Source organism: Shewanella sp. SR44-4, assembly GCF_014163715.1.
Lineage (GTDB): Bacteria > Pseudomonadota > Gammaproteobacteria > Enterobacterales > Shewanellaceae > Shewanella.
Genome location: NZ_JACJDU010000034.1, coordinates 1 through 57,671 on the forward strand (window position 1 = coordinate 1; position 57,671 = coordinate 57,671).

The following is a 57,671-nucleotide window of genomic DNA, read 5'->3' on the forward strand; positions in this document are numbered from 1 at the left end:
CTTCAACAGACTCATGAACTAATTCAAGCTCTTGCTCAAACATAAAAAATCCCCACCAGAATACTGGTAGGGATTATCTTTCATCTGCAAGATCGGTCAAGTGCCCTTAAACGATCGGCATTGACTTTAGGTGGCACTCTTTTTATCATTAATCCGCTCATATTCACAATGCATCTCAGCCCAAATCGCTAAGCCATTTCGAGTACTTTATTAACCAACTTCTCAATGCCAATATGTGCCTCTAAAATTGACGTTGCTAGCATATACGCAGGTGTACTGACGATTTTATTGACTTCATCAACGACAATATCTTCAACTTGCACATTTTTATGCTTACCGCCCATTTCAGTAAATGCATGAGCCGTCTCAGAATCGGTTCCAATTGTGCCTATAGCGCCTGCGCCGTAAATATGAGGGATCATCACCGGTGAAATACACACAAAACCGACAGGTTTATGCGCTAACGCAAACTCACGAATAAAGTTTTCTACAATTGGCTGAATATGGCAATTACTGCCTGTGGTTGCAAAATTGGATAAGTTTTTAGCCGCACCAAAACCGCCAGGGATCACCAAACCATCAAATTGACTTATCTCTAATGTACTGGCATTAAGCACTTCCCCACGAGCGATCCGTGCAGACTCAACTAATACATTACGGGTTTCGTCGGTGTTGACCTCACCGGTTAAATGATTCACCACATGCATTTGGGTAATATCTGGAGCAAAGCATTGATATTGAGCACCCGCTCGCGTTATCGCCAGTAGGGTTAATACAGCCTCGTGAATTTCAGTTCCATCAAATACACCACAGCCACTCAGTAAAACAGCAATCTTTTTCATGACATCTTCCTTCAACTTTTAATTGATAATGTAAAATTTACAACAAAAAACCAACAAAACGATTGATCTGATTAAAAATCGTGCTAACTTAGAACGTCGAATTTGCTAGATGCCTTTTTTTTAGTCATAAAACATCACTGAATTCGATTGTGACTTAACTGACATCAATAAAAAAGTCCACAAATTAGTAATATTTATTAGAAATAATATTTAGCTCACAAAAAATAAAAAAGAACATATAACTCAACTAGTTACTGATTTCATTTCAAGCCGTAAGAAAATCTATCCAGCAACGTTGATTAATTCACTCACAGACTTATCCACAGGCTGAGAGTCTTTTGGCGTGGCTGATTGTTGGCTTTTCTCTATAAAATTGCCCAAAAAACCTCACTGGATACACAACGAGTCAAACGTTACGATTATTGACACTATCTTGGGTAAATAACTGACAATCGCACAAGCATCTTGAGGTGCTATGGGTATAATGTCATCCTATTAGTCTCGCAAAATACTGAACACGAATATTAATTATGCCAACAATTCCCAATAACCCGCTCATCTTAGTTGATGGCTCATCTTATCTTTATCGCGCTTATTATGCGCCGCCTCATTTAACCAATTCAAAAGGTGAAGCAACAGGCGCGGTTTACGGTGTTGTTAACATGCTTCGTAGTTTATTAAGCCGTTACAGTCCTAGTCATATCGCTGTTGTTTTTGATGCTAAAGGCAAAACTTTCCGCAACGATATGTACAGTGAATACAAAGCCCAGCGCCCACCTATGCCCGATGATCTGCGTAATCAAATAGAACCATTACATAGAATCATTCACGCAATGGGTTTACCTTTGATCAGCATTTCTGGTGTGGAAGCCGACGATGTGATCGGTACCATCGCCCTTCAAGCGAGTAAAGAAGGCCGAGCAACATTAATCAGTACCGGCGATAAAGACATGGCACAGCTAGTGAATGAGCATGTCACGTTAATCAATACCATGACAGATACCATTATGGGCCCTGAAGAGGTCAAAACGAAATATGGTGTCAGTCCCGATAGAATAATCGACTTCTTAGCACTCATGGGCGACAAGTCCGATAACATTCCAGGTTTACCTGGCGTCGGTGAGAAAACCGCGCTGGCGATGTTGCTTGGTGTAGGAAGTGTAGAAAATATTTTAGCCGATCCACAAAGCGTCGTTGAAGTTGGCTTTAGAGGCTCGAAAACCATGCCGGCTAAAATCATCGAAAATGCCGACATGCTAAAGTTATCATATGAACTGGCGACCATTAAAACCGATGTCGAGTTAGCACAAGACTGGCATCAAATGACGGTTAAGCCTCAAGACCGTGATGAACTCATTAAATGCTTCGGTGAAATGGAATTCAAGCGTTGGTTAGCGGAAGTACTCGATAATAAGCAACCCCGCGGTACCATCAGCCAAGATAGCGAAGAAGAAATCACCGTATCGCCAACCATTGAAGCTGAGTATGAAACGATTCTGACCATAGAAGCGCTTGATAAATGGATTGAAAAACTTAATAGCGCCGAACTGATAGCGATTGATACCGAAACCACAAGTCTCAACTACATGGAAGCGGAACTTGTCGGTTTATCATTTGCTACCGAAGCAGGTAAAGCAGCCTATTTACCGTTAGCACATGATTACCTTGATGCGCCGCAGCAAATTGATAAAGCCAGCGCGCTTGAAAAGTTGCGTCCGATCCTTGAAGGCGATAAACCGCAAAAAGTAGGTCAAAATCTCAAGTATGATATGAGTATTTTAGCCAACGCAGGCATTACCCTCAAAGGTATACGCTTTGACACCATGCTCGAATCCTATGTGTTTAATTCAATCGCATCGCGTCACGACATGGACGGTTTAGCGTTAAAATACCTTGGCCATAAAAATATCAGTTTTGAAGAAGTCGCAGGCAAAGGCGCAAAGCAGCTGACTTTTAATCAAGTTCATTTGGATATTGCTGGGCCATACGCCGCTGAAGATGCCGATATCACTCTGCGTTTACATCAACATCTATGGCCAAGACTTGAAAAAGAACCAGAACTGGCCAGTGTATTTAATGAGCTAGAATTACCATTAATACAAGTATTGTCTGATGTAGAGCGCCAAGGTGTATTGATTGATTCAATGCTACTTAGTCAACAAAGTGGTGAGTTAGCCAAAAAGCTTGATGATTTGGAAAATAAAGCCTACGAAATTGCCGAAGAAAAATTTAACCTCGCTTCACCAAAGCAACTACAAACGCTATTTTTTGAAAAACTAGGTTATCCAATAAAGAAGAAAACCCCTAAAGGTGCGCCATCAACAGCAGAAGATGTATTAGTGGAGCTGGCACTTGACTACCCTTTACCTAAAGTTATTCTTGAACATCGTAGCCTAGCCAAATTAAAGAGCACTTATACCGACAAACTGCCACTTATGGTTAATGCCGCTACTGGCAGAGTGCATACTAGTTACCACCAAGCTAATGCTGCAACCGGTCGTTTGTCATCAAGTGAGCCAAACTTACAGAATATTCCGATCCGTACTGAAGAAGGCCGTCGTATTCGCCAAGCCTTTATTGCCCCTGCCGGTCGTAAAATTTTAGCTGCCGATTATTCACAAATAGAACTGCGAATCATGGCTCATTTGTCTCAAGATGCAGGCTTGCTAACCGCATTCGCAGAAGGCAAAGACATTCATAAAGCTACCGCAGCGGAAGTCTTTGGAGTGCACTTTGAAGAAGTCACCACTGAGCAACGTCGCCGCGCTAAAGCGGTTAACTTTGGCTTAATTTATGGAATGTCTGCGTTTGGTTTAGCCAAACAGCTCGATATTCCACGCAATGAAGCACAAAAGTATATCGACACGTATTTTGCTCGCTATCCCGGTGTACTCAAATACATGGAAGAAACCCGAGCCATCGCCGCTGAGCTAGGTTATGTATCTACATTATTCGGACGTCGTTTATACTTGCCTGAAATCAACGACCGTAATGCAATGCGTCGTCAGGCAGCTGAACGTGCAGCGATTAACGCTCCGATGCAAGGAACAGCAGCAGACATCATCAAAAAAGCCATGATAGCCATTCACCAGTGGATTAACCAAGACACTCAAGGTGAAATCACCCTGATAATGCAAGTACACGATGAATTAGTATTTGAAGTGGATGAGGCCCAGGCTGAAATCCTCAAAACTAAAGTGTGCGATTTAATGGCGCAAGCAGCGTCATTAGACGTGACATTATTAGCTGAGGCTGGCATTGGCGACAACTGGAATGAAGCCCACTAGTCATTGGCTTAGGTTATGTTTGCAAAATAAACGTCTGTAGCTAAAACAAAAATACCGTATTCATTAGAATGCGGTATTTTTATTTGGACATTGTAACTATGGCTAAACTGAACCGAAATGAACGCTTAGCGCAATAAATATCCTCACCACCTATGCATCCTCTATTACTCAACCTATGCCTCAATGACCAATTTAATGATATATAACCGACTAGTTCATCGTTCTAAGCGGCAAATAAAGACTATTTTGAGTTTGTAGTCACAGTTATTGTATCTTTTTATGAAAAACAGTTTTTCATTTTAAGGCGAATAAGCTATTATATTCGCTGTAGGGTACAGAGGTTAAGATGTTCAATCTTTCAAACCTTTATTTCACTAGCGATAGTGACTAGCCAAATTCGGCGCCCCAGCAACTTAGGTTGCTGGGGCTTTTTTTTGATTTTTTTTATCATTAAAAATATTTAGAGTAAATACTTTAATGTTGATTAAAAAACAGTTATTATAGGGTTATTGAGCGTCATCAAATTGAGTTGATGGCACTTGAGTCTTGTTGAATTTAGCTTCTCCCCAAAAGAGCTAATTTATTTGTACCGATGGCCGTTTGGTTATCGGTTTTTTTTTGCTTAAAAATCGCCATTGTTACAACGTAGAAAACTCAAACGAAAAAAAACCGACATATTTGCCGGTTCTTAATTTTGCTAATCTTTTATATCACTCGACCGCTACTCTGGTGCCAACTCCGACTCCGACGCTTGCTCTGCCTTCTGCTCAGCTAACCATTCTGGATGACACCAATCATTTAAGATGCTCAACACTTTGGGCTTACCGGTGCCTTTTAGCGACGATAGTGTCTCAACTTGCACTTTATCACCAAAATCTTTTAAGGCTGCACGCACATCATTAACGGTTTTCATTTTGACGCTTTGAGTCAATTTATCCGATTTTGTTAGCAATGCTAATACAGGAATGTTACTTAATACTGCCCATTCAATCATCTGCATATCGAGATCTTTCAATGGATGACGGATATCCATCAATACCACCACGCCACTTAAACAAGCACGCTTTTGTAGATATTCGCCAAGCGCCTCTTGCCATTTATGTTTTAATGCTAAAGGAACTTGTGCAAAACCATAGCCAGGTAAATCGACTAAACGACGATCATCATCTAGCTGAAACACGTTGATCAATTGGGTTCGACCTGGCGTTTTACTGGTTCGAGCTAAACTTTTTTGTTCAGTAAGCGCATTTAGCGCACTGGACTTACCGGCATTAGAGCGCCCAGCGAACGCAATCTCCACCCCGATATCCCCAGGAAGATACTGATCTAAATGCGCAATATCCGGCGCACTGATTAAAAACTTAGCCCTACGGAAATCGATACGAGATTCTGTCACTCTTAACTCCAATTAAATTACTTCTAGTAAACGCATTACCATAAATTTTTAACAATTGCTTACTTTTGCACATTTTCGTGTAAAATATTAGCCTGATCACATTATATACCCAAGCAACGCTGATATGTGTGATGTAGTCATAAATGATCTAGCTCTTCACGAGCATCGTAAACTACATCAGAGCGCTTGGAAAAAACATTTTACCACGCTTGCGGGTCTTCCTAGTAAGCTCAGGACAATAAATTAACTAGAAGTTGGAACGCCATGAAAAAGTTAGCTCTTGCGCTGTCTGTAGTCGCCGCTATGTCATCATCAGTTATGGCTGAAGGTAATGCTGAAGCAGGCAAAACTAAAGCAATCGTATGTTCTGCCTGTCACGGTGCTGACGGCAATAGCATGATTGATATGTATCCTAAATTAGCAGGACAACACCCTGCCTATCTTGAAAAACAATTAACAGAATTTCGTCTTGCTGCTAAAACCGGTGGTGCTGAAGGTCGCATGAACCCAATTATGATCGGTTTTGCAATGGGGCTCAGTGATGAAGACATCGCTGATGTTTCAGCATTCTTTGCAAGCCAAGTACAAGTTGTCGCCGATGTTGCCGACGTACCCACAGCAGGTGAAAAACTGTATAAAGGCGGTGACGCTGCTCGTGGTATTACAGCATGTGTTGCCTGTCATGGTCCTGAAGGCAAAGGCGCAGCTGCTGCAGGCTTCCCTGTCGTGGGTGGTCAGCATGCTAACTATATCAAAATTCAGCTAACACAATTTCGTGATGGAGTTCGTCACAACGATTTAAATGGCATGATGCGAGATGTAGCTAAAAAATTATCTGATGCTGATATCGAAGCATTATCTAAATATATTTCAAGTATTAAGCACTAATACCCTTGAATATTTACTAATAAAAAAATGGGCTTTCTAGCCCTTTTTTTATGCCACCAAGTTGACGTTAACGTAAGCTTCATCGATTATTGCTTGACAGTGTTCACACTTTTAGCGTTAAATACACCCCGTACCGAGGTAAACCCAACTGTTTGTAACATAAATCTAATAACATCAAGCAGGTTTCGGACTGATACATTTAAGATATAAGAATAAAGATAATTCATAATAATAATAATTTAAGACCACTCACTAATAATAATAATATGAGTCGAGATTTCATTTTGAAATACTGGTCGCAGAATTTGTAAGGAATAGACCGATTGGTCGACATGCTATTTAGCACTGCCTTACACAACAGAGTGACTGATAACCCAGAGTATTATTTGAAGGATTCAAATAATGGCAAACAAAGCTTATTGCTGAGGATGCACCCGCTGGAAGCTTTATCGCTCGAAGGTATAAAGTAACAAGGATGGTTAACTAATGTCATTGAAGACAATTAGGATAATGATGCGTCATTGAAGACCATCTACGGAAGCTGTAGTCAGGACGGCAACAGAATATAAAAAAGCGTCATTGATGACCAATAACAATTAAAAACGGCATGGAAAGCAGAAGAAATAAAGATCTGACCGGGATAGTCACATAGCAAGTACGGATACTTGGAATCAGAATAAAGTGCGTTAGGCACTATTTTACGAGGCGGCAGTTTATACTGCCGCTTTTTTTTATGCCCAAATAGCCTCAATATCAACTTCATTTCAAATACTTACTTTAAATTAACCACATTCGCTATATAATCGTTTATTAAGTCAATACTTAGGTAATGCTGTATTTGATGAACGTATGTCCGCTTTGTAATCATAGTGCTGATTTTTTTGTTCAAGACAAAAAAAGAGCTTTCTACATCTGCGAACGGTGTGGCTTAGTCTTTGCTAACCCAAAATCACATCTTATGCCAGATGTTGAGCGTCAGCGTTACGGTCGATCGCAAAAGTCATCGAGTCAGAAACCATTATCGCAATTTATTCTGCCACTATTAGCCCAAATATCTCAGCAACAGAGCGGTGCGTTAACTGGTCTTAATTTTGGCCGCTTACTTGACGACCAGAGCAGACAATCCATTGTTGATGCTGGTCATCTTGTTAATCAGTACGACCCATTCTTTGCTGCAGATCAGTCGGTACTGCAACATAGCTATGATTTTGTATGTTGTTACCGGGTATTCGAACACTTTCGTCATCCACACCGTGAATGGAAATTACTCAATCAACTGGTTAAACCCAATGGCTGGTTAGCAATAGGCACGCCTTTATTGACCGATCAAGACCATTTTGCCAAATGGCATTACAAAAACAATCCAACTCATGTAAGCTTTTACCAGCAGCAGACATTCGAATATTTAGCATTAAATAGTGATTTTGAGCTATTATTTGCATCGAAAGATCTGGTTTTGATGCAAAAATCATCAAAATCTGATATAAAGCGCATCCTTATTTAGTGCCTTGTAGAAATTGCTCTGCAAGGACGTGTTTAGAAAACCTAACGAGAACATCATGGCTCGCAGTAAAAAAACTCGCAAAGGCGGCGAAAACGGCGCTAAGTTTGCACCTAGAGTAAAAAAAGTTGATCGCAACGCGGTCGATGGTAAAAAATCTGAAACCGGCCGTAAATCAGGCAGCCGTCACAATGAAACGTTGCTTAAACAAGCATCAGGTAACACTTCGGTTAAGAGTAAAGATGTCCGTCATGGCAGCAAAAAGCCGGTAGCACTTACTTTACCTACGTCTGTTACCGCGCCATTAGTGGTTAAGCCTAAACAGCCTAAACTGACTGACGAACAGAAGTTACTGAAACTTGAAGATGATCCAAGACTAAATCAGTTACTTGACCAACTTGAAGAAGGTCGTGATTTATCTGACACTGATCAAAAGTGGTTGAATATTCAATTAGACAAAATTGAGCAACTGATGTTGAGCTTAGGCCTAACTGAAGGCGATGATACGCCAACACAAAGTCCTAAAAAGCAACTGAGTGACGATGAACTATTAAATCGTTTTGAATCAGGTGCCGATATGCTTAAAGATTATCAGCAGAAAGATTAATCTGCTCGATGAAAGTAATACCAAGCTATTTCTTGGTTTGATATCAAAAAACTGGCGCAAATCGCGCCAGTTTTGTATTCAAAAAAGGATAAATTGTGTCTACAACCGCCATCGTAATTGCTCTACTCATCATTGTAGCCCTTGCTACCTACGCAACACACTTACTGTTAACGCTTAAACGTACAACACAAGCTAATCAACAAGCACTTTCTGAGCGTAAGGCTAAAGCTGAAGAACGTAGACAACAAATACTGACTGATATCCGTTACATTGCCGCAGCAATGCTAGAAGATCGTTGTGAACTGTCTGAAGGCGTTATGCGCATAGGTAAATTATTTGATGCATTATCCTTGTCAGAACAAGTTGTGGCAGACTTCCCTAACCTGTTTACCCATTATGAGCTGATTAGAAACCATCCCATCATGGAAGCGCGTAATGAGCTACCAAAACAACAACGGATGAAGTTTGATTTTGAGCGGATGAAATCAGAAGCAGAGTTAGAACAGGTTATTCTAGACGAAGCAAAACACATAGCCGAGTTTGATAAGCCAACCACTCATTAGCGCAACATATTAGTTAACCTGAACTCGAGATAAGAGTTCAGGAGGTCATAATAAAAAACACAATCTTAGTCACTATCGCTATCAAACTTGTTATTTATTCTGCTAACAAGATGAAATAACGCGTCAATAGCTAGCCAATGGCAAGTTTGCAGCAACTTAACTAATCACATTTATCTCATGCCTTAGCACAATTGAGGTTAAGCATGAAATTAGTACGATTGCAGGCTATGCTGATAACACATCAGCTAAAGTACGCATCAGCAGATGCCAGCAACAAATTAACGTCAATTAACCACACCAGTTTGGCTGACAAATTGAAATAACAAGAAGCTTAATAAAGCTCAATGATTGGGGTCACACTATGTTCAGTTCACTTTGCTTAGGATTACTCAAAATACTGGGTTGGGAATTTGATGGCCAACTCGATAATACTAAGCCATGCGTCATTATTGTTGGCCCGCATACCAGTAATTGGGATTTCATCATTGGCATTATCGCCCGCAGCGCCTTAGGCACCAAAATTCATTTTTTAGGCAAGCATCAGCTGTTTATTCCGCCCTGGGGATGGCTATTTCGCGCCATGGGCGGTAGCCCTGTCGATAGACGTAAATACAATAATTTAGTTGATGGCGTGGTGCTGTTATTCCAACAAGATCCACTTTATAAACTGGCCTTAGCACCTGAAGGCACACGTAGCCCTGTAACTCGTTGGAAAAGTGGTTTTTACCATATTGCAGCCAAAGCGGATGTTGATATAGTGCCAATCGGATTAGATTTTGGCCGCAAAGCGGTTGTGATTGCCAAACCGTTAAGACCGACGGGAGATATTGAACGCGAAATAAATCAGTTAATGGATTTTTACCGTTCTATCAAAGGCTATCATCCAAAAATGGTTCCTGATTATCAGCAGAAATAGTACTGCAATAATTAACGTTCAATTAGCTTATATTGATTAATCAGAAGTGCGACAGTGTTGGATATACAAGAAGTGTCTTACACAGCATTCAGCGGTTTTTATAACACGCTTTCTAAACTCTCAGCGGCTAGCACATAGCTGCCGCCTAAACGTATAACGTGCGTTGGCGTATGGATCCGCACTAAAGATAGCACTAGCCGAGTCGACTCTTGCGAGATGAACACCGGAGACTCACCCCAAAAGGTTACCCCAGCTAAATCAAACCGACTGCGAGTACTGTTAATCTCACCCAAAAAGTGAGTGTCTGTGGCACTAATAGTACTGCGGGCGATCTTCATCTTTTTCTGCTGCATACCTATGCGACTAGACTTGATGGTTACAATCGAGTCACTCATCGTGAGCTGGTTTACATCAACATTGTCAATGAACACCAATTTGCAGTCTTCAATAATGAGCTGATCATAATGCCCAGAAAAATATTGTTGGCTTTCTTGATAGCATTTGCCAATACGCTTACTGCTATTTTCTGAATGTTGCTCACGAGCCAAAACATTAGCATTAGAAGGAAAAATAGAAGTCGATGCTAGACCCGTTAATAACATTTGATTAAAGATGTGTGGATGCGATTTCATCGGTACATGCCCTGCACCAGCAATAACCTGCAGTTGTGCTGTGGGTAATACATGTAGCAGTGCTTGAGCGGTCCGTAGTGGCGCAACTTGATCATCTGCGCCCCAGATTAACTGCGTCGCAGGCATCTGTTGGTAATTAAGCACTGAGAAGTTTTGTTCCATTAATGCTAATGCCGCATTTGTATTGGTTTGTTCGCCAATGGTCATATTACGAATAGACTCATTGTGACTTAACCATTTCGTTGGATCTAACCCGGTTCCGGTTTTCTCAAGCATCTTATCGGCAAAGTTATCAACCCGGGCTAACACTCGGCGAAAGCCTTGTGGTAATTCGCTGTTAGTCATATCTCGCTTAGAAATCTGTTTTAGATACGCAGTCCGGTCCAAAATACCGGCAGCATCCACCAGCACGAGTTGCTCAACTTTGCCAGGATACTGACTCGCATAATATAAGCTAATCGCCGCCCCCATCGAATGTCCCACAAGATGTACCTGAGCATTGGGATGGCGATAATGGCTAATGACCCAATCGATCACCTTGGCATATTCTTTGGGTGAATAGGTAAATACCGCACCTTGCGATAAGCCAAAACCAGGTAAATCGATAGCAACAACATGATACTGCTTTGCTAACGCGGGAATAACCGTTAACCAGTCTTTAGAGGCTAACTCACCTAAACCGTGAATAAGCACAACAGTGTCACGGTGCTCAAGCCCTGCTTGTAACACAAACAGCGGAGTTTGATGGCTTGGTACTATCACTCGTTCAAATTGATAGTTTGTTGGGTAATCAGCTAGCTCTGCGGTTGTTAATGGCTCGGCTGTCAGTGGTTTTACAGCGCCTATTGAGCGAACTTGCCTATTGATATCATTAAACCAATTAGCTTGCACGGGCATCGCCCACCACAGCAACAGCAACAGCAATGATATTAATACCAGGAATTTAACCACTGCAAATATCGCTTATCTGGCGGCTTATCAATGCTGTTCGGTACATTGCTTTATGCTGCGAATGTCAGTACCTGTTGGGCTTTGAAACGCACGTAAACCAAACTCAGGTAACACGGCAAAAATGTGATCAAAAATGTCTGCCTGAATCGCTTCATAATAGGTCCAACGAATGTCATTGGTAAAAATATATAATTCTATCGGCAAGCCCTCTGTGGTTGGAGCAAGCTGCCTTACCATCAATGTCATGTCTTTATGTACTTTGTCATGACGACGTAAATACTCTTGTAAGTATGCTCTAAATGTTCCGATATTGGTTAAATGACGGCCATTCACCTTCATCTCAATATCACTTATGTTGGCATTAGCAACACTGATTTCACTGAATACTTGCGGTAAATACTCTTTCAAATAATTGACTTTGCCTAAGCGAATACGTTCTTCATCGGTCAAAAACTGAATGCTATTGACGTCGATATTGATTGAGCGCTTAATTCGTCGACCGCCCGACTCGGACATGCCGCGCCAGTTCTTAAATGCATCAGACACTAATGCATAAGCTGGGATCATGGTGATGGTATTGTCCCAGTTTCGTACTTTCACTGTGGTTAAGGTTACATCTTCAACGGCGCCGTCTGCAGCGTATTTATCCATTTGGATCCAATCGCCTTTACTCACCATGCGGTTAGCAGCAAGTTGAATCCCAGCAACGAAGCCCAAAATGGTGTCTCGGAACACCAACATAACCAAACCGGTAGCCACACCTAAACCACTAAAGAAATAAATAGGCGACTGGTCGGCTAAAATAGCAAAGACAACAATTAACCCAATAAAAAATAGGAATAACTTAGTCAGCTGCACAAAACTTTTTACCGGTAAACGGCGATTAACATGATTAATATCAGCAATTTCATCAATCGCATTCAACCCGCTATACACAGCTCGAATCATAAAAAACACTAACAACGCGCTAAGGAAACGGTCAATAAAAGCGCTAATCAATTCATGCTCGGTGAGCACAATAGGGATCAATAAATCGAGGATTAAAATAGGGATCAAAATAGCGAGACGTTCAAACACATTAAAGCGCATGAAAATATCGTCCCAAGTCACCGAGGATCGGCGGATCACTGCATTCACACCGTGAACGACAAATCGATGGGTAATGTAATAACTTAAACCTGCCACAACCACACAAGCCAAAATTAATATCGATGTCGCGACACCATCCGATGGTTGGCTATTAATACCCAAACGAGTTAACCAAGCCGCAATTTCAATCCGCACTTCTGTATTCACAAACAAATCCTTAGCCACGTTTGCCCTTTACTCAATCAAAAGACGTAAATTAAACCGCATAAATGCAAGCAAACATTCACAGGCTTATCAGTGTGCTCATTATGCATGGTGTTGATGTATAACGTTACCGAAACATCGACTCTATCGGTCAAGATGATAAATTTAATGCAAGTTACTATTTTCACGATTATGTTAACAGTTGCAATGAATGTGAGTATACCCAAACAAGATTAAACAAAAATTAGCTTTGACGCGGGGGGCAATAAAAGATAATAAAAAAGGACCTTGTGGTCCTTTGTCAAATTACTCTAAACATATCCTGTTCATGACATGTAGTTTCACTCAATTAAAAACTCGGTAACATGCCCTGCGGTAGCAATCGGTTAAAACTGGCGCTATACAACAAGTCGACCGAGTTCTCGATATCAGGTGAAAAGTAACGGTCTTTATCATAAAACGTCACTATTTCACGCAGTTCAGCTTTGGCCAGCGCCACAGCTGCGCTTGGTTGCAACGGCTTTCTAAAATCTAACCCTTGCGCAGCAGCTAACAACTCAATCGCCAACACGCCACGGGTATTTTCACTCATGTAGCGTAAACGTCGTGCAGCAAATGTCGCCATCGACACATGATCTTCTTGGTTTGCCGATGTCGGTAAACTGTCTACCGAGGCCGGATGCGCATAGGTTTTGTTTTCCGATGCGAGTGCAGCTGCAGTGACCTGGGCAATCATAAAGCCAGAATTCACCCCACCGTTATCCACCAAAAATGGTGGTAACTTAGACAAGCTAGAATCAATCAACAACGCCATTCTGCGCTCCGAAATAGAGCCCATTTCAGCAATCGCAATCGCGAGGTTATCAGCCGCCATCGCAACGGGTTCGGCATGGAAGTTACCGCCCGAAATAATATCGCCCGTATCTTGGAACACCAATGGATTATCAGTAACACCGTTTGCCTCAGCGCCAAGCACTTCTGCTGCTTGACGGATTTGGGTTAAGCACGCACCTAAAACCTGTGGCTGACAGCGCAGTGAGTATGGATCTTGTACTTTTTCACAATTAGTGTGACTTAAGCTAATTTCAGACTCACTTGTTAATATATGACGGAAAATAGCTGCCGAATCGATTTGACCTTTTTGCCCGCGCGCAGCATGAATGCGTGCATCAAATGGACTACGGCTGCCCATAGCGGCTTCAACACTCATGGCGCCAATAATTGAACTGGCGGCAAACAAATCTTCTGCATTAAACAAGCCTTCAAGCGCCAGCGCTGTTGAGGCCTGGGTACCATTCAGTAACGCTAAGCCTTCTTTGGCCGCTAATTCAATAGGTGCAAGCCCGGCAATCTCAAGCCCTTCCGCTGCTGAGATAATCAGCCCTTGATAGCTCATTTCACCTTCACCTAACAAAGGTAAACACATGTGAGCTAATGGCGCTAAGTCACCCGATGCCCCGACTGATCCTTTTTCTGGCACACACGGATACACACCAGCATTCACTAGCTGGATGAGAAACTCGATAACCTCTAAACGAATACCTGAAAAACCGCGGCTTAATGAGTTAATTTTTAACACTATCATTAAGCGCACGGTAGCATCTTGCATGTATTTTCCTATGCCAGCGGCGTGGGACAATACAATAGAGCGTTGCAATAATTGCAGATCTTCTGGAACAATTTTAGTGTTGGCTAACAAGCCAAAGCCAGTATTGATACCGTAAACAGTACGGCCTTCACGTAATACTTGTTGGACGATTTCAGCACTTTGATTAATGTCTTTAATCGCTTCTTTCGCAAGGGTAAGCTTGACACTATTACGGCTGATCGCACGAGTCTGCGCCAGTGTTAACGTACCTGGAATAAGTTCAAATGAATAAGTCGACATGGATTAAGCTCCTAACATTGGCAGGTCTAAGCCTTGCTCTTTGGCACATTTTTTTGCAATGTCATAGCCAGCATCTGCATGACGCATTACCCCAGTAGCAGGGTCGTTCCACAATACTCGGCCTAAACGTACCGCAGCCTCATCGGTTCCGTCGGCCACTATCACCACCCCAGAATGTTGACTAAAGCCCATACCAACGCCGCCACCATGGTGTAATGACACCCAAGTTGCACCACTAGCTGTATTGAGTAAGGCATTCATTAATGGCCAATCTGACACCGCATCAGAGCCGTCTAACATGGCTTCTGTTTCGCGATTTGGACTGGCAACTGAGCCTGAATCTAAGTGATCTCGGCCAATAACAATCGGTGCCGCTAACTCACCGTTTTTGACCATTTCATTAAAGGCTAACGCTAAGCGGGCACGATCTTTAAGCCCTACCCAGCAAATACGTGCAGGTAAGCCTTGAAACGCAATACGCTCACGCGCCATGTCGAGCCAATTGTGTAACTGCGGATTATCTGGAATCAGCTCTTTGACTTTGGCATCTGTTTTGTAAATATCTTCCGGATCGCCAGACAAGGCTACCCAACGGAATGGTCCAATGCCTTCACAAAATAACGGCCGCACGTATGCTGGTACAAACCCAGGGAAGTCGAACGCATTCGTGACGCCTTCTTCAAACGCCATTTGGCGAATATTGTTACCATAATCTGTGGTTGCTGCACCGGCTGCCTGTAATGCCAACATTGCTCTAACTTGCACTGCCATTGACTGCTTCGCCGCTTTAACGACTGCCGCTTCGTTAGTTTTACGCATTTGAGCGGCGTATTCTAAAGTCCAGCCTTGAGGTAAATAACCGTTTAATGGGTCGTGCGCGGAGGTTTGATCGGTTACCACATCAGGCACAATGCCGCGGGTCACTAGCTCAGTAAACACATCGGCAGCATTGGCTAATAAGCCGACTGAAACCGGCTTGCCGCTTTGGTTTGCTGCGTAAATCATCGCTAATGCTTGATCTAATGAAGTGGCTTTTTTGTCGACGTAACCAGTACGCATGCGAAAATCGATACGGGTTTCATCTACTTCACAGGTTAATACCGAATAACCCGCCATAGTACCAGCCAGTGGTTGTGCACCACCCATGCCGCCTAAACCGCCAGTTAAAATCCACTTACCCGCTGACGAGCCATTAAAGTGCTGTTTAGCCATGGCGACAAACGTTTCGTAAGTGCCTTGAACAATGCCTTGCGAACCAATATAAATCCACGAACCCGCAGTCATTTGGCCATACATAGCCAAACCTTTCTTATCTAGTTCGTTAAAGTGTTCCCAATTCGCCCAATGTGGCACTAGGTTTGAATTAGCAATAATGACCCGTGGCGCATTGCTATGAGTAGTAAACACCCCAACAGGTTTACCAGACTGCACTAATAAGGTTTGATCGTCTTCAAGGCGTTTAAGCACCTCAATAATTTTGTCGTAACTTTGCCAATCGCGCGCGGCGCGGCCAATGCCGCCGTACACCACTAAGTCTTCTGGGCGTTCGGCAACATCAGGGTGTAAGTTGTTCATTAACATGCGCATCGCGGCTTCGGTTAGCCAACTTTTACACTGTAATTGGGTACCGTGCGGGGCAATAATGCGACGGCTTGGGTCGTGTCGTTTATCCATATGTTCCTCTTCAACCGAGTTTATTCAGTTTGGTTTTTTATTGGTCTTGTTGTCTATTTTTAATGTCTTACGGTTTTCATTTTCGATACCACCTTTTAACGCGCAAAGGTTAAATGGCCGCCTAGTTTAAATTTGCTACCCGGATGAACTAAACGAGCAAAACTGACCACACCTTGGCGCGACCAGGTACGACGTAAAATTTGTAAGCAAGGTTCCGTTGCAGCAATCGACAACCTTTGTTGTAACAGCTCGTTAGCCATAATGGCTTCAACGGTATGCTTGGCCTCTGTCAGTGGCGCTACTGCCGACAAATATTCATGGGGAGTATGTGAGCTAAAATCTTGTTGTAGGTAATCAGGCACCAGCTGTGGGTTTACATAACGCTCTTCAACTTGTAATGGCAAGCCTTGCTCGCAATGCACCAACACCGAATAAAATACAGGGCTGCCCAGTTCCAGCCCCAATGCATTAGCCACTGTTGTGCTGGCCTCGATTTGTCTCAATTCAAGCTGGATAACACTGTAGCCATGGCCACGGTCTTTTATTTCGTCGGCAATATTACGAATAGCCAGTAATGACGATTGCGACTTTAAACCTGCCACAAAAGTGCCCACTCCTTGAGTGCGCTCTAGCACGCCCGAGTCCACCAGTTCAGTTAACGCCCGCCTTGCTGTCATCCGACTACAGGCAAACAATTCAGTTAACTGATTTTCAGACGGGACACGATCGTTCTCTTGCCATTCGCCCGTTTCAATACGGCTCAAAATGAATTGTTTTATTTGGGAAAACTTTGCTTGGGCCATATCAGCAGCTCTCGGTTTTTTAGACAATAATGTCATTGCTGTTTAAAAACACATCATTCATCCTACCTTGTATATACAAGTTAAAACAAGTATTGTTTAGCAATCAATAATTAATGCATTTTTAGGGGTTTTTATGTCGTGGGATCAAGTGTGGATTGATGTAAACGTGGCCACCATGGATACCAATATCCAAGGGGCTTACGGCGTAATACCTCAAGCGGCTATTGCAATAAAAGATGGCAAAATTGCTTGGGTTGGCCCGCGCAGTGAACTACCTGAATTTGATGTACTGGCAACCCCAGTTTACAGAGGCAAAGGCGGCTGGATAACACCAGGGCTTATCGATGCACACACCCACTTAGTCTTTGCCGGTAATCGCGCCAATGAGTTTGAACAACGCTTACAAGGTGCAAGTTACCAAGATATCGCTCGGGCTGGCGGCGGTATTATCTCAACCGTTAACGCCTGTCGTGAAGCTGATGAAGCTGAGTTATTTGAACTGGGTCGACAACGCTTAAACGCCCTAGCCAGAGAAGGCGTCACCACGGTTGAAATTAAATCTGGTTACGGCTTGAACACCGAAACAGAACTTAAATTATTGCGCGTTGCGCGTGAGCTAGGCGAACATCATCACATTGATGTAAGCACCACCTTCTTGGGCGCCCATGCTATTCCGCCAGAATATAAAGACAATGCAGATGCCTATATCGACCTCGTCATTAATGACATGCTCCCCGCGGTAATCGCCGAAAACCTTGCTGATGCCGTCGATGTATTTTGTGAAAATATCGCCTTTAATCTTGAGCAAACTGAGCGAGTATTAACTGCGGCTAAACAGGCAGGTCTGCAGATTAAACTGCATGCTGAGCAATTAACCAATATGGGCGGCAGCGCCTTAGCAGCCAAGCTTGGGGCTAAATCGGTCGATCATATTGAGTTTCTAGATGAAGCAGGTATTAAAGCCATAAGCGAAAGTGGTACCTGTGCAACCTTGTTACCCGGCGCATTTTATTTTTTACGCGAAACCCAATTACCGCCAATCGACTTACTGCGTCAATACAAGGTGCCAATGGTTATTGCCAGCGATTTTAATCCGGGGTCATCGCCTATTTGCTCCACTTTATTGATGCTCAATATGGCTTGCACCTTATTCAAACTCACCCCAGAAGAAGCCTTACAAGGTGTAACCATTAATGCTGCAAAAGCACTTGGTATCGACAATAATGTCGGCAGTATTACCGTAGGTAAACAAGCTGATTTTTGTTTGTGGGATATCACCACTCCAGCACAATTAGCTTATGCTTACGGAGTGAACCTGTGTAAAACCGTTGTCAAAAATGGTCAGGTAGTTGCGCTACCCAATTAAACAGTTAAACCGTTAAACAATTGGGCTCAACTTATATCCGTCAAATAGCCCTCAACTTCAGTTCAAACTCACTACTAATAGCAGTACCACTGGCGATAATGTCTATCTCCAGTGGCGCTGCTATGTACGTCACCTCAAATCCCGAGTTCAGATTTATTAAACTATTGGGCAATAAAACCGTGATTTTAAGGTCAGTTTCATTTAGGCTGACTATATTAATGAACAATCGTTCAACTTGTTATAGTCAGTATCACAGACAACAATAGTGAGATGAATACTCGATAAGTTCTTTTTAACCAACATCACATTGCCAGAGGTTTTATGAAAATCCGTGTTTTAATATCGCTTGCGACAGCTTTTTTTATGCTTAATACCAGTAGCGCTTTTGCTAAAGATCTAGCAGATACTGCGGTGCAAGCACCATTAGTTAAGCCTAAAGTGATTATTTTTGATGTGAATGAAACCTTGTTAGATCTTGAAAATATGCGCGCCTCTGTGGGTAAAGCGCTTAATGGCCGTGAAGATTTACTGCCATTATGGTTCTCAACCATGCTGCATCATTCTTTAGTAGTTTCAGCTACAGGTGATTACCAAACGTTTGGTAGCATTGGCGTTGCGTCACTGCAAATGGTCGCCGAAATCAACGGCATTGCCATTACACCAGAACAAGCTAAAACCGCCATTTTAACGCCACTTCGTTCATTACCCGCTCACCCAGATGTTGCGGAAGGTTTAGCTAAATTGAAGGCCCAAGGCTACAAACTAGTCACCTTAACCAATTCATCATTGGAAGGCGTAACCTTACAGCTTAAAAATGCTAATTTAAGCCAGTATTTTGATGCCAACTTAAGCATAGAGTCTGTTGGAGTATTTAAGCCGCATTTAAAAACGTACCAATGGGCCATTAAAGATTTAGGTGTTAATGCAAATGAAGCGTTAATGGTTGCCGCGCACGGCTGGGATATTGCCGGTGCAGATAAAGCAGGCTTACAAACCGCCTTTATTCGTCGCCAAGGTAAAGTGTTGTTCCCACTAGCAGCACAACCAGACTACAACGTACTGGATGTAAACGAATTAGCCAGCACCCTAGCTAAGTTCAACTAGCCTTAACGATTATCGCCCAGTATTAGCTGGGCGATAAATTTACACAGCAATGAGTATTTCCTTCTATATAGCCCCATCAATCTCCCCCCCCCTTAAGACGACTTGCACTGCCCCTTGCCATTAACCATTAATTAACATTTAATGAATGCTGATTAATCGTCGTCATAAAAAGGGAAAACAGATGAGAAAGGAATATTTAGCGCTATCAGTGGCATTATGTTTGGCTAGTTTAAGCGCAAACACCATGGCACAAACCACACTGATGCATCATGTTAATGGCTACACGCTCGTCGACGGAAAACTGCAAACCTTCAATGCTATCCAATTTACTGACGACAAAATTGATCGACTATTTACCTTAAATCAAGCCTTACCGAGTGCAATTGATATCACCTCAGTTGATGGCAAAGGTAAAACCTTATTACCTGGATTAATCGACGCCCACGGTCATGTGCTAGGGTATGGTTTGAGTTTATTAACCGCAGACTTGACCAATACCAGTAGCGAACAACAAGCCGTTGAACGCGCGCAAGCATTTAGTAAAAACAACCCGACTGATGGATGGTTAATGGGCCGAGGTTGGAACCAAGAGTTATGGGACAGCAAACAATTCCCGACTAAAGAAAGCCTAGATAAAGCCTTTAAAGCTAATCCGGTATCATTTGGCCGAGTTGACGGTCATGCCATTTGGGTTAACAGCAAAGCGTTAGCACTCGCGGGAATTTCGTCAACCACAGTGGCACCAGAAGGCGGTGAAATTGTCAAAGACGATCAAGGTAATCCTACTGGTGTATTAATCGATAATGCGATGAACTTAGTGTTTAACATCGTCCCCGATCTCAATCAGCAGCAATTACAATCAACCTTAACCCTAGCGATGGATAGCCTAGCGTCATACGGGCTAACCAGTGTGCACGATGCCGGCATCAACATCGACAACATCAAGGCATACCAACAATTAGCAGCGAACAATGCCATGAGCGTGCGGGTTAATGGCATGCTATCGGTTGAAGACCCTCGCTTTACCACCATCTTAAAGCAAGGCCATATCACCACTGCTAATGACATGTTTAAAGTCGACAGCGTTAAAATATCAGCCGATGGCGCGCTTGGCAGCCGCGGCGCAGCGTTAATCAAAGAATATTCAGATCAACCCGGCCATAAAGGCTTAATGCTGTATTCAGACGATCAACTCGGCAAACTGATTTTACAGTCGATGAAAGCAGGTTTTCAGGTTAATACTCACGCCATTGGCGACAACGCCAATCAAGTGGTGCTCGATAAATACCAAACTACCATTGCAGCAACCGACTCAAAAGCATTACGCCATCGCATTGAACATGCACAAATTCTCGATTTAGCCGACATACCGCGCTTTGCCCAACTTGGGGTTATCGCATCGATTCAAGCAACCCACGCCACCAGCGACAAAAATATGGCCGAAAACCGTTTAGGTAAAGCCCGCTTGGCCGGTGCTTATGCGTGGCGCAAGCTGTTAAACGCTAATGCCGTCATCGCCAATGGTTCAGACTTCCCTATTGAATCGCCCAACCCATTTTTTGGATTGCATGCATCCGTAACCCGCCAAGACCATGTTAACCAACCACTAGACGGCTGGCTCGCCACTGAAAAACTATCACGTATCGAAGCACTCAAAAGCTTCACCATCGACGCCGCCTACGCAGGCCATCAAGAGCAGCTTTTAGGCTCATTAGAACCCGGTAAAAAAGCAGACTTTATCCTAGTCGAAGATGACTATTTTACAATCGACCCACAACAGATCTGGCAAAACAAAGTCATCGCCACCTGGGTCAACGGCCGCAAGGTATTTGCACAAGAGTAAACTGCGTTGAGTAGGGTTTATTGATAAGTAAGATAAGTAGAATTGGTCTAACGCGTTTTAAGGGGAAACGCGTTAAGGCTAATACCTAAAGACTGGCGGGAGCTCATATTTGTTAGGTATTTTGTAACTCAGGCATAATTTCCATTAATTTAGAGAACCAATTTTTTACTAACTGATTGGTTTTATAAATAGGAGTAAAACCTGAACCTGTTGGTGTTAGATAAATAGTATTTTCAACTGAATCAACTATATAACTAATCTTAATACAGTTTAACTTAAAAGGTTTTGCAACCCGAGAATAGTGAGATATTTCAATATTTTTTATTGAGCTACGAGTAATGGAATAATTATTTTTTTTACCGAGGTATTCTAAACCATCATTTGTAAGTGAAAGCTGACCTTTGTCGGTGTATAGATAAATATACTTTCCATAAAATGTACTTTGATGTTCTAGCGTAGATACATAACAAAATTGGTTCTGAAATTCTGATTCCACGAAATATTCCTTTATTAGTGAAATACCAACACCTCATTAAGAGAAAAATAATATGTTGGCTAAAATAAGCGACGTAGGAGCAAAATCCAACTGTTATTTGTCCTGATTCATCAAATTGTTAACAGTAATTTGCTAGATTATGATTCTTCAATACACTTAAAACGAATTTCGGTTTTAGGGAAATTACCAAATATAAATGGCGGTTTTGCATCGATAGTTTCTAGAACTTTAACCATTTTTTTTGACTTTTGACACTGTGCATACGCTTCTGTCATAGCCTCTGCTTTTAGCGTACCCATACCAGTAAAACCTGTAGCAGCTTGACGAGAAACCATATAAGTTTCACCGCCCATTGGAATGATGCCTGAGTTTTGAGCGCAACCAGCTAAAACAAGAACTAGAGGTATAATGGCATACTTCACGAGATGTAGATTCCTTTTACTGTTAACAACTTATTGAACTGCTAGCCAAATAAAGTCGGACATTTAAGTTATTGATTAATCTACATCCTACATTTGCTATCTATTTAGTGTAAAGCAATTAAATCTATTCATGTTGCCTTTACATATAGACTACTAAGACTACAAACAAAAAGAATATGTGAGCAGACTAAAACCACCAGGATTCAATAACATTGAGGACGTTGAAGAAAATAGCGTGAGTCCAGACATGGATGTCTGGCTAGCTTTCGAGGTACAGGATGTACCACCGAAAGCGTTAGCATTTTCGAATAAGGCCGAAGAACACCAAAACGAAGTCAAAAGCTGGATTCAACCACGTCGCGAAATTATCGCTTTTCAGATAATTTTGATGTGGCGGCTGGGAGTTCCAAGAGGGAACAGCCGTTGGTTTCCTCTTGGTCTGGTGTGGGCGAAGCGCCACGACGTTAGTGGCCGTAGGCCATAAATCAAAGATAATAAAAACAAATAAGAATTACTGAGATTGCAGCAAGAAATTGACCATGTCATCACAACCTAAATGCTGACATAGCCAAAACAAACGCGGAATAAACGAATTAAGCTTGGGTAAACAACTGATACAACTTATCTTTTAACACCAAACGGTCAAGCTTTGCTTGCTCAATAAAGTCATCACTTGTTGGAGTATTGCGTAACTCCAGCTTACGAATTTCAGTATCTAATTTATGATACAGCTTCGCATCTTCAGCAAACTCAGTATCATTGGCGGTTAACAATGAAATCTTGTCTTGATACTCAGGGAAATCAACTAATAACGCATGGCTTTCACCTAACATACTTCTCTCCTTTTCATGTCAATGTCTAATAATGTTAGACCATATTTACACCTTATCGTCAAACTTACTCTCATGTTTTCCAATAACAAGCATATAAAAACTGCAACAGCTTAACCGCTATAACTGTTAGGATATGCTTATATTCGTACTTGAATACCGCTATTAACTTAATGAGTAATCAATGAAAAAACTTCTCAATGTCTTAATCATCAGTCTGCTCGTCAGCGCATGTTCAGATCCAGCAACACCTGAAAATAATTCCAACTCTATCACCGCAACAGCGGGAAAGTCTGCTACTAAGCTCAGTCTTAAGCAGCAAGTAGAGTCGATCACTAAAGACTATTTTGTACTCAGACCTGAAATTGCCACTTATTATGGCGTGAGCGACGCAAGCATCAATGCCAAAGTGATGTCTAAACTCACCGACTACAGCCCATCGGGTGAAACCCATCGTCGCAAAGGGCTTAAGGCAATACTGAGTCAACTGAACGATATTGATGCAACAAGCTTAACTCCCTCAGAAACAATCAGCTTAAACGCGATAAAGTCTGAAGTGAAAGGCGCTTTATTACCTGCTCAAACAGTGAATTATGGCACGGTATTAGGCGAGTATGGCGTGTGGTTTTTACCCTATGCCGTAAACCATTTATCGGGTTTGCAAATTGAATTCCCCGGTTACATGGAAGACAAATTTTCCGTTACCAATACCGATGAAGCGAACGCTTATTTAAACCGTTTAAGCATATACCCTGCAGCGATGGGGACGCTTATCGATAAGCTTAACCATGATGCCGACATAGGCGTCATTCCACCGGACTTTGTCATTGATAACACTCTGCGTGGGTTACAGGCCCAAATCAGCGGGCCTGCAAACAGCCATCCTTTAGTAACCAGCTTTAACGCTAAACTTAACGCAGCCAAAGTGGCCGATAGCGATACATTGGTAAAGTCTGCAGTTGAGTTAGTTGATACTAAATACTATGCCGCCACCCGCCAATTGATTGCAGCTTTAGAAGCGGTAAGTCCAAAAGCAACTCATGAAGCAGGCATTGGGCGTTTACCCCAAGGGGCGAAGTTATATCAAACGCTTATCCAGCATTTAGGCAATTCGACCAAAACTGCTGATGAAATTCATCAACTCGGGTTAGCTGAAGTAGCCCGGATTACTGCCGAGATGGACGGGCTACTCAAAGAAGTCGGTTATGTTGATGGCACCGTCGGTGAGCGCATGCAGGTGTTACTCAACGACCCACAATATCTTTACCCTAATACCCCTGAAGGTAAGCAACAGCTAATGGCCGATATTGATGCCGACTTAGCCTTGGTTGATGCAAAATTACCAGACTGGTTTGGTCGCTTGCCTAATCAAGATGTGGCTATTGAAGCGGTACCAGACAGCCGTGCAGCTTCTACTAGCGGCGCATTTTACGATGCCCCTTCGCAAGATGGTTCGCGTAAAGGCACCTTCTGGATCAGCTTGTATGACACGGCATCACTGCCATCTTATTCATTACAAACCTTGACCTACCACGAGACTAATCCTGGTCATCATTTACAAACCATTATTGGCTTATCTGATGAATTACCACTGCTAAGCACAGTGTTTTACTCCAATGCCGCTGGCGAAGGTTGGGCTTTATATGCCGAACGTTTAGCGGCCGAAATGGGCATTTATGCTAATGATCCTATCGACAACATTGGCCGTTTGCAGTCAGAGTTACATCGTGCAGTTCGCCTGGTGGTTGATACCGGTATGCACGCCAAAGGCTGGAGCCGTGAACAAGCCATTGATTACGCGGTGGCAACTGAAGGGATTCATTTGTCGGAAGCCACCGGCGAAATTGAGCGCTATACCGTTTGGCCAGGCCAAGCACTTGGCTATAAGTTGGGTGAGCTGAAAATTATCGAACTACGTACCAAAGCCAAGCAAGTCTTAGGTGACAAGTTTGATATTAAAGTATTCCACGATCGCTTATTAGAAAATGGCGCATTGCCTTTAGATTTAATGGAGCAAAAAATTAATCAGTGGTTAGCCAGCGAAACGGCTGCGTAATCAACTTTAATTCGGAATACTAAAGCTCAGAATAATATTGTTTGAGCAGGTTACACAATAAAGCCACAGGGCGAATACTCGTGCTGTGGCTTTATTGTCATTTATCGTTTTGCAGCTTGGTTTAACTTAGATCAGTTTTATTTAGCTTGGTTTTGAAACGCGGCTAATTGCTTAGTGTATTTGTTTTGATAAAACGGATGGTCGGTACTCGCTAACGCTTGTTGTTCCGCTTCGATAGCCTGAGTCATTTTACCTGTTGCTCCATAAACACTGGCTAACTCATGGTAGGCCGAATGCGCTTTAGGATAGGCTTTCAGCGTATCTTGGTAAACCCCAATCGCTTGCTGTGGTGCTGCTTTAACTAAGCTATTACCCAAGGCTAACAGCGAATCAATTGCTGGCACATCAAAGCCATAAACCTCATCAGACAGTCGCTTATAATAGGCTAGAATCGCTTTAGTCCCTTGTTGCGATACTTCTGAATCCGCTGCTAGAACAGTGTGAACATCGTTAAATATCTTCTCGATACCTAATGCCGTCGCCAAGATAGGCTGAGTCATATAATAGCTGCCGTCAAAACGCTTTATTTGATAGTTCAATTTACCATTGGCATTAGTTTGAATAATATCTTCAAGCCTAGCAAACGAATCCAGCTGCCTTTGCTCAAAGTCGCTATCACTGGTGCTAACAAATAGAAACCTTGGTTTGCCTTGCATGTTTTTGAGTTTTTTAGGCGCATCATTGAGCACATAAGCAAAGTCTGTTGATAACACTGGGCTGGCAGCAATATAGGCATTAAATAAGCTAGGGCGATTAATTAAACTGTATAGCACTAAACCTGCATTGCCAGTAAAGCCGTTAAAAATACGAAAGCCATTGGTGCGATAGCGTTTATCAATTGCGGGCAGTAAATCGTGCTCAAAAAAGTCCAATAGCGCTTGATCGCCTTGCTGCTCTATCGCACGCTTTTTTAGCTCCCCCAAGCCTTGATGTCCATCGGGAGCAGTAACAATAATGGTTTCTAACCACGGCCAGCCACCGTTATGACTCATCCAGTCATGCATACCCGCTAAATACAAATGGCTACGAGGATGTAAGTCAAATAACACCACGTAGCGCTTATCGGTTTGCTTGGTATAACTGTTTGGTAAGGTCACCAAAAAATCGGCTTGCTCGCTAAATAAAGCAGACTTCACACTCAAGGTTTCGGTCGTTGGCGGCAACATTTCAGTAGCAAACACCACACTAAGATGAAAAAAGCTTAGTAATAATGCGCATATAGACAGGCTTTTAGCCCATAAGCTCGGCCATTTGAAATAACGTTTTTTCCCTATTGTAACCATGGTACCTTCCTGGTGAAACGTGACAGTTAAGTTAACCCGAAGCTACCAGACCACATCACACAAGGCAATTTAGTAATATCTAAACTTAGCTCACATCTTGCATTCAAAGTCATCTAACTAGGGTGCAATATCACGAATAGCACTAGCCTTAATCGCCAATAAAGCTTAGGATCATCATTACGTTAATTTATTGTTTTGGAGTAACAAATCTTATGAGTATTAGAGCTATTATCGTTGATACCGCCGGTACCACTACCGATCTTAACTTTATTCAGGATGTGTTATTTCCTTACTCAAGAAAAGCGATGGCTGAATTTCTTGAGCAAAACCAACATAACGTTGTGGTTGATTACTGTATCAGCGATGTTAAAGATATTGCCTTAGAACCAGATGCGACACTCGAGCGAGTCACTGAGATTTTACAGCAATGGATAGACGAAGACCGTAAACTAACACCACTTAAAACCCTACAAGGATTAATCTGGAAACAAGGTTATAACCGCGTAGAGTTTACTGGCCACATTTACCCTGACTTTATCGATAGCATTGAGCGCATTAAAGAAAAAGGCATTCGTATTTACAGCTTCTCTTCTGGCTCTGTCGAAGCGCAAAAGCTGTTATTTAGCCACACCGAAGCAGGTGATTTAACCGGTTCGTTCAATGGTCACTTTGATACCCGCACGGGCAATAAGTTAGACAAACAAGCCTACTGTAATATTTGCAACACCATTAGCTTGAAGCCAAAGCAGATTTTATTTGTATCGGACGTAGCAGAAGAGCTCAAAGCTGCAGAAGCCGCAGGCATGACAACTTGCCAAATGATCCGCTTTGCTGACCAACGCCAAGCTACGTGCAAAAAAATAAGCAGTTTTAGTGAGTTAGCGTTCGATTAACACTGACTGATTAAACATAAAAAAACGACCGTCTAGGTCGTTTTTTTATGCCTGCAAAGTGCCTGTTAACTGGGAAATGCAGGTGAAATACATTTTTTCACTTCAAAATGATAACCATATTCCGCATTGATATCGGGTGTTATTTCAAGGATCTCATAATCATTAAGCTCGACCACATGCGACAACGGTAGTTTTTGACAGCGGGATTTGGCATTCGCCTCCAACTGAAACGCAAACAACGCAATTGCTTTACGCACACTGGTAAAATACTGGCTACGTAAATGACTGTAAGGCTGCTTGGCGATTTCATCAATGGCGTCCAGTTCTTGCTCGCGTTCAACTTGTTTCGCTGTTTTGGGTTCAGACTTGGGTGGTTCTTTCTTAGCAGGGTCTGTTTTAACAATGATCGACAAGCCATCATCAGCAAGTATTTCCTCTTCGGTTTCTGCTTCAACTAGTTGCACCACTTGTGGATCATCCAACGCTTTTTCAACCTGACCATAAAGGTCCATCAGCATGGCGAGGTGATACAACACCACTGCAGCAAGAATCACTCGCACCCAAAAGGTTGTACGATGAAAATGCACATGATTAATCAAGCGAAAGTTGGTCACACCAAAGGGGCGGAGTATAAAAGACACACCAAACATTAGCGGAAAAATAAGCTGTAGTAATAACAGCACAATACAGCTCATCACCACACTCCATGCCGGAATGTAGAGCAAAATGGCGAAGTTATGGGTGTAATTAAAGCTACTGGCTGCGACGCCAACCACATCGTTAACCACTGAACTTGAGCTAGCCAGGGCAAAATTGGCCACTATCGCATAAAACAGTAACAACACCGCTTTGCCAGCCAAGCTGTGCCACATACGTTCAAATAAATGCCAGAACTCAATTGACATCGCCATCACGCTGATAATGGCCACCCACGCCACCGAGTCTGTGGCAAACAGTAAGACTATCGCCACCAAATACAATTTCTGCGGCAAACTCAGTTTGGTTTGTAATTCAGTAAATCGGCTACTAAACACCGTCCAACATGACGATATCCATAAATTTGATGTTGTTATAAAAGTCTCTTTTCGCAAGGTGAAAATCCTTATAAGTTCACTGGATATACTCACTGTAATAGCCACTGTCCCTTGTTGTTCATCGTCCAGACTGTTAAATTAACCGTTGGAATTTAAACAAGCGTTTAATTTATTAATTCATAACAGAGAACCGCCATGAATGACTTTTTAGCTCAACATTCTATCAGTACAGACATTCAAGTAGCATGGGGTGAAATGGATGCACTGCAACATGTGAATAATTCGGTGTATTTTAAGTATTTTGAAACTGCTCGTCTCGATTTCTTTAACCAAATTAACCTACTCGACGATCTAAAAACTACGGGTGTCGGTCCGGTACTAAGCGAAACCAATGCCCGCTTTAAGCGCCCAGTAACCTTTCCAGACTCAATTGTTGTAGGGGTAAAGATCAGCGATATCAATGAAGACCGCTTTGTGATGCATTACACCGTGTTCAGTAAAGCACAGCAAGCAGTGACGACTATCGGCTGGGCAAAAGTGGTGATGTTTAACTTTAAAACCGGCAAAAAAGCCAAACTCACGCCAGAATTACTCAGTGCTTTATTGGAACATGAGTAACAGTATGAGTCATAACATCAATAGCCACATAAATAAGCGGCATTACAAGTAATAGGACAACACACTATGAGCAATCAAGACACCGTAACCGTGCAACACCAAGCTAGCCAACATCGTTTTGTGGTTATCACACAAGGTGTTGAGGCGGTACTTGAATATCACTTAGAGGGTCAAAATATTGATTTTAGTCGCACCTTCGTACCACCCGCTTTACGCGGCCAAGGTATTGCTGAAAAGCTAGTCAGAACTGGACTGGCTTGGGCGAAAACAGAAAAACTTAACATCAGTGCCAGTTGCAGTTACGTAGCCAAGTTTTTACGTTAACACCTTCTTTTGTGTTAGCCCTAAGCTGCACCGGTTAATGCAGCCAATTGCTGACGAACAAGCTCAGCAAGCGGTTCGCTTTTTTCAGTTTGGTAATTGTAATGCACCATCGTGGTGGTCGCTTCAGCGGTTTTTTTACCGTGCTGCCAACAGCTTTGTAATATATCAAAGCTGCTATTGCCTAAACGACTAATGTGCGTTTTAACGATAACTTCTTTGCCATAATACGTTGGTGCGGTGAACGCGATAGTAAAACCAGCAATGATCATGTTCCACTTGGTTAAATCTTGCCCTGGATTTACGATTTCAAAAATCGGCTCACGAGCCGCTTCAAACCACACTGGGATAACCGTGTTATTAATGTGTCCTAACGCATCGGTTTCACAAAAGCGCGGTTTGAGGGTCATGTTAAATTGAGTATCTGTCACAAAGAATCCTTTATTATTTTGAGTCCATTGACGTTTTGCTCGATGAACAAATGTCATTAGCCCATTCTAACGACACATCTCACTTGAGGTCATTAAAAAAGTCTGTATTGCGAAGGAATTATGGGGGGGGTATGTTAGGGGAGAAAACAGTAATCATCTTAAAAAATTAAATAAAATTATTTTTTCGGTTGGGTATCGTACTCATCTATGGTGGCCAAAATCAACTAAACAGACAAAATGCTATCAAATCTCGGCTTAAAGCATTGTCACTCTGAAGCCAAACAACTAGAACTTATTTCCATGTTTAGCTTTGTCTGCAGCAACTTCAGCCGCTATTTCAGCACGAACTTCCTTGATGTCTTCTAAGGCATCAAACTGATACTCAACAAAAATTTGATAGTATTTACTCTGTAACAAGTAAAGTGACATGAACAAAAAAACGACGGCTAACAGATATGCATAAATAAATGTTACCTTTTCTACGATTAAAAACACTGTTGGCAAAAATATAATAAATAAAATACAGAAATACCATTGTAAGACTTTTACGGCGAAGAAAGATCCTCTCACAACTGCAAAGTTCACACCGCTGAAAATAATGGTAGTAGTGAATAAATACATCAACACATGCTCTATTTTCATCTCGAAATAAAAATCAAAAATGAGCAGATTTAACAGTGCGATGGAAAGTATCATGGATAGTGTCGCAGCTAAAAAAGCCGCTATGGACTTCATAGGTGGAAATAATCCGACAATATCGTCATCACTTTTCTTTTTAGTTTGTCTTTTCATCAATCAGCTAGCTCTTCATATATCCCAATAGCCATTGTTCCAATTGTTCCATTGAATAGGCTACCAGAAATGCTCATTGAAGCTCCAACGGCATCCATTAAATGTAAACGAAATGCATGGGTAATTTGTTTACCTGTATATTTTTTTATGTTGCCTTTTCGAGCCATAGATTTTATTAATTTACCTGAAGCACCAGGTAAATTAAGACGGGTAATGACCAAGGACTGATTACACTTTTTGACCAATAAAACAGATCTACAAGTGAGTTTAATCAACGAAGAGCTGTTTTAATATTTAGCGCCTTCTTCAGCAGCTATCTCCGCAAGAACAGATTTATAGTCTTTAACACTATTTAATCGATGTTGAACAAAAATTCGATATTTTTTACTGTCTAAAATAAAAATTGAGCTCATCGCTAAAACTGCTGAAACCAATTTAACAATAAATAATTCCACGGAAAAGTCTTCTATTATCACAATAGGGATCAGTAAAACTAAGAGAGCATATTGGAATAGCTTTAGAACCTTGACGGCAAAAAATGAACCTAGAATAACTTGGTAATTCACCAAGAAAAAAATGATAGATAAAACGGCTAACACGCCTAAAATCGCTTCTGGTGAAGGGTCAAAATAAAAATTCAATGTAACAGATGCCCCGACTCCGAATGATATAGTCATCAGCACAGAAGCAATTAAAAAGGTTATAAATGACAACAAGGGCGGAAATATCCCAACAGCAACATCTTCACTCTGTGGATTGTTGATCATTTACCACTCATCCCTTCAAAAATACCACTAGCTAGCACTTTCTGGCTAAATTGATTGTCATAAAACGACTGAGTGCTAGATCTAAAAACAGGCTTTCCATTTACCGTGATAATTTCCATAGTTCCCTCTATGTTGCCTAATTTTAAAATGGAGTATTGTACCGCTACTGAAAATACAGGCAATTATCACTAAGTATTACGAAAAAGGACGCTAATGCGTCCTTTGGTATAAAGATTGATGGTTAATTACTTGCCATACATGGCATTAATTTCACTGTGATATTTGCTGTAAATCATTTTACGACGCAGCTTTAATGTCGGCGTGATGAGTCCAGATTCCATCGAAAATGCTTCATGTAATAAGGTGAATTTTTTGATTTTTTCAAACCCAGCTAACTCATGTTGCAACTCGATTAATCGCTGCTCGAAATGAGCCACCACTTGTGAGTGACGTAACAACTCAATTGGGTTTTCAACATGAATACCTTGCGCTTTAGCCCAAGTATTTAATGCTTCAAATGCTGGCACAATTAGGGCTGATACATAATTGCGTGCATCGGCAACTATGGCGACTTGTTCGATAAACGGGCAACAAGCTACCTTACCTTCAACCCGCTGTGGTGCAATGTATTTACCGTTTGAAGTTTTCATTAACTCTTTAATGCGATCGGTAATATACAAGTTACCTTGCTCATCGATGCGTCCTGCATCACCCGTTTTTAACCAACCGTCTTCAAAGGCGTCTGCGGTATCTTGTGGGCGGTTGTAATAACCGCGCATCACAGTGTCGCCACGCACTAAGATTTCATCGTCGTTGCCAAGCTTGATTTGCATAGCCTCTAGCGGCTTACCGTTTGAACCTGGTACACGATTATCTAAAGTATTACAGGTTACCGTAGCGCAGGTTTCTGTCATGCCATAACCACACAATACCGGTACACCTATACTGTGAAAAAAGCTGGCCACATTAATATCGAGCGCGGCACCGCCCACGGGCATGAACTTTAACCGGCCACCCAACACTTGCTGTAACTTGCTGTAAACCAGCTTGTTAGCCAGCTTCCACTGTGCACTTAACCACAAACTTCCTGAAGCACGGCCCTGGCTAACTTCAAATTGGCGTTTACCTACTCGCATCGCCCAAGCAAATAATGTTTGTCTCGCTTTAGGCGCTTGGCCGACTTTATCGTGCACTGCGCTGTAAATTTTTTCTAAAAATCGCGGCACGGCACACAAGGTATGTGGTTTAACCGCAATAAGGGCTTCTTTAATGCGATTAGTGTCGTTTAAATACACATTGTGGCCGCCGCGACATAATACATACATGCTCCAACCACGCTCGAATACATGGCTAAGCGGTAAAAAGGCCAGCGACACATCACCCGCAGTAAATGGCAACTCACTGTCATGCTGTTTAATCATCGAGGCAAAATTACGGTAGTCGAGCATCACACCTTTAGGATTGCCGGTGGTGCCAGAGGTATAAATAAGCGTGAATAAGTCGTCTAGGTTGCTATTGGCGAGTCTAGTATTGAGCTCATTGGTAATCAGCGGATTAAATTGCGCCGCTAATACCTGATCAAAATACACATGATTATCGGCATTAAGGGTAACGTTAGCATCAAAGACTACAATGTGTTGCACGCACTCAGCTTGGGCTGCCACTGTGCAAGCCATGTCGTATTGCTGTTGGTTACCCGCAAAAATTAATTTAGCTTGAGAGTCGTTAACAATGAATACAGCTTGCTCTATGGTGCTGGTTGGATATACCGGTACCACAACATTACGAGCCTTAAGGGCGCCAATATCTGCACAGGTCCACTGTGGACAGTTTTGCGCTAAAATCACCACTTTGTCTTGCACTTGTAAGCCAAACTCAATTAACAACTGTGCGACTGAGTCTGTAACCGTATCAAATGCGCCCCACGTTACGGTATGCCAAGGTGCAGGCATATCAAAGCCTTCAAGGGCAATGTTATTGCCTAATGACTGACCTTGCTGTTGCAGGAGTCGAACTACGTGGTATTGATCTAATGACATATAATAGTGGCCTTTTAGCTTACAAGTGTTCCGCTTTTTGCATTCTACCTGAAGTCGCTAAAAACCATAAGAGCTTTTGCTCTATTTTTGAGCTTACGGTCACGTTTGTCAGTTATGCTCGATGATTTACGGGGCCAAAATGCCATGTTGCCACAAACGTTTTTTACCCCAAATTAATGCGCCAACACCAACAATAATTAGTGGCACATCCATAAGCAACCATACCCATAAGCTGTCACCGTCTCGCACTGCGGCGAAACTCAACGACACCAATATCGAATGGAGTAACACTATTAGCATTGCTGCTGTGGCTTGCAGGCTATTACGGCTTGCCGCACCCATTCCCAGCATAATCGCACAGCCCCAAAAAGTGCTTAGACCTAAATGCAGTACAAATAATCCGCCATATTGCGGGTCAATCAAGCTATTGGTAAAACCTAGCACGCTGACCATAGCCACTAGCACAGCGATGAAACGATACTGGCTGCGGTAAAATGCATCGCGCAATCCACTCAAGCCGCTATAACAAGGCAATAAAAACAGCGTTTCTGCCGCGCGCCAACGCTGAATTCGGCTCCAATGAACAATGGCACAACTGATCACGGTAAATTGCACCAATAAAAATAATGCTGGTACATCAATATCAAATAGCCACGACAGCAGTATTAAACCAAGGGTGATCAACGGTAAACAAAGCAGCATCATCGTTAGCACTGGGCCGATAAAAAAGTTCATCGGATGAAACAACCGCTCAACACGAGTAATCCAGGTGAATCCTTTTATGCTCGGCAGCCACATCCAGCCCATTTGCACGGCGTTGAGGTACACCACACGCGCCTCGTTATTCCAGCTAAGTTGGCGACATAAATGGATCACCCAAGACAATAGCCCAGCAACCAGTATTAACATCATCCACGTCGGTATCGTGAGTGCGAACTTATCTGAAAATGGCACTGTTATGAATAATAAAAACGATAAATGAAAACTGTTACTGCGCCATAAACAGGCCCATACAAACAGCAAACTGACCACAATGGCTAGCAGTAGTCTGGGGATGACATCGTAAGCAGCAAAACCAATACAGGCTAATAGCTGTATCAATAACATACCGACTGCGATGGTCGCCGCCTGTATGAATACGTGCTTTTGATAATGAGGTATTAGACCGGTCACCTCAGTTGCTGCTAAGCGATTAAACTGCCAAGCAATTGCCGCCCCCGTAGACAGTGTTGCCATGGAAAAAACGAGGCTAACAACCTCAGTTTTACCCGTGATAAAACACAAAAAACCCAACATTAGGCCTAATCCTGCGGCACCAATAAAACCGACACTGCCTAAGTCATATAACCACAACCGCAGCATGCCACGGTAAGGTTTACGCCATGCTGAAAGTTGACTGTTTTGCAGCGACTGATTCATCGATGCAGCTCCATAAATAACTGTTCTAAGTTGAGTGGTTTTTCACTCTGCACACCCGCAATATTCGATGGGTTACCTTGAGTATCCACCAGCATACTTTGTCCGGTTTGGCTCAATATTTTATAATGTGACGGTAACTGAGCGTTTTCGGCTAAGTTGAGTAATTTAACCTCTTCACGCAAGGCGTCGATTTCTTTAAACAGTATCAGTTGGCCTTTTTTAATCAGGGCAACATGGCTGGCAACACGTTCTAAATCTGAGGTGATATGCGATGAAAATAACACTGCTGAACCTGAATCGAGCGCGAGATCGAACAAGTCGCTCATAAACTGACGCCTGGCAATGGGATCTAAGCTGGCAACGGGTTCGTCGAGTAATAGTAAGGTTGGCCGATACGCCATAGCCATGATCAATGCTAATGATTGACGCTGGCCCACTGATAATTTTTGCACCGCTTGCGTAACATCTAAATCAAAACGTTTAAGCCAATCTTGCTCGAGTGTCATATCCCAATTTGGATAGAAGCTACGGTGCAACTCTAATGCTTTATCAATAGTAAAGCCTTCATAACCAAAAGGCTGCTGGGGTACGTAACCAATACGTTCTTTTGCTTGAACAGATAAAGCGGTAGGCGATTCGCCAAGGGTTGAAATGTCGCCTTGTTCGATGCCCACAATGCCTAATGCGCAACGCATTAACGTCGATTTACCCGCACCATTTTGGCCTAATAACCCGACCACCATACCTGGGTAGAGTGTCATCGATAGATCGACCAACACCGCATGACCTGCTGCAGACTTGTGTTTTGCAGCAAAGGTTTTGCTCACATGATTAAAGCGTAAAACGGGCTGTTGTTCGGATTCCATTTTCGACTTCCTAGATAATGTCCTTAAAAATTAGCTCAACTGTGGCTATTCTTTATTCCAAAATTGTTCCAACAATACTTGTAACTGGTCATAATCGACCCCTAGCTGCCGTGCCTGCTCAACTAATGCAGTTAATTGTGGTGCCAACAAACTGCTGCCTGAATCATTATTGGCCGCAGTTCTAGCAGCTACGCGTGACGGCTGACCACGACGGCGCTCAACCCAACCTTGGTCGACAAGTTGCTGCATAGCACGTGATACCGTCATCGGGTTTACCGCTAAATGCTCGGCAAGTTGGCGCACCGAAGGCAGAACATCTTCAGGGTGCAATTGCCCGCCGACAATTAAGCGCACGATTTGATCGTGCAACTGTCGATAGATGGGTTCACCACTGCTGGGGTTGACATTTATTAATTCTAACATTAGCCTTTAACAACTGTATTAATACATTGATACACTCATACACTAAGTGCTAAGGTATCATAATCGTCATGAAATGCAAAAAGGAAACGTTCCGATGATCAACAGGAAGTTTATCAACACAGTCTTAGCCAAGCGGTCAACCCGCTCTGGGTTATGCCAATCGGCAACACGTACTAGCCGATGGCTCGCGGTCGCTATTGCTATTTTACTCGCCAACAATAGTTATGCTGACACATCGCAAACCAATGTGGCAGCACCCGCTAAAACCAGTGCTTGTTACTTAGACGGTTTAGACGAGCAATTACAGTGCGGTAAAATAACTGTACTGGAAAACCCTCAGCTACCTGACGGTAAGCAAATCGACATTCATTTTGCTATTTTGCCAGCCATTAAAAACACTCACCCAAATGAAGCGTTACTGGCAATCGCAGGCGGACCAGGCCAGTCAGCCATTGAAAATGCCGCTTTCTTTAATCGCATGTTGACCAAAGTTCGTCAGCAACGCGATATTTTACTGATTGATCAGCGTGGTACCGGTAAATCGAACATTTTATCTTGCGACGATGACACCACTGAATTACTCAGTATGAATGATGACGATCTCGATATCATTGCCATGACAGAAAAATGCCTAGGTCAAATTGATGCCGATGTAAGCCAATACGGTAGTAATACCGCGTTAACAGACTTCGAAGCAGTACGCGAATATTTGGATTACCAAAAACTGCATTTATACGGTATTTCCTATGGAACACGTATGGCACAGCTTTATATGCGCCATTACCCAGAAGCCTTATTAACCGTGACACTGGATGGCGTGGTGCCAATGCAACAGAGTGTCGTGGCGATTGGTGATTCAATAGAACGTGGTTTAAATGTGTTATGGCGCGACTGTATAAGTACCCCTGCTTGCCAGCAACAATTTCCTGATTTAGCAGACGAATACAATAAAGTCGATCAACTGCTCGCAACCGCTCCGATAAGCCAACAAGTACGTGACCCACAAACAGATGAACTCAGCGAGTTTTTACTCACCCGCGGCAAGTTTAGCGGCGCTATTAGAATGGCGATGTACATGGCAAATATTCGTGCGCTTATCCCACATGCTATTCATCAGGCAGCGCAGGGAAACTACCAACCAATATTAGGTATTTACACATTAACCGCTGATAGCACAGGTATTGCGATGGGCATGCACGCATCCGTTGTGTGTGGCGAAGACATTCACCGCATTACCGATCAAATGCGGAAAGATGCAAAAGAGTCGTACATCAGCGGTAATATGTTAGATGGATTAGAAAAAACCTGCCAAGCCTGGCCGATACCACAAGTAGACGACAACTTTAGTGAACCTATTCTCAGTGATATACCCACCTTACTGTTATCTGGCGAACTCGACCCGGCAACACCGCCAAACTGGGGCGCACTGGCACAAGAAAAACTGACAAAATCAAAGCACTTCATTGCACCTTACGCAACCCATGGCGTGGCAGGCCAAAGCTGTGGCAATGACCTCGTCGCCCAGTTAGTTGACCAAGGTTCAGTAAAAGACATCAACGGTGAATGCTTACAAAAAGATGTCCGTCGTAGCTTTTACCTTAATGCCAATACCGTAGAAGCACTACCGGTTATCGACACGCCCACTGACATAGAAACAACAGCACCAGCGAATACCGCTGCGGATAAGGAATAGTCATGATTACTGTTGCAAACTTAACAAAAAAAATTGGCGATGTGCAGGCCTTAGATAACTTAAGCTTTAGCGCTGAGAATGGCCAAATTACCGGTTTACTTGGCCCAAATGGTGCCGGTAAAACCACCTGTTTACGCACCTTATTTGGTTTACTTAAGCCAGACTCAGGCACAGCTACCGTTGATAACATAGATGTTGCAGTTGATCCAATTGGCGCCAAAAAACAGTTAGGCTTATTCCCCGACCCTTTTGGTTTATATGAACGCCTTAGTCCGCGTGAATACATTAGCTTCTTTGCCGAACTCAGCGGTATGTCGCGCAAACAAGCTAAAAAAGCCACCGCTGATGTGATTGCACAACTCAAGCTGGAAGACATTTGTGACCGTCGCTGCAAAGGTTTTTCTCAAGGTCAGCGGATGAAAACGGCATTAGCACAAGCCATTGTTCATAAGCCAAGTAACATCATTTTAGACGAACCTACTCGCGGGCTTGATGTGATGAGTACCCGTTTGTTGCGCGATATTTTATTGCAGCTCAAAGACCAAGGTCATTGCGTGCTGTTTTCAAGCCACGTGATGCAAGAAGTCGCCGCCTTGTGTGATCGCGTTATCGTGATGGCTAATGGAAAAGTGGTTGCCATCGGTAGCCCTGACGAACTGTGTCAGCAAACAGGTAAAGACTCACTAGAAGATGCATTTATCGAACTTATCGGTACCGACGAAGGGATTGCAGCATAATGAAAATGATACTCGCAATGGTGCGCAAAGAACTCATCGACGCCGCACGAGATAAACGATCGGTTATGGCTGGTTTATATTATGCCATTGGTACGCCGTTGATCATGTGCGGCATGTTTATGGTGTTAATTGGCCAGCTGTCTAGTCCAGAAGATTTAAACATCAATATCAACAATGCCGATAACGCTCCAGATTTAGTGCGCTACTTAAGTAATAACGGCATCAACCACGGTGAAGATGAACAAGCGAACAAAATAATCTTAACCATTAGTGACGATTACGCCGCCAACATGGCCAAAGCTAAACAAGCTGAAGTGATATTAATAGCCGACAATTCAGATGAGAAGCTGCAAAAATCAATTCGTCGACTAGAGCGTCAACTGCAAGCATATAGTGCAGAAATGGGCAGCATTCGCTTAATTGCCCGCGGTATTAATCCACGGATAACCCAGCCATTAAAGGTCAATATCGAAGACAAAGCCACACCAGACTCTAAAGGTGGGATGATTTTAGGCATCGCTATATTCACCATGATGTACTCGGTATTTATTTCCGGTATGAACCTCGCTATCGACACCAGCGCAGGTGAGCGTGAGCGTAACTCACTAGCACTATTGTTAAGCCACCCAATGAGCACCCGCGAATTAGTCATCGGTAAAATTATTGCCGTAACCTGTTTTGCTTTGCTCGGCTTAATCTTGATTTTACTGGTATCAAAAGTGGCTTACCCCTTTGTACCGTGGCAAGAAATTGGCTTTACCGTCAATATCACTCCAGACTTTATGGGCTTAATGTTCCTTGTGGGTATTCCAGTCGCCTTGATGGCCGCAACCTTACAACTGTATGTATCATTTATGGCTAAAACCTTTAAAGAGGCGCAATCATACTTAACCATGGTGTTATTTGTACCACTAGCACTGTCAATGGCGGCCAGTTACAACATCGCCCCAGACGTATTGCAGTGGTTACCCGTATCTGGCCAGCAACAAGCATTAATGGACTTTATTAAAGGTCGTGAGATTCCAATGATGCAATTAATTATTTCATCTGTGACCACACTGATCATTGCCATTGCATTAGCCGCGGGCTTAGAAAAGTCGCTTAAAAGTGAAAAAGTCGTCTTTGGTTTATAACCGTTAGCTTATAACGACGAGCCTCAGCCTTAACGAGTAGAGATAAGGCTGAGGTAATTAGCAAGAGAGATTAGCTAGCGCTTTTAATAAGAGTAAGTCAGATAAGAAAGTCAAAAATCTATTAACAAAAGAGCATTAATAAGGAGTCATTATGGAAAATGATATCGCCATTATCGCGTTGGTCTTCATTATTGTGGTTGGCACCACTGCATCTGAAATGTTTAAGTATTATATGAAGCATAAGCAGCAAACTGACACGGGCAGTGTCAGCGATCTACAAGCACAAAACCAAGCATTAATTGAACGAGTACAAGTATTAGAGAAGTTAGTAACTGACAGTGATTTTGATTTAAAGCAGCAGTTTAAACAGCTGTAATATTTGCGCTAAAATGCCAACATTTTATACAAGGAATGTGATCTGCTATTCCTGTTAACGAAGCGCATTCGTTTGAAATAAATAAACTAGTAATATATAAAATATTAACCAATTTTAAATCAGTTAATATATTCAAAGCAAATACTAAAATCTTTATCGTCTACAACATCAATGATATTAAAGATTAGTCAATACGTAATTCCGATAGCAGATTAGCAATAAGAAAATAGACATGAAAATGATAAAAATATTCATAATAAAATAATTTACTATTTTTATAGCTTATAAATTATATACAACCTGACTGCTTATCACACTCAGACAATCTTTATTCTAAATATTAAGTCTTTATCATAAAAATTATTTTATATTTGGATATATGTAATCTAAAATAATCATAGCAGCAAAACAGAGCATATCAATCATGAAAATGACATAATAAATTTTAAAAATACCTGTGATTTTAGGTGGGACATTATCTTTCAAGTGCAATAAATTATATCGCTTTGCATACCAATCAAACATAAAAACACTCGCATAATGAAGTGTTCCATGACCAGTTAAAAAAATATTTAATGAGAAATACTCACGCCCATCTTCTAGTATATCTTCAACTAGCTTAATACGTTTATTGTATATATATAACAACATGGGAAACAAAACAAATAAACCTAAAAATACAAAGCTGCCACCTAATAAAAGTCCTATAAGATCTGTTATTGACATTATTTTTCTATCACCTCATACAAAAGTTCTGCTTTATCACGCATATAATGGCTCCCATGCTTTGCCCCAAAATATCCTCCAACACCACCTGCGACTATTCCACACCATAGTAAACTAGTTCCGCCACTAGGAAGACCAAAAACAATTGAACATAAACCATAACTTGCAATAAAACCACCGCCAGCTCCACCGGCAATAGCTCCAGCGCCTTTGCCCGTTTCAACATATTTAGCTTTAGTACACTCAAGGTCTGTACCTTCAAGACAAGCTCGTTGGATATTTGCAGTTGCCTCAACACCCGTTAATACAACGCCTACATATCCAACTCGTTTTAAGTTTTTTGCCATATTCGCTACAGTTTTATAATGGTCAGCAAAACCAGGAATATTTTGAGCATATCCGCCCATTTTATCCCAACGCCTAATCAAACTTTTGCTACTTAAACCTAATTGAGTTCGAATATTTCCTGGCATTAATTTTTCACCAAACGCCGGCTGACCAAAACGTCTTAAAGCATTATTTAAATTAGAAAAGATAATCTTTCTTCGATGCTGAAACTCAGGTGATCTCAAGTTTCCTTTGACATTATAAGTTTTGATATACATCTGCTCTAAATTTTTTAAGTTCTCCTTTACAAAGATAACATGCGAGTTCCAAGTGTTATTAGCTACGCCTAATAATAAGCCGTTATATTTAGCAACATTACTGAGTAAGTCGTACCGCTTAGCCAAAACTTCTTTTTCAATCTCATCAAGTTCCCTCAACTTTTTATCAATCTCCAACGCATACTTTTGAAACTCTTGTTCTTCAATTGTGCACTGAAATGTATTTAAAGGAGAAATTAAAACGATTTGACCAGGCTTAGCAAAACCATCGATTAGATGAGAGTTAACAAATTTAAAATGTTCAAAGGTTTCTTTTGTTGGCATGTTGTATAACACAAGGATCAATGCATTGACCGCCATACGCTTCTCAACAATATGTATAGCAAGATCACTTGGTATTGCAGAAGTATTACTCATAAAACATCCTTGCTTTCACGATTTAGTCCTTCAATATTTAGATCTATATTTTACACCTATGCCTCTAATTTTCTATTATCAAATAGGATATAAAGACCTTTACCTCCACCTCATAATGGTTATAAAACGTATCGTATGGATTTTTTTATCCTCACGACACGCTTTAACATGGCAGAAATTGAATGTTTTTAACTACTTCGCTTTAGGTCTAAACGGCTTTATCACCGCTTCATCACAGACTAAAAACGGTCCGTCCATTAAATCGATGCAATAAGGAATTGCAGGGAATACAGCGTCTAAACATTCACGGATAGACTTAGGTTTACCGGGTAGGTTAACAATCAACGAGTCGGCACGAAGACCCGCTGTTTGACGAGACAAAATAGCGGTTGGTACAAACTTTAATGATTCGGCGCGCATTAGTTCACCAAAACCAGGCATCATTCTATCGCACACTGCTTCGGTAGCTTCTGGCGTTACGTCGCGTTTTGCTGGGCCCGTGCCACCAGTGGTCACGATTAAACAGCAGTCTTGGTTGTCAGCTAAATCAATCAATGTGGCTTCAATAACGTCACGCTCATCGGGGATCACCTTGTAAACAGGTTCCCATTCCGAGGTTAAATACTCATTCAATACATCAATAATCGCCTTACCAGACAGATCTTCATATATGCCAGCACTGGCACGATCGCTAACGGTAACGATGCCTATTTTAGCTTTGCTCATGGTTATCTTTCCCTTATGTGGGGTAAAAGCAGTAATGCAAATATATGCCGACAATCTACCAAAAAAATCGACATTCACAAAATGTTAAACTGATAGATAGATCACCGATTTAGGATTCCATTGACCAAGGCAAACAATGACTTCTGTCTGTGGGGTATTCATACTGAAATAATTGAACTGAGTAATACGGGTTAATGTTTTGGTTTGGCAGCTATTTAATATGCCCAGCGATAAGCGATGAATACCATTAGATTCGTCATAATGTATTACCTAATAACAATCGGTATAGCGTAACAACATAAAGCGAGTGAGTTCTATGCATACAAGTAAACAGCGCGGGTTTACCCTTATCGAATTAGTGGTAGTGATCATTATTCTTGGCATTTTAGCCGTGGTTGCCGCACCTAAATTTATCAATCTCAAAAGTGATGCGCTTATTGCCAGTTTGAAGGGATTCCAGGGGGCATTAAAGTCAGCCAATACCTTAGTTTATTCAAAAGCGGTATTGTCGGGTCAAGAAAAGCTCGATCCAGGTTCGGTGATACTCAATGGTGTAAATATTAGCACTACTGTGGGATACATAACGCCTCTGGCTGATAATATAGCCAAAGCACTTGATGGTTCATTTGAGGTAGTTGTTGACGCAAGTAAAACGGATATTACCGCTGACTGGGCTATTTTTTATAATGCCGGCACGAATCCATCAGTATCTATTTACCCTAAGGGATTCACTTCTTTTGCAAACTGTAACTTACGTTATTTGGCAGGTTCATCTGTTTCGGCTGATCCAACATTTTATGCCCTAACCACAGGCTGTTAATTGTAGAAGCAAGACATAAATTGGTTTGGTTTGAACTTGGCCGCTAACATCAATAAGAAAAGATGACGCTTCCTGTTATAAAAACACTGTCAGACAGCGTCTTTTAAAGACGCTTATTTCACGGCTGAATACCCTATGACATGTTGGGCTAAAATGCCCGTAACTGCCATTTCAGCAACATGGCGTAAATCATCATGTGTCGCGCCATCAGCAGCTTGGATAGACATACCTTTAAACAATGTCACGATCAAGGTTGCTAACACTTTCGGCTGACAATCATCAGCTAATTCGCCTCTTTGTTTAGCCTCAGCAAACTGATCAATTAATTCAGATTGATGTTTAGTTTGCAGCAGATGAACCGCTTCTTTAATCCCTTCGCTTGCTTCATTGCATGACAACGCACTATTGATTAGCGCACAACCTTGCGGGTGGCTACAATCGGTGAACTGCGCCGCCGCGCCTACTAATAAAGCTCGAATAACATCGGCAATATGCTCATGTTTAAAGGCGGTATTAAATAGCGAATCTGGGCGATTTTCATAAAGCTCAATGGCTTTTAAGAACAACTGCTCTTTATTACCAAATGCAGCATATAGGCTGGGTTTTTTAATTCCCATCACCTCAGTTAATTCGCTTATAGAGGTACCTTCATAGCCATTACGCCAAAAAACATGTAGCGCTTGCTCTAATGCAAAGTCGATATCAAACCCACGAGGGCGGCCGACGCAAGCTGCTTTAGTTATTGTCATCAATAGTACCTCTTATATTAACGAATCATTATTTATCATCACGTTAACTGACTAATTTACGATAGATAATTCGTACATCTTAGCACAACGCTAAATCATAGAAAGGGTTAATAATAAGCAGATTAAGCGCTTTTTTTCATCTTTTTCAAGTATTGATTAACGCTATTTCATCGTCACTCTCCACGTTATATGCCGTGAAGCTATTTCATCATGTTGATTATTAATCACCTTGTCATAATAATTTAATACCTATCGGTACAAAACTAATTGACAGTTGTATTTTAATCTATATATTACCGTGCGGTACAGAACAATTTGTACCAGTTGGTATAAAAACATAGCCAAAGACAAAAGTAACGCACCCAATAGCTTGTTAAATAACGTAAATGCTATGGATTAGAGGACAGCACCATGAAGACGTTAAAATCAATTAAAATCACTTTGTTAGTAAGCCTAACGGCATTACTATTAGTGGCGTGCGGAAAGCAACCAGCACAACAAGCGAATACACCCGCAGCGCCTAAGGTGGATGTTGCTAACGTACTTTATGAACGCATTACCGAGTGGGATCAATTTACTGGACGCTTACAAGCACCAGAAAAGGTTACTTTGGTACCTCGCGTGTCAGGTTATATTGAATCGATTAACTTTAAAGAAGGCGCGCTAGTGCAAAAAGGCGATGTGTTATTTACCATCGACTCGAGTGTATTTACTGCTGAATATGAACGCCTTAAAGCAGAATTAACCAGTGCAATATCAGCTAACCAACTTGCTGAAAATGATTATGAACGAGCCAATAAGCTGTTCCATCAAAAAGCGGTTTCAGAAGAGCTTATTGATACTCGTCGCTCTAATATGCATCAAACTGCCGCTGCTGTAGCATCAGTTAAAGCAGCATTAACTAGCGCCCAACTTAACGTTGAATATACCCATGTTACCGCCCCAATTACGGGTCGTGTATCGTATGCCAATGAAACGGCAGGTAACTATGTCACCGCCGGACAAACACATCTCACCAGCTTAGTCTCTACATCGCATATGTACGCTTATTTTGATATCGATGAGCAAACGTATTTAAAATATTCCGCGTTATCGTTCGAGAACAAACGTCAAAATCCACGTTTGGGCAACAATGCTGTGGTGATGGCTCTGGCAAATGAAACCAGTTTTAACCACCAGGGTGTGATCGACTTTGTCGATAATTCGGTTGATCAACAAACAGGTACTATCCGCGTTCGAGCAAACTTTGCCAACCAAGATAATCAATTATTACCCGGCTTATTTGCCCGCATCAGCATTGCGGGTAGCGAGTCATACGACAGCATTTTAATTGACGACAAAGCCATTTTTACTGACTTAAATAACAAGTTTGTTCTGGTAGTAAATGACAAAAACACCCTTGAGTATCGTAGCGTTAGCCTAGGTGAGAAGCTTCACGGTTTACGTATTATTACTGCCGGTTTATCCCCTAACGATACCATCGTGGTAAACAGTCTGCAGAAAGTACGCCCTAACGTCACTATTGAGCCAAATCTCACCGACATGGCCGATAGCGACAAATTAGAAGCATTACATCAAGCACAACGCCTCCTCGATAACCAGCCATTAACAGCAAGTGTTGCTGATGACGCAAGTCAGGGTTAAGGAAACCACATAATGTTGTCTCAATTCTTTATTAAAAGACCAATTTTTGCCGCTGTTCTGTCGCTGCTGTTCTTTATTTCAGGCGCGCTAGCAGTATGGCAATTACCCATTACCGAATACCCTGAAGTGGTGCCGCCAACGGTAGTTGTTACGGCAAACTACCCAGGTGCTAACCCTAAAATCATTGCTGAAACCGTTGCATCTCCGCTAGAGCAAGAGATTAACGGCGTAGAAAACATGTTGTACATGTCTTCGCAAGCCACGTCCGATGGGCGCATGACGCTAACCATCACCTTTGCTATTGGTACTGATGTTGATTTAGCTCAAACCCAAGTCCAAAGCCGGGTAGAACGAGCAAAACCTCGTTTACCAGAAGAAGTACAACGCTTAGGCATAGTCACCGAAAAGTCATCACCTAGCTTAACCATGGTGGTGCATTTAACCTCGCCCGACGATCGTTATGACATGTTGTATCTGTCTAACTATGCGGTATTAAAAGTAAAAGATGAATTAGCCCGTATTACCGGTGTGGGTGCTGTGCGTGTGTTTGGCGCTGGCGACTACAGCATGCGTGTGTGGTTAGACCCTAATAAAGTAGCGGCAATCGGATTATCACCGAGCAATATTGTTGCCGCTATTCGTGAGCAAAACCAACAAGCCGCAGCCGGCAGTTTAGGCGCGCAACCTAGTGGCGACAGTGATTTCCAATTACTGATTAACGTTAAAGGCCGTTTATCCAACGTTGAAGAGTTCGAAGACATTATTGTTAAAGTGGGTGATCAAGGTCAGATCACTCGTTTAAAAGATGTTGCCCGGGTTGAATTAGGTGCATCGACTTACGCCCTACGCTCAATGTTAGACAATAAAGACGCGGCTGCATTACCTGTGTTCCAGGCCTCGGGTTCTAACGCGATTCAAATATCTGATGATGTCCGTTCTAAAATGGCTGAGTTGTCTAAGTCATTTCCAGAAGGCTTAACCTACGACATCGTTTATGATCCTACCGTGTTCGTGCGTGGCTCAATTAAAGCTGTGGTACAAACACTGGTTGAAGCATTATTGCTGGTTGTATTAGTAGTGGTGTTGTTTTTACAAACGTGGCGCGCATCCATTATTCCATTAGTGGCGGTTCCAGTATCACTTGTGGGTACATTCGCCTTTATGCACCTAATGGGCTTCTCACTGAATGCCTTATCACTGTTTGGCTTAGTGCTGGCGATTGGTATCGTGGTCGATGATGCGATTGTAGTAGTTGAAAACGTTGAGCGAAATATCTCTGACGGATTATCGCCCGTTGCTGCCACTCAAAAGGCAATGAAAGAAGTGACCGGTCCGATTATTGCCACCACATTGGTACTGGCGGCGGTATTTATTCCAACGGCATTTATGTCAGGCTTAACCGGACAGTTTTATAAACAGTTTGCGCTAACCATTACCATCTCCACTTTTATTTCGGCAATTAACTCGTTAACCCTTAGCCCTGCTTTATCGGCATTATTGCTTAAAGGTCATCACGAGAAAAAAGATATGCTGACCCGTGGTATGGATAAACTGCTCGGAGGCTGGTTATTTAATCCGTTTAACCGCATGTTTGCGCGTATGTCTAACGGTTACGGCTGGTTAGTGAAGAAAATCATTCGTTTTGGTGCTGTCATTGGTATTTTATATATCGGTTTAGTCGGCTTAACAGGCTTACAGTTTGCCAATACCCCAACAGGTTATGTGCCTGGGCAAGATAAACAATATCTTATTGCCTTTGCCCAACTACCTGATGCTGCATCATTAGATCGCACTGAAGCTATCGTGAAAGAAATGTCACGTATTGCACTTGAGCAACCTGGTGTCGCCCATGCTGTAGCCTTCCCTGGTTTAAGCATTAATGGCTTTACCAATAGTACTAACAGCGCCATTTTGTTTACCCCGCTGGATGACTTTGCCGATCGCAAAGATCCATCATTATCAGCAGGTGCTATTGCTGCCGCGTTAAATCAAAAATTTGCCTCGATTAACGGCGCATTTATTGCGATTTTCCCGCCACCGCCAGTGCAAGGCTTAGGCACAATTGGTGGCTTTAGATTACAAATTCAAGATCGTGCTAATTACGGTTACGAAGAGTTGTATAAAGTGACCATGCAAGTGATGCAAAAAGCATGGGCAACGCCAGAGCTAGCGGGAGTATTCTCGAGTTATCAAGTCAATGTGCCACAACTTGAAGTGAACATCGATCGTACTAAAGCCAAGCAGCAATCGGTGTCGTTAGACGAATTGTTCTCCACCCTGCAGGGTTATATGGGTTCGGTTTACGCCAACGACTTCAACCAGTTTGGCCGAACTTATCAAGTGAACGTACAAGCAGATGAGCAGTTTAGACAAACGCCTGAACAAATTGCCCAACTAAAAGTACGTAACAACCAAGGTGAAATGGTGCCTATTGGTTCATTTATTAATGTCACCAATTCATCTGGTCCAGACCGAGTCATGCATTACAACGGCTTTACCACTGCGGAATTAAATGGTGGCGCTGCTCCAGGATTTAGTAGCGGTGAGGCGCAAGCTGCCATTGAAAAGATTTTAGCTGAAACCCTACCTAACGGTATGACCTACGAGTGGACTGAGATCACCTACCAACAAATTTTGGCAGGCAATGCGGGCGCCTATATTTACCCATTAATTATCTTGTTAGTGTTTATGGTATTAGCCGCGCAATATGAAAGTTTAAGCTTACCAATAGCCATTATTCTGATTATCCCAATGACACTGTTATCGGCATTAACAGGGGTACTTATCTACGGTGGAGATAACAATATCTTTACCCAGATTGGGTTAATTGTACTGGTGGGGCTGGCAACCAAAAATGCCATTCTAATTGTTGAGTTTGCCAAAGAGTTACAAGATGATGGTATGGAACCATTGGAGGCCATACTTGAAGCCGGTCGCTTACGTTTACGGCCTATTTTAATGACCTCGATAGCCTTCATTATGGGGGTGGTACCGATGGTTTTTTCTAGCGGACCTGGTTCAGAAATGCGTCAAGCAATGGGTGTTGCAGTATTCTCAGGCATGATTGGGGTGACTATTTTTGGCCTTATCTTAACGCCACTGTTTTATTATGCCCTCGCAAAACGTGGCAAAAATAAAACCGAGTTAGCCGAATCGGCCATAACGCACGATTAACCGCGTTATTGATTCAATGATAAAAAAAAGAGGTCACCTTAGGTGACCTCTTTTTTATTGCTCAATAACTCATTTACACAAATTTGATTCACAATTGCACTTGTGCCAAAACGGGCAGCGCAGGAAAAGCACCTTTTGTCGTACACGTTATCGCACCACACTTAATCGCAAACTCGGCAGCAGTTTGAACGTTCACTCGATTAAGCAATTTTTGCACTAAAGGCCCAGGAGTAAAATATCCTTCATCACGGCCGAGTTCAAATAAGAACCCCGCAACAAAGCTATCTCCGGCGGCAGTAGTATCTATGGCCACAATTTTAGGCACCGGCAACTCAAAGGAAAACTCAGCACTGTGGCATAAAACGGACTCAGCACCATTGGTGACCAAAATTAACCTCACCTCTTGCGCAATACAGAATGCTAAATAATCGTCAAATGATACCCCACGCTCCAGAGCCAAATAGAGTGCTTCTTCTTTACTCATTTTCAACAGGTGTGTGTAACCAAAACATTGCTCTACTCGAGCCGATAACAGCCGAGTGTCTTGCCATAGTGACAAGCGTAAATTGACATCAAAACTGACTAACGTTTGTTCTTTATGCGCTTTTTTAGCACCATAGAGACTCGCGGTGAAAATGGCCTTTTCAGTAAATGTATTTGAACAAAGATGAAAAATATCAATTTGAGACCAATCGATAGTATCAAAATCAGCTTCACGGTATAGCATGTCGGCAGTGTTTTGCCGATTAAAGCTAAACGACCGTTCCCCTTGAGCATCTAAACTGACTAACACGGTGGCAGTAGCAGCATCTGGCACTACTGTTAAACAACTGACATCCACACCTTGTGCTGCCAAGGCATCTTGCAACATCACGCCATAATGGTCAGCACTAATGCCACCAGCAAAAAAACTCTTGCCGCCTAATTTTGCGTACCCCACGGCCACATTGGCTGGCGCGCCGCCAGGGATCGGCTCGTGCACTAAACCAGAATGGCCCACTGGCAATAGATCAATTAATACTTCACCAAAACTCAATAATGTACTCATATAAAATGTCCAAAAAAAAGCCCATTTGCATGGGCTTGTTAACAGGGATTTCTAAAAACTAATGCAACCAATACCATTGCAAATAAGATGACTACAACTAGCTGACTAAAACTAGCTGATTACAACTAAGGCAATGACAATAAACGATTAAAACTCGTACTTAACGGTGGCGCTGGTTGTACGGCCGTTAATGGTTCTGGCACGAATAATATTGTTATCGGGTACCGAACCTTCTTCAGCTTCGGTAATACCGACAGTATCAAACAAGTTATTGACGTTAAGCGCGACCGATAACATATCGGTTAGCTGGTACGACGCAAACGCATTGACTTGAGTGTAACCATCAAAACTTAGGTCATTGTTATCTTGAGCATAAGACTCAGTGGTACCAATCAAATTGACCCCAACAGAGCCTTTATCAAAGTTATAACGGCCCATTAGAGAGTAAATAAAATCTGCTTGGCGACGTGGTGTGTTGCCAATTACGCCTGGGTTAAGGGCATCTTTAACAATTTCAGCATCGGTCCAGGTTACGTTACCGCGGAAGTCGAAATCGCCAACGTAGTAAGCACCTTCTAGCTCAATCCCTTTGGCTTCATATTTACGGTCAAAGAATATTTGGCTTGTGGCTTCAAAGTTTTGCTCTTCGGTTTCAGAGTAAAATGCTGTCGCAAATACCGACATATTATCGTAACGATACTTCACACCCACTTCGTACTGGTCTACTTCATCCACTGAGTCTTCGTCAGAAACTGAACCATCAGGACTCACCTTACCAAATAATAAACGGTCAGCATTAGCACGGCCACCATGGCTGATACGACCAAATGCAGCTAAATCTTCAGACACTTGGTAGTTAGCACCTAATGAGTAAGATAAGTATCCCCAGTCATAATTCACTAACTGTGGGTTAGCATTATCAATTGACGACACACTTAACTCAGGCTGAGAAATCACCCCATCACGGTTCATGTCCACTTGTGATTGCACATTACCCGCATAGTAACCACTGGCATCGCCAGAGTCATAGCGCACGCTACCGTCTAACGATAAATCGCCAAACTTAGATGACGCAGCAATATACGGGGCTTTAATGGTGTAGTCTGAATCATAATTACGTTGGCAACAATTGCCCCAATAAGGCACGCCATAAGCATATAAACCATTATCAGAGTAAGACGTACCATCTGCGGCAACCACATCTAAAAGTGCGGCATTATCACCTTGCACTTCCATTAAGTAAGAGTTCCACATCCACGTCATATTGATATTTTGTGTAGCAGTATAAAAACCAAAAGTGACGTTAGAATCGTCAAAGGTCTTGGTTAATTTCATGTCATTGACGATAGAGCCAAAGTCATTCATGGTCACATCAAAACTGTGCACCCGCATTGCTAAGTCACTGTCAAAGGCTTGGCCTGCTTTAGCGCCGTTAGCATAAATAAGTGTCGAGCCTGCGCCGCCAATACTGCTAGCAATACTTGAGCTGTTGCCCACTTCTGCTGGCATTAACGACATAAAATTACCGCTAACATCAGAGATACGGAAACGGTTTTCTACTAACCAATCGTCACCTAAATCAAATGAGGCTTCTAGTCCCACCGAGTTAACAATCGGATTCATACCATCACGCATATCACCACGGCTAATATTGCCGTTAGCATCCAAGCGAAGGGTTGATAACATGTTAGCCGAATGAACCGTATCAGCTTGAGCATCAAATCCAGGTATTGAGCTGCCATCGGAATACATTGGCATCGGCAAATAACCAATGCTTTTATCATTTAAGTGCTTTACATATAAACGCACATAACCAGAATCAAACTCTTTGGTTAAGTTAGCTTTAATTTGGCCACCCTTGTTTGCGGTGTAACCAGGGTCACGCGGACCATCACCGGTGCGCACAAAGCCACCGATGTGAAAACGCATCGAGTCATTAATGCTGGTGCCGTATTCAAAATCAGTACGCAAAGTATCGTAATCTAGACCCACAGTAGATGAAATACTGCCAGCATCACTGGTACCGGTTTTACTGATGACGTTAATAATACCGCCTGGTGCATTACTGGCAGCTGTTGATGCTGAACCGCCACGGATTGATTCAATAGTTTGTGTTGTAGAATCAATACGTAAGAAAATATCCGCATTACCAAATGCAATATCACCAAACTGTAAAATAGGTAAGCCATCTTCTTGAATTTGCAAGAATTTAGCTCCACCAGAGGCAACAGGTAAACCACGTACCGCAATGTTGGCATTACCTTCACCACCAGTCGATTCAACCTTCATGCCCGGAATAATACGGAACGCTTCGGCTGATGAACGAGGTGAGCTAATCGCTAAATCTTCTGGCGACACACTGCTCACCGACACGCTCGAGTCCATTACACGTGTACCACGGGCTACACCCGTTACCACAATGCGCTCAAGGCCAATGGCGTCTTTCTTGGTTTCCGCAGTATCTGCTTCAGCAGCCCACAAGCTCGAACTGACCATCACCGCTAGCGTACTCAATACAAATTTTTTAGATGTGCTTATTATCATTTTTATGTCCCCACATAGAGTGTATTGATGTTGTCTTATCTCCCCATAACAACATCAGTAATATATTCATCAATCGAACTAAGCCCCCCAAACTAGCTCAGTAGCGAGTCAAAAGGTTAAGGTTAAAGTTAAATTCAAGCCTTTACTTAATCGATTAAGTTACAAGTTAGCAACTAAACAGTAAATTGCAAGTACAATTTATGTTCAATTATCGTTAACAGGATTAAAAAATCGTCTAAGTAGATGTTTATTAGCTTAAATATTTATAATCGCAGAGGTTCATTATTTAGCGTCAGCGGTCAATAAATGTCCTGACGGATCACGAAGCAGATTGTAGGCTGCTAATAAGCACAACATAAATGCAAAGCCAGTTGCTAAATAAAACCCGTATTTAACATGACCAAATATGTCGCCTACCACTCCCATCAACAATGGACCTAATGCAGCAGAAAGCGCAGTAAAGAATAAAATAACCCCAGCAACCGAACCATGTTGGTCAACAGGGAAACAACTGATCCCTTTAGAGTTTAATGTTGGATACATCATTGACATAAACAAGCCTGATAAAGGCAATAAAATAACCGCCGCAGAAATGCCATACATCATTGCACCTAAATAACATAGGCTAATTGCTAGGCTGAACCAAAACATCACTTGCTGCCAACTGTATCGATTGAGGATCCAGCCACCTAAGAAACGTCCCAGTGCCCGTAATGTGAAAAAGATTGTTAATGCATACGTCGCGATTAATGCCAACTCACCTTCATAGTTGAGTAATAGCGTCGGCATCCATACATAAATGGCCACTTCAGTAGCAACATAAAGCCCAATCGCTAAAGAGTAGCCCAATGCATAAGGGTTCCTCATCATGCTAAACGTACTGGCTAGATTAATATCTTGAGTAGATGAGCGCTTAAGTTGCGGGTATTCAGCCTTATAAGCTAACCAACATAATATTAAACAAAATACCCCTGCACCAAAATACAGATACTTCCACGACACCCCTGTTATCAATAAATAGCTGACAATCGCCGGGCCGACCATGGCACCCACACCAAAAAAGCCTTCGACGGTATTCATGGTACTTGAGTGTTGTTTTGAGTTTGTTGAAATATCACCAATTAATCCTAGCGCACCCGTTTTGAACACCCCAATAGCAATACCCACTAACGCTAACAAACATAGAAAATAATAAAATGACTCACCTAATGCGAACATAAAACTGGCTAGCGCAAACAGCAGTAAGCCAATTAAAATTGTTATTTTTCGGCCTAACTTATCCGCCAGAAAACCCAAAAATAGCCCACTTAATGCGATAAATAGCATTGGCATGTAATGAAATGCACTCGCTTGAGACATCGATAAATCAAATGTGTTAATCAGCTCAGGAATAATCACTCCCACCGCATCAGAAGTCATCGCGAACATAAAAAACATTAAATATGTTAGTATTCTTATCCTAGTGTTACCACTATTCTCATTACCCTTCATATGGTTAACCATACTTTTCACCTTATTGTTATATGTTTTCTTTGTGGTCACACAGTCTATTTATGGCGACACATTCGTCTTCTCCCACAGAAAACGAATTCAATATTTAAACAAAGCCCTTGAATAATGTTTCATATTGGTTAAATATACAACTTAATCGATTAAGTTTTTTTAAATACTTACTTTAAGAGTCACCAACATGAAAAATAATGTTCAGCTGATCACTTACGTAGATCGTATAGCGCACTCAGACTTAAAAGGACTCAAACAGGTTCTCGACACAGAACTGCATGATCTCTTTGGTGGCGTACATCTGTTACCTTTTTATTATCCGATTGACGGCAGCGATGCTGGCTTTGACCCTATAGACCATGCAAAAGTAGATGAACGTCTTGGTGATTGGAATGACGTAAAGCAGATTGGCCAACAATACGACATCATGGCCGACTTAATCGTTAACCACATGTCAGCAGAATCTACCGAGTTTCAAGACGTGCTTGCCAACGGCAAAAACTCTGTTTATTGGGATTTATTTTTAACCAAAGATAGCGTATTTCCAGACGGTTTAAGCGCAGAAAACCAAGCTAAAATTTATCGCCCACGTCCGGGGAGTTGTTTCACCACCTATAAACTCGCCGACGGTACACAAGCCGAGTTTTGGACGACTTTTACCTCAAATCAAATTGATATTAATGTGCATACCGCTGCAGGTCAGGCACATTTAAACAAGGTGCTAACGCGTTTTCATGAAAGCAAAGTCGATCTTATTCGTCTTGACGCTGCGGGTTATGCCATTAAAAAACCAGGCACTAGCTGTTTTATGATTGAAGAATCATTTGAATTTGTCGATGAGTTAGCCAAAAAAGCCAACAGCCTAGGCATGACCACCCTTGCCGAAATTCACTCGCATTACATGACCCAGCTCGATATCGCTAAGCGCGTAGACATGGTGTACGACTTTGCGCTGCCGCCATTGATTCTCCACAGTTTATTTAGCCAAGATGCCAGTGCATTAAGCCATTGGCTATCCATTGCCCCACGCAACTGTGTCACGGTATTAGATACTCATGACGGCATTGGCATTATTGACGCTGGCCCGGTCGGCAATAAAGCAGGTTTATTAACAGCGGCAGAAATTGATAACTTAGTTAACCGCATCCATAGCAATAGCAAAGGTGAAAGCTTACAAGCAACGGGCGCGGCAGCCAGCAATGTCGATCTATATCAAGTTAATTGCACCTACTACGATGCGCTTGGCCAAAATGACATTGATTATTTAATCGCTCGAAGCGTGCAATTTTTTGCTCCAGGTATTCCGCAGGTGTATTACACCGGTTTACTGGCAGTGCCTAATGCCATGGAATTGCTGAATCAAACTCAAGTAGGTCGCGACATTAACCGCCCTTATCTACAGGTAAGCGACATTCAAACTGCCATGCAAAAACCGGTTGTTAAAGCGCTATGTGAGCTGATCACTCTACGCAATAAAGTCGATGCCTTTAATGGTGAGTTCACCATGACAAACCAGGCTAATCAGTTAGATCTTTGTTGGGTGCATGGCGACAGTTCAGCCAAGTTAAGCGTTAATTTTGCCAGCAAAGAAGCCCATATCAACATCGTTGAAGCCCAGCAATCGACTCACATTGTACTGACTGATTTACTGGCTAAACACCGCGGATAATCTGCCGTTTGATTTAAGCTTAAACGTAAACAAGGCGCCTAATTAGGCGCCTTGTTGGTATCGATACAAACAGTTTGTATCGAACTGTTTGTATCAAACTATTTGTATCGAACTGTTTGTATCAAACTGTTTGTATCAAGAATCGTCCGGTCATCAATATTACATCAACAACTACCACCACGAGAAAGTTCATAACCTAACACTTCAGCATGATGGGCATCAGCAATAAACATTTCTGCGGCTTTACGGCCTTTTTGTTCTGAATGCTGGAACACGGTTGTCAGCGGCGGGATAGCTCGTGAGCCTTCATCAATACCATCAAAACCCACCACTCGAATATCTTCAGGGATCCGCAAACCTTGTTGGATTGCCTCGCGCATTAAACTCAAGGCAATGAGGTCACTCATGCACAAAAATACATTCGGACGCGGTACACAATTAAGCGCTTCTTTGGCTGCTATAGCAGCAAAGTCGGCATTACTTTCAGGAATATTCCAAATGCGATCATCACCAAGCTTAACCCCAGTATCACCAATGGCATCCAAATAGCCTTGCAAACGCTGATGTGCTACTGAAGTGTCGATTTCCATAGAATGAATATCATACACGCGGCAGGTTAAGTGAGTGTCGAGCAAGCGTAATCCAAGAATTGCGACCTGATCTTGCTCAGATTGAATTGCCAATTTAGCCACTTCATAGGCACCGGCTTTATTATCGATACTCACCGAAGCACTACGATGAATATTAAAGTCGACCGTCACCACTTTTTTACGGATTTTTTTTAATTGCTCGGCCAATAAACGATTGCGGGGGCGACCATAGCAAATAAAACCATCGACAAAATCATTTACGCCATTCACATTGTCAGAACTGCCAGAAAACAACAGTAAATTAATTTTATGTTGCTCAAAAACTGCCGCAACGCCTTTCATAAACTTACTGGCCACGGGATCAGACACCATGTATTCAATACTGTCCGACAACACTAATGCTACCGTATCAAATTTGCCACGCCTTAAAGATTGCGCTGCTTTATTCGGTCCAAAATATCCGAGCTCGTTACAGGCAGCTAGAATGTCTATTCGACGTTTTTCCGACAACTGATCTGGACGATTAAACGCATTAGATACCGTCGCATTCGACACACCTAATTCTTTGGCAATACTTTTTAAGGTCCAATGCTTGGAGTCTGGCATAGTGGGTCCGTTTATGTCGTGGCGTTAGCCTAAAATAGCTATAAATAACATGAATATACTGACGCTAGGCGGTAGAACATCAAATCTGAATTTCAGATACTGGCCTAGCGTTTAAGCGAAAAACGGCACCAGCTAGTTAAACTGCTGCCAAATTATAAATCGTCTTGCTGTTGAACATGATCAACAAGACTAGCGATCGACATATTTTGCTCAACAGTTGGGTTTTTTAAGCGTTTTGCAAACCAAAAACGAGGTTTCCAATAGATATTATTCAAACTCGAAATTTTTACCCCTTTTTTAGTCGAGGCATGTAAAAAACGGTCATTGCCCATGTAAATACCGACATGACGAACGGTTCGGGTGGTTTTGAAAAAAACGAGATCGCCAGTTTTTAACTGATTACGCGGTATTTCTTTACCTAAAATACGTTGCGAGTTCACGGTACGAGGTAACTTGTCGCCAACAATATTCAAGTAGGCCAAATACACAAACCCTGAACAATCTACGCCATTTCTACTCAGGCCACCTAAACGATATGGAGTGCCTTTCCATTGATTATGAAAACTCAGTAGGTTTGACTCACTCCACTTAGGTGGTTCTGGCTTAA

50 protein-coding genes (1 of these 50 running past the window's edge) are annotated in these 57,671 nt (G+C 42.2%); 21 read left to right on the plus strand and 29 right to left on the minus strand.

Annotated features, from left to right (window positions below; genetic code table 11):
- Positions 1-188: 188 nt before the first annotated feature.
- Positions 189-842, minus strand: a complete 654-nt coding sequence (gene elbB, locus H5125_RS15005; RefSeq protein WP_182744646.1) for an isoprenoid biosynthesis glyoxalase ElbB — start codon at positions 840-842, stop codon at positions 189-191.
- A 530-nt stretch (positions 843-1,372) separates the two neighbouring features.
- Here elbB and polA point away from each other — a divergent pair.
- Positions 1,373-4,129 carry a DNA polymerase I gene (gene polA, locus H5125_RS15010; protein WP_182744647.1) on the plus strand — a complete coding sequence of 919 codons (2,757 nt, stop codon included), beginning with the start codon at positions 1,373-1,375 and terminating at the stop codon, positions 4,127-4,129.
- Between the two features lie 721 nt (positions 4,130-4,850).
- On the opposite strand, the gene yihA is transcribed toward polA, so the two are convergent.
- Entirely contained in the window at positions 4,851-5,525 is a 675-nt protein-coding gene (gene yihA / locus H5125_RS15015; RefSeq protein ID WP_101088614.1) for a ribosome biogenesis GTP-binding protein YihA/YsxC, read from the minus strand.
- A gap of 264 nt (positions 5,526-5,789) precedes the next feature.
- Between yihA and H5125_RS15020 the strand changes: the two genes are divergently transcribed.
- The 5 genes from H5125_RS15020 to H5125_RS15040 all read left to right on the plus strand — a co-directional run bounded on the left by H5125_RS15020 (position 5,790) and on the right by H5125_RS15040 (position 10,000).
- On the plus strand, positions 5,790-6,413 hold the full coding sequence (locus H5125_RS15020; protein WP_182744648.1) for a cytochrome c: 624 nt from the start codon (positions 5,790-5,792) through the stop codon (positions 6,411-6,413).
- A gap of 841 nt (positions 6,414-7,254) precedes the next feature.
- Positions 7,255-7,917 carry a methyltransferase domain-containing protein gene (locus H5125_RS15025; protein WP_182744649.1) on the plus strand — a complete coding sequence of 221 codons (663 nt, stop codon included), beginning with the start codon at positions 7,255-7,257 and terminating at the stop codon, positions 7,915-7,917.
- Between the two features lie 55 nt (positions 7,918-7,972).
- Positions 7,973-8,521 carry a Der GTPase-activating protein YihI gene (gene yihI / locus H5125_RS15030; protein WP_101088617.1) on the plus strand — a complete coding sequence of 183 codons (549 nt, stop codon included), beginning with the start codon at positions 7,973-7,975 and terminating at the stop codon, positions 8,519-8,521.
- Positions 8,522-8,616: 95 nt separating this feature from the next.
- Positions 8,617-9,084 (plus strand): DUF2489 domain-containing protein, encoded by a 468-nt coding sequence (locus tag H5125_RS15035; protein ID WP_101088618.1) that lies wholly within the window; start codon positions 8,617-8,619, stop codon positions 9,082-9,084.
- A 361-nt stretch (positions 9,085-9,445) separates the two neighbouring features.
- Positions 9,446-10,000 (plus strand): lysophospholipid acyltransferase family protein, encoded by a 555-nt coding sequence (locus H5125_RS15040; protein ID WP_101088619.1) that lies wholly within the window; start codon positions 9,446-9,448, stop codon positions 9,998-10,000.
- 98 nt (positions 10,001-10,098) lie between these two features.
- Here H5125_RS15040 and H5125_RS15045 read toward each other — a convergent pair whose 3' ends face one another.
- The 5 genes from H5125_RS15045 to hutC all read right to left on the minus strand — a co-directional run bounded on the left by H5125_RS15045 (position 10,099) and on the right by hutC (position 17,241).
- Positions 10,099-11,523, minus strand: a complete 1,425-nt coding sequence (locus tag H5125_RS15045) for an alpha/beta fold hydrolase (RefSeq protein ID WP_182744650.1) — start codon at positions 11,521-11,523, stop codon at positions 10,099-10,101.
- An 87-nt stretch (positions 11,524-11,610) separates the two neighbouring features.
- Positions 11,611-12,879: a mechanosensitive ion channel family protein gene (locus H5125_RS15050; RefSeq protein ID WP_101088621.1), complete on the minus strand. Its 1,269-nt coding sequence runs from the start codon at positions 12,877-12,879 to the stop codon at positions 11,611-11,613.
- A gap of 346 nt (positions 12,880-13,225) precedes the next feature.
- The gene (gene hutH / locus H5125_RS15055) at positions 13,226-14,764 is read right to left on the minus strand and encodes a histidine ammonia-lyase (RefSeq protein WP_182744651.1); all 1,539 of its coding nucleotides are present in this window, start codon (positions 14,762-14,764) and stop codon (positions 13,226-13,228) included.
- 3 nt (positions 14,765-14,767) lie between these two features.
- Positions 14,768-16,438, minus strand: coding sequence for a urocanate hydratase (gene hutU, locus H5125_RS15060; RefSeq protein ID WP_182744652.1), 1,671 nt, complete (start codon positions 16,436-16,438; stop codon positions 14,768-14,770).
- 95 nt (positions 16,439-16,533) lie between these two features.
- Positions 16,534-17,241, minus strand: coding sequence for a histidine utilization repressor (gene hutC / locus H5125_RS15065; RefSeq protein ID WP_182744653.1), 708 nt, complete (start codon positions 17,239-17,241; stop codon positions 16,534-16,536).
- Positions 17,242-17,374: 133 nt separating this feature from the next.
- On the opposite strand from hutC, the gene hutI reads away from it, so the two are divergent.
- From hutI to H5125_RS15080, 3 genes are all read left to right on the plus strand, one after another.
- Entirely contained in the window at positions 17,375-18,607 is a 1,233-nt protein-coding gene (hutI, locus tag H5125_RS15070; protein WP_182744654.1) for an imidazolonepropionase, read from the plus strand.
- 327 nt (positions 18,608-18,934) lie between these two features.
- The gene (locus H5125_RS15075) at positions 18,935-19,711 is read left to right on the plus strand and encodes a haloacid dehalogenase type II (RefSeq protein WP_409085826.1); all 777 of its coding nucleotides are present in this window, start codon (positions 18,935-18,937) and stop codon (positions 19,709-19,711) included.
- Between the two features lie 181 nt (positions 19,712-19,892).
- Positions 19,893-21,554: an amidohydrolase gene (locus tag H5125_RS15080; RefSeq protein ID WP_182744655.1), complete on the plus strand. Its 1,662-nt coding sequence runs from the start codon at positions 19,893-19,895 to the stop codon at positions 21,552-21,554.
- Between the two features lie 112 nt (positions 21,555-21,666).
- On the opposite strand, the gene H5125_RS15085 is transcribed toward H5125_RS15080, so the two are convergent.
- The 3 genes from H5125_RS15085 to H5125_RS15095 all read right to left on the minus strand — a co-directional run bounded on the left by H5125_RS15085 (position 21,667) and on the right by H5125_RS15095 (position 23,305).
- Positions 21,667-22,050 carry a hypothetical protein gene (locus H5125_RS15085; protein ID WP_162024179.1) on the minus strand — a complete coding sequence of 128 codons (384 nt, stop codon included), beginning with the start codon at positions 22,048-22,050 and terminating at the stop codon, positions 21,667-21,669.
- Between the two features lie 137 nt (positions 22,051-22,187).
- The gene (locus tag H5125_RS15090; protein WP_243638288.1) at positions 22,188-22,472 is read right to left on the minus strand and encodes a hypothetical protein; all 285 of its coding nucleotides are present in this window, start codon (positions 22,470-22,472) and stop codon (positions 22,188-22,190) included.
- A gap of 593 nt (positions 22,473-23,065) precedes the next feature.
- Positions 23,066-23,305: a YdcH family protein gene (locus H5125_RS15095; RefSeq protein WP_101088629.1), complete on the minus strand. Its 240-nt coding sequence runs from the start codon at positions 23,303-23,305 to the stop codon at positions 23,066-23,068.
- A 181-nt stretch (positions 23,306-23,486) separates the two neighbouring features.
- Between H5125_RS15095 and H5125_RS15100 the strand changes: the two genes are divergently transcribed.
- Positions 23,487-25,358, plus strand: coding sequence for a DUF885 family protein (locus H5125_RS15100; protein ID WP_182744656.1), 1,872 nt, complete (start codon positions 23,487-23,489; stop codon positions 25,356-25,358).
- 137 nt (positions 25,359-25,495) lie between these two features.
- Here the strand turns inward: H5125_RS15100 and H5125_RS15105 are convergent, their stop codons facing one another.
- On the minus strand, positions 25,496-26,701 hold the full coding sequence (locus tag H5125_RS15105) for an alpha/beta hydrolase-fold protein (RefSeq protein ID WP_182744657.1): 1,206 nt from the start codon (positions 26,699-26,701) through the stop codon (positions 25,496-25,498).
- A 212-nt stretch (positions 26,702-26,913) separates the two neighbouring features.
- On the opposite strand from H5125_RS15105, the gene mtnC reads away from it, so the two are divergent.
- On the plus strand, positions 26,914-27,594 hold the full coding sequence (mtnC, locus tag H5125_RS15110) for an acireductone synthase (protein ID WP_162024182.1): 681 nt from the start codon (positions 26,914-26,916) through the stop codon (positions 27,592-27,594).
- A gap of 65 nt (positions 27,595-27,659) precedes the next feature.
- Here mtnC and H5125_RS15115 read toward each other — a convergent pair whose 3' ends face one another.
- On the minus strand, positions 27,660-28,685 hold the full coding sequence (locus H5125_RS15115) for a hypothetical protein (RefSeq protein ID WP_182744658.1): 1,026 nt from the start codon (positions 28,683-28,685) through the stop codon (positions 27,660-27,662).
- A gap of 138 nt (positions 28,686-28,823) precedes the next feature.
- Between H5125_RS15115 and H5125_RS15120 the strand changes: the two genes are divergently transcribed.
- Together H5125_RS15120 and H5125_RS15125 are read left to right on the plus strand one after the other, a co-directional pair.
- Positions 28,824-29,246: a thioesterase family protein gene (locus tag H5125_RS15120; RefSeq protein ID WP_011639375.1), complete on the plus strand. Its 423-nt coding sequence runs from the start codon at positions 28,824-28,826 to the stop codon at positions 29,244-29,246.
- A 66-nt stretch (positions 29,247-29,312) separates the two neighbouring features.
- The gene (locus H5125_RS15125; RefSeq protein WP_182744659.1) at positions 29,313-29,570 is read left to right on the plus strand and encodes a GNAT family N-acetyltransferase; all 258 of its coding nucleotides are present in this window, start codon (positions 29,313-29,315) and stop codon (positions 29,568-29,570) included.
- Between the two features lie 20 nt (positions 29,571-29,590).
- On the opposite strand, the gene H5125_RS15130 is transcribed toward H5125_RS15125, so the two are convergent.
- The 8 genes from H5125_RS15130 to H5125_RS15165 form a co-directional block, all read right to left on the minus strand.
- Positions 29,591-29,977, minus strand: a complete 387-nt coding sequence (locus H5125_RS15130; protein WP_409085827.1) for an acyl-CoA thioesterase — start codon at positions 29,975-29,977, stop codon at positions 29,591-29,593.
- A 306-nt stretch (positions 29,978-30,283) separates the two neighbouring features.
- Positions 30,284-30,790 carry a hypothetical protein gene (locus tag H5125_RS15135; protein ID WP_182744660.1) on the minus strand — a complete coding sequence of 169 codons (507 nt, stop codon included), beginning with the start codon at positions 30,788-30,790 and terminating at the stop codon, positions 30,284-30,286.
- Entirely contained in the window at positions 30,790-31,011 is a 222-nt protein-coding gene (locus H5125_RS15140) for a hypothetical protein (protein WP_182744661.1), read from the minus strand. The genes H5125_RS15135 and H5125_RS15140 overlap by 1 nt, the downstream gene beginning before the upstream one ends.
- Before the next feature lie 66 nt (positions 31,012-31,077).
- Complete coding sequence (locus H5125_RS15145; protein ID WP_101088637.1) at positions 31,078-31,557, minus strand: hypothetical protein; 480 nt, start codon at positions 31,555-31,557, stop codon at positions 31,078-31,080.
- 245 nt (positions 31,558-31,802) lie between these two features.
- Entirely contained in the window at positions 31,803-33,596 is a 1,794-nt protein-coding gene (locus tag H5125_RS15150; RefSeq protein WP_162024187.1) for a long-chain fatty acid--CoA ligase, read from the minus strand.
- Positions 33,597-33,722: 126 nt separating this feature from the next.
- Positions 33,723-35,015: an ABC transporter permease gene (locus tag H5125_RS15155; protein ID WP_182744662.1), complete on the minus strand. Its 1,293-nt coding sequence runs from the start codon at positions 35,013-35,015 to the stop codon at positions 33,723-33,725.
- On the minus strand, positions 35,012-35,881 hold the full coding sequence (locus tag H5125_RS15160) for an ABC transporter ATP-binding protein (protein ID WP_182744663.1): 870 nt from the start codon (positions 35,879-35,881) through the stop codon (positions 35,012-35,014). Before H5125_RS15160 ends, H5125_RS15155 begins: the two co-directional genes overlap by 4 nt.
- Positions 35,882-35,926: 45 nt before the next feature.
- A complete protein-coding gene (locus tag H5125_RS15165) occupies positions 35,927-36,304 on the minus strand; it encodes a GntR family transcriptional regulator (protein ID WP_011639383.1) in 378 nt (125 codons plus the stop codon).
- A gap of 94 nt (positions 36,305-36,398) precedes the next feature.
- Between H5125_RS15165 and H5125_RS15170 the strand changes: the two genes are divergently transcribed.
- The 4 genes from H5125_RS15170 to H5125_RS15185 all read left to right on the plus strand — a co-directional run bounded on the left by H5125_RS15170 (position 36,399) and on the right by H5125_RS15185 (position 40,243).
- Positions 36,399-37,997: an alpha/beta hydrolase gene (locus tag H5125_RS15170; RefSeq protein WP_101088641.1), complete on the plus strand. Its 1,599-nt coding sequence runs from the start codon at positions 36,399-36,401 to the stop codon at positions 37,995-37,997.
- Between the two features lie 2 nt (positions 37,998-37,999).
- A complete protein-coding gene (locus H5125_RS15175; protein ID WP_101088642.1) occupies positions 38,000-38,734 on the plus strand; it encodes an ATP-binding cassette domain-containing protein in 735 nt (244 codons plus the stop codon).
- On the plus strand, positions 38,734-39,867 hold the full coding sequence (locus H5125_RS15180; protein ID WP_101088643.1) for an ABC transporter permease: 1,134 nt from the start codon (positions 38,734-38,736) through the stop codon (positions 39,865-39,867). Before H5125_RS15175 ends, H5125_RS15180 begins: the two co-directional genes overlap by 1 nt.
- 151 nt (positions 39,868-40,018) lie before the next feature.
- On the plus strand, positions 40,019-40,243 hold the full coding sequence (locus H5125_RS15185) for a hypothetical protein (RefSeq protein WP_101088644.1): 225 nt from the start codon (positions 40,019-40,021) through the stop codon (positions 40,241-40,243).
- A gap of 360 nt (positions 40,244-40,603) precedes the next feature.
- Here the strand turns inward: H5125_RS15185 and H5125_RS15190 are convergent, their stop codons facing one another.
- The 3 genes from H5125_RS15190 to mog all read right to left on the minus strand — a co-directional run bounded on the left by H5125_RS15190 (position 40,604) and on the right by mog (position 42,717).
- A complete protein-coding gene (locus tag H5125_RS15190) occupies positions 40,604-40,969 on the minus strand; it encodes a hypothetical protein (RefSeq protein WP_182744664.1) in 366 nt (121 codons plus the stop codon).
- A complete protein-coding gene (locus H5125_RS15195; protein WP_101088646.1) occupies positions 40,969-41,991 on the minus strand; it encodes a hypothetical protein in 1,023 nt (340 codons plus the stop codon). The genes H5125_RS15190 and H5125_RS15195 overlap by 1 nt, the downstream gene beginning before the upstream one ends.
- 192 nt (positions 41,992-42,183) lie before the next feature.
- Positions 42,184-42,717 carry a molybdopterin adenylyltransferase gene (mog, locus tag H5125_RS15200; protein WP_011639389.1) on the minus strand — a complete coding sequence of 178 codons (534 nt, stop codon included), beginning with the start codon at positions 42,715-42,717 and terminating at the stop codon, positions 42,184-42,186.
- A gap of 316 nt (positions 42,718-43,033) precedes the next feature.
- On the opposite strand from mog, the gene H5125_RS22380 reads away from it, so the two are divergent.
- Positions 43,034-43,537, plus strand: a complete 504-nt coding sequence (locus H5125_RS22380; protein WP_182744665.1) for a type II secretion system protein — start codon at positions 43,034-43,036, stop codon at positions 43,535-43,537.
- A gap of 113 nt (positions 43,538-43,650) precedes the next feature.
- Here the strand turns inward: H5125_RS22380 and H5125_RS15210 are convergent, their stop codons facing one another.
- Positions 43,651-44,286, minus strand: coding sequence for a TetR/AcrR family transcriptional regulator (locus H5125_RS15210; protein WP_101088648.1), 636 nt, complete (start codon positions 44,284-44,286; stop codon positions 43,651-43,653).
- 411 nt (positions 44,287-44,697) lie between these two features.
- On the opposite strand from H5125_RS15210, the gene H5125_RS15215 reads away from it, so the two are divergent.
- Complete coding sequence (locus H5125_RS15215) at positions 44,698-45,930, plus strand: efflux RND transporter periplasmic adaptor subunit (RefSeq protein WP_182744666.1); 1,233 nt, start codon at positions 44,698-44,700, stop codon at positions 45,928-45,930.
- A gap of 9 nt (positions 45,931-45,939) precedes the next feature.
- On the plus strand, positions 45,940-49,104 hold the full coding sequence (locus H5125_RS15220; protein WP_409085828.1) for an efflux RND transporter permease subunit: 3,165 nt from the start codon (positions 45,940-45,942) through the stop codon (positions 49,102-49,104).
- 88 nt (positions 49,105-49,192) lie between these two features.
- Here the strand turns inward: H5125_RS15220 and H5125_RS15225 are convergent, their stop codons facing one another.
- The 3 genes from H5125_RS15225 to H5125_RS15235 all read right to left on the minus strand — a co-directional run bounded on the left by H5125_RS15225 (position 49,193) and on the right by H5125_RS15235 (position 54,199).
- Complete coding sequence (locus H5125_RS15225; RefSeq protein ID WP_182744668.1) at positions 49,193-50,152, minus strand: carbohydrate kinase; 960 nt, start codon at positions 50,150-50,152, stop codon at positions 49,193-49,195.
- A 147-nt stretch (positions 50,153-50,299) separates the two neighbouring features.
- Positions 50,300-52,696, minus strand: coding sequence for a TonB-dependent siderophore receptor (locus H5125_RS15230; RefSeq protein ID WP_182744669.1), 2,397 nt, complete (start codon positions 52,694-52,696; stop codon positions 50,300-50,302).
- 282 nt (positions 52,697-52,978) lie between these two features.
- Complete coding sequence (locus H5125_RS15235; protein WP_162024198.1) at positions 52,979-54,199, minus strand: sugar MFS transporter; 1,221 nt, start codon at positions 54,197-54,199, stop codon at positions 52,979-52,981.
- Positions 54,200-54,386: 187 nt separating this feature from the next.
- On the opposite strand from H5125_RS15235, the gene gtfA reads away from it, so the two are divergent.
- Positions 54,387-55,868 carry a sucrose phosphorylase gene (gene gtfA, locus H5125_RS15240; protein ID WP_182744670.1) on the plus strand — a complete coding sequence of 494 codons (1,482 nt, stop codon included), beginning with the start codon at positions 54,387-54,389 and terminating at the stop codon, positions 55,866-55,868.
- Positions 55,869-56,032: 164 nt separating this feature from the next.
- Here gtfA and H5125_RS15245 read toward each other — a convergent pair whose 3' ends face one another.
- Positions 56,033-57,064, minus strand: a complete 1,032-nt coding sequence (locus H5125_RS15245) for a LacI family DNA-binding transcriptional regulator (RefSeq protein WP_101088655.1) — start codon at positions 57,062-57,064, stop codon at positions 56,033-56,035.
- 152 nt (positions 57,065-57,216) lie between these two features.
- A protein-coding gene (locus tag H5125_RS15250; RefSeq protein WP_101088656.1) for a C40 family peptidase crosses the window boundary here: on the minus strand, positions 57,217-57,671 show its 3' portion. The gene runs 136 nt beyond the window's last position; only the last 455 of its 591 coding nucleotides appear in the window; the start codon falls outside the window, past its right edge; the stop codon is at positions 57,217-57,219.

What these genes read in the sequence shown, in the direction of transcription:
- elbB (WP_182744646.1), bottom strand. Translation starts at nt 842, where the DNA reads ATGAAAAAGATTGCTGTTTTACTGAGTGGCTGTGGTGTATTTGATGGA.
- polA (WP_182744647.1), top strand. Translation starts at nt 1,373, where the DNA reads ATGCCAACAATTCCCAATAACCCGCTCATCTTAGTTGATGGCTCATCT.
- H5125_RS15020 (WP_182744648.1), top strand. Translation starts at nt 5,790, where the DNA reads ATGAAAAAGTTAGCTCTTGCGCTGTCTGTAGTCGCCGCTATGTCATCA.
- H5125_RS15025 (WP_182744649.1), top strand. Translation starts at nt 7,255, where the DNA reads ATGAACGTATGTCCGCTTTGTAATCATAGTGCTGATTTTTTTGTTCAA.
- yihI (WP_101088617.1), top strand. Translation starts at nt 7,973, where the DNA reads ATGGCTCGCAGTAAAAAAACTCGCAAAGGCGGCGAAAACGGCGCTAAG.
- H5125_RS15040 (WP_101088619.1), top strand. Translation starts at nt 9,446, where the DNA reads ATGTTCAGTTCACTTTGCTTAGGATTACTCAAAATACTGGGTTGGGAA.
- hutH (WP_182744651.1), bottom strand. Translation starts at nt 14,764, where the DNA reads ATGTCGACTTATTCATTTGAACTTATTCCAGGTACGTTAACACTGGCG.
- hutU (WP_182744652.1), bottom strand. Translation starts at nt 16,438, where the DNA reads ATGGATAAACGACACGACCCAAGCCGTCGCATTATTGCCCCGCACGGT.
- hutC (WP_182744653.1), bottom strand. Translation starts at nt 17,241, where the DNA reads ATGGCCCAAGCAAAGTTTTCCCAAATAAAACAATTCATTTTGAGCCGT.
- hutI (WP_182744654.1), top strand. Translation starts at nt 17,375, where the DNA reads ATGTCGTGGGATCAAGTGTGGATTGATGTAAACGTGGCCACCATGGAT.
- H5125_RS15080 (WP_182744655.1), top strand. Translation starts at nt 19,893, where the DNA reads ATGAGAAAGGAATATTTAGCGCTATCAGTGGCATTATGTTTGGCTAGT.
- H5125_RS15095 (WP_101088629.1), bottom strand. Translation starts at nt 23,305, where the DNA reads ATGTTAGGTGAAAGCCATGCGTTATTAGTTGATTTCCCTGAGTATCAA.
- H5125_RS15100 (WP_182744656.1), top strand. Translation starts at nt 23,487, where the DNA reads ATGAAAAAACTTCTCAATGTCTTAATCATCAGTCTGCTCGTCAGCGCA.
- H5125_RS15105 (WP_182744657.1), bottom strand. Translation starts at nt 26,701, where the DNA reads ATGGTTACAATAGGGAAAAAACGTTATTTCAAATGGCCGAGCTTATGG.
- mtnC (WP_162024182.1), top strand. Translation starts at nt 26,914, where the DNA reads ATGAGTATTAGAGCTATTATCGTTGATACCGCCGGTACCACTACCGAT.
- H5125_RS15120 (WP_011639375.1), top strand. Translation starts at nt 28,824, where the DNA reads ATGAATGACTTTTTAGCTCAACATTCTATCAGTACAGACATTCAAGTA.
- H5125_RS15125 (WP_182744659.1), top strand. Translation starts at nt 29,313, where the DNA reads ATGAGCAATCAAGACACCGTAACCGTGCAACACCAAGCTAGCCAACAT.
- H5125_RS15130 (WP_409085827.1), bottom strand. Translation starts at nt 29,977, where the DNA reads ATGACCCTCAAACCGCGCTTTTGTGAAACCGATGCGTTAGGACACATT.
- H5125_RS15135 (WP_182744660.1), bottom strand. Translation starts at nt 30,790, where the DNA reads ATGAAAAGACAAACTAAAAAGAAAAGTGATGACGATATTGTCGGATTA.
- H5125_RS15145 (WP_101088637.1), bottom strand. Translation starts at nt 31,557, where the DNA reads ATGATCAACAATCCACAGAGTGAAGATGTTGCTGTTGGGATATTTCCG.
- H5125_RS15150 (WP_162024187.1), bottom strand. Translation starts at nt 33,596, where the DNA reads ATGTCATTAGATCAATACCACGTAGTTCGACTCCTGCAACAGCAAGGT.
- H5125_RS15155 (WP_182744662.1), bottom strand. Translation starts at nt 35,015, where the DNA reads ATGAATCAGTCGCTGCAAAACAGTCAACTTTCAGCATGGCGTAAACCT.
- H5125_RS15160 (WP_182744663.1), bottom strand. Translation starts at nt 35,881, where the DNA reads ATGGAATCCGAACAACAGCCCGTTTTACGCTTTAATCATGTGAGCAAA.
- H5125_RS15165 (WP_011639383.1), bottom strand. Translation starts at nt 36,304, where the DNA reads ATGTTAGAATTAATAAATGTCAACCCCAGCAGTGGTGAACCCATCTAT.
- H5125_RS15170 (WP_101088641.1), top strand. Translation starts at nt 36,399, where the DNA reads ATGATCAACAGGAAGTTTATCAACACAGTCTTAGCCAAGCGGTCAACC.
- H5125_RS15175 (WP_101088642.1), top strand. Translation starts at nt 38,000, where the DNA reads ATGATTACTGTTGCAAACTTAACAAAAAAAATTGGCGATGTGCAGGCC.
- H5125_RS15180 (WP_101088643.1), top strand. Translation starts at nt 38,734, where the DNA reads ATGAAAATGATACTCGCAATGGTGCGCAAAGAACTCATCGACGCCGCA.
- H5125_RS15185 (WP_101088644.1), top strand. Translation starts at nt 40,019, where the DNA reads ATGGAAAATGATATCGCCATTATCGCGTTGGTCTTCATTATTGTGGTT.
- H5125_RS15190 (WP_182744664.1), bottom strand. Translation starts at nt 40,969, where the DNA reads ATGTCAATAACAGATCTTATAGGACTTTTATTAGGTGGCAGCTTTGTA.
- H5125_RS15195 (WP_101088646.1), bottom strand. Translation starts at nt 41,991, where the DNA reads ATGAGTAATACTTCTGCAATACCAAGTGATCTTGCTATACATATTGTT.
- mog (WP_011639389.1), bottom strand. Translation starts at nt 42,717, where the DNA reads ATGAGCAAAGCTAAAATAGGCATCGTTACCGTTAGCGATCGTGCCAGT.
- H5125_RS22380 (WP_182744665.1), top strand. Translation starts at nt 43,034, where the DNA reads ATGCATACAAGTAAACAGCGCGGGTTTACCCTTATCGAATTAGTGGTA.
- H5125_RS15210 (WP_101088648.1), bottom strand. Translation starts at nt 44,286, where the DNA reads ATGACAATAACTAAAGCAGCTTGCGTCGGCCGCCCTCGTGGGTTTGAT.
- H5125_RS15215 (WP_182744666.1), top strand. Translation starts at nt 44,698, where the DNA reads ATGAAGACGTTAAAATCAATTAAAATCACTTTGTTAGTAAGCCTAACG.
- H5125_RS15225 (WP_182744668.1), bottom strand. Translation starts at nt 50,152, where the DNA reads ATGAGTACATTATTGAGTTTTGGTGAAGTATTAATTGATCTATTGCCA.
- H5125_RS15230 (WP_182744669.1), bottom strand. Translation starts at nt 52,696, where the DNA reads ATGATAATAAGCACATCTAAAAAATTTGTATTGAGTACGCTAGCGGTG.
- H5125_RS15235 (WP_162024198.1), bottom strand. Translation starts at nt 54,199, where the DNA reads ATGGTTAACCATATGAAGGGTAATGAGAATAGTGGTAACACTAGGATA.
- gtfA (WP_182744670.1), top strand. Translation starts at nt 54,387, where the DNA reads ATGAAAAATAATGTTCAGCTGATCACTTACGTAGATCGTATAGCGCAC.
- H5125_RS15245 (WP_101088655.1), bottom strand. Translation starts at nt 57,064, where the DNA reads ATGCCAGACTCCAAGCATTGGACCTTAAAAAGTATTGCCAAAGAATTA.